At 50.4% G+C, this 57,671-nt stretch carries 46 protein-coding genes, 1 pseudogene and 1 riboswitch (2 of these 48 only partly in view); of the genes and pseudogenes, 23 read left to right on the top strand and 24 right to left on the bottom strand.

What is annotated here, in order from left to right; all coding sequences use genetic code 11:
• The 3 genes in view from FEK47_RS09465 to FEK47_RS09455 are tightly spaced (each overlapping or abutting the next) and all read left to right on the top strand, a layout consistent with a single transcriptional unit that may run on beyond the window.
• On the top strand, positions 1-866 hold the 3' portion of the coding sequence (locus tag FEK47_RS09465; RefSeq protein WP_130206976.1) for a nucleoside permease. 412 nt of this gene lie to the left of the window's left edge; 866 of the gene's 1,278 nt are visible here — the last part of the coding sequence; the start codon falls outside the window, past its left edge; it ends in the stop codon at positions 864-866.
• Complete coding sequence (locus FEK47_RS09460) at positions 863-1,867, top strand: ADP-ribosylglycohydrolase family protein (RefSeq protein ID WP_000846217.1); 1,005 nt, start codon at positions 863-865, stop codon at positions 1,865-1,867. The genes FEK47_RS09465 and FEK47_RS09460 overlap by 4 nt, the downstream gene beginning before the upstream one ends.
• Entirely contained in the window at positions 1,864-2,829 is a 966-nt protein-coding gene (locus FEK47_RS09455) for a carbohydrate kinase family protein (protein WP_135487562.1), read from the top strand. Before FEK47_RS09460 ends, FEK47_RS09455 begins: the two co-directional genes overlap by 4 nt.
• Here FEK47_RS09455 and FEK47_RS09450 read toward each other — a convergent pair.
• The 5 genes from FEK47_RS09450 to rcnR form a co-directional block, all read right to left on the bottom strand.
• Positions 2,803-3,549, bottom strand: coding sequence for a GntR family transcriptional regulator (locus FEK47_RS09450; RefSeq protein ID WP_135487561.1), 747 nt, complete (start codon positions 3,547-3,549; stop codon positions 2,803-2,805). The two genes, FEK47_RS09455 and FEK47_RS09450, sit on opposite strands and share 27 nt — an antisense overlap.
• A gap of 51 nt (positions 3,550-3,600) precedes the next feature.
• A complete protein-coding gene (locus tag FEK47_RS09445; protein WP_135487560.1) occupies positions 3,601-4,419 on the bottom strand; it encodes a glycoside hydrolase family 25 protein in 819 nt (272 codons plus the stop codon).
• A 65-nt stretch (positions 4,420-4,484) separates the two neighbouring features.
• Complete coding sequence (gene thiD, locus FEK47_RS09440; RefSeq protein ID WP_130217196.1) at positions 4,485-5,285, bottom strand: bifunctional hydroxymethylpyrimidine kinase/phosphomethylpyrimidine kinase; 801 nt, start codon at positions 5,283-5,285, stop codon at positions 4,485-4,487.
• Positions 5,282-6,070 (bottom strand): hydroxyethylthiazole kinase, encoded by a 789-nt coding sequence (gene thiM / locus FEK47_RS09435; protein WP_135487559.1) that lies wholly within the window; start codon positions 6,068-6,070, stop codon positions 5,282-5,284. The genes thiD and thiM overlap by 4 nt, the downstream gene beginning before the upstream one ends.
• Positions 6,071-6,104: 34 nt before the next feature.
• Positions 6,105-6,201: riboswitch (TPP riboswitch) on the bottom strand.
• 91 nt (positions 6,202-6,292) lie between these two features.
• On the bottom strand, positions 6,293-6,565 hold the full coding sequence (gene rcnR, locus FEK47_RS09430) for a Ni(II)/Co(II)-binding transcriptional repressor RcnR (RefSeq protein WP_000019944.1): 273 nt from the start codon (positions 6,563-6,565) through the stop codon (positions 6,293-6,295).
• Between the two features lie 120 nt (positions 6,566-6,685).
• Between rcnR and FEK47_RS09425 the strand changes: the two genes are divergently transcribed.
• Positions 6,686-7,507, top strand: coding sequence for a nickel/cobalt efflux protein RcnA (locus tag FEK47_RS09425; protein ID WP_135487558.1), 822 nt, complete (start codon positions 6,686-6,688; stop codon positions 7,505-7,507).
• Positions 7,508-7,724: 217 nt separating this feature from the next.
• Positions 7,725-8,063 (top strand): Ni(II)/Co(II) efflux transporter accessory subunit RcnB, encoded by a 339-nt coding sequence (gene rcnB / locus FEK47_RS09420; RefSeq protein WP_000153060.1) that lies wholly within the window; start codon positions 7,725-7,727, stop codon positions 8,061-8,063.
• A gap of 81 nt (positions 8,064-8,144) precedes the next feature.
• On the opposite strand, the gene FEK47_RS09415 is transcribed toward rcnB, so the two are convergent.
• From FEK47_RS09415 to apbC, 6 genes are all read right to left on the bottom strand, one after another.
• Entirely contained in the window at positions 8,145-9,179 is a 1,035-nt protein-coding gene (locus tag FEK47_RS09415) for a putative fimbrial-like adhesin protein (RefSeq protein ID WP_138183174.1), read from the bottom strand.
• Positions 9,180-9,192: 13 nt separating this feature from the next.
• Positions 9,193-11,673 carry a fimbrial biogenesis outer membrane usher protein gene (locus FEK47_RS09410; RefSeq protein WP_135487557.1) on the bottom strand — a complete coding sequence of 827 codons (2,481 nt, stop codon included), beginning with the start codon at positions 11,671-11,673 and terminating at the stop codon, positions 9,193-9,195.
• Between the two features lie 15 nt (positions 11,674-11,688).
• Positions 11,689-12,363: a fimbria/pilus periplasmic chaperone gene (locus FEK47_RS09405; protein WP_135487579.1), complete on the bottom strand. Its 675-nt coding sequence runs from the start codon at positions 12,361-12,363 to the stop codon at positions 11,689-11,691.
• 87 nt (positions 12,364-12,450) lie between these two features.
• Complete coding sequence (locus FEK47_RS09400; RefSeq protein WP_135487556.1) at positions 12,451-12,993, bottom strand: fimbrial protein; 543 nt, start codon at positions 12,991-12,993, stop codon at positions 12,451-12,453.
• Between the two features lie 291 nt (positions 12,994-13,284).
• The gene (locus tag FEK47_RS09395; protein WP_135487555.1) at positions 13,285-13,566 is read right to left on the bottom strand and encodes a DUF2574 family protein; all 282 of its coding nucleotides are present in this window, start codon (positions 13,564-13,566) and stop codon (positions 13,285-13,287) included.
• A gap of 259 nt (positions 13,567-13,825) precedes the next feature.
• A complete protein-coding gene (gene apbC / locus FEK47_RS09390; RefSeq protein WP_135487554.1) occupies positions 13,826-14,935 on the bottom strand; it encodes an iron-sulfur cluster carrier protein ApbC in 1,110 nt (369 codons plus the stop codon).
• A gap of 167 nt (positions 14,936-15,102) precedes the next feature.
• Here apbC and metG point away from each other — a divergent pair, with 167 nt between their 5' ends.
• From metG to FEK47_RS09340, 10 genes and pseudogenes are all read left to right on the top strand, one after another.
• Positions 15,103-17,136, top strand: coding sequence for a methionine--tRNA ligase (gene metG, locus FEK47_RS09385; RefSeq protein ID WP_135410158.1), 2,034 nt, complete (start codon positions 15,103-15,105; stop codon positions 17,134-17,136).
• Positions 17,137-17,276: 140 nt separating this feature from the next.
• Complete coding sequence (locus tag FEK47_RS09380) at positions 17,277-21,083, top strand: WGR and DUF4132 domain-containing protein (RefSeq protein WP_135487553.1); 3,807 nt, start codon at positions 17,277-17,279, stop codon at positions 21,081-21,083.
• A 12-nt stretch (positions 21,084-21,095) separates the two neighbouring features.
• Complete coding sequence (locus FEK47_RS09375; RefSeq protein ID WP_135487552.1) at positions 21,096-24,890, top strand: WGR and DUF4132 domain-containing protein; 3,795 nt, start codon at positions 21,096-21,098, stop codon at positions 24,888-24,890.
• Positions 24,891-24,899: 9 nt separating this feature from the next.
• A pseudogene (locus FEK47_RS09370) lies at positions 24,900-28,547 on the top strand (DUF4132 domain-containing protein).
• Positions 28,548-28,607: 60 nt separating this feature from the next.
• Entirely contained in the window at positions 28,608-28,925 is a 318-nt protein-coding gene (yehK, locus tag FEK47_RS09365; protein WP_135487551.1) for a protein YehK, read from the top strand.
• A gap of 913 nt (positions 28,926-29,838) precedes the next feature.
• Positions 29,839-30,927 carry a MoxR family ATPase gene (locus FEK47_RS09360; protein ID WP_000074859.1) on the top strand — a complete coding sequence of 363 codons (1,089 nt, stop codon included), beginning with the start codon at positions 29,839-29,841 and terminating at the stop codon, positions 30,925-30,927.
• A 10-nt stretch (positions 30,928-30,937) separates the two neighbouring features.
• Positions 30,938-33,217: a DUF5682 family protein gene (locus tag FEK47_RS09355; RefSeq protein WP_135487550.1), complete on the top strand. Its 2,280-nt coding sequence runs from the start codon at positions 30,938-30,940 to the stop codon at positions 33,215-33,217.
• Positions 33,210-34,346: a VWA domain-containing protein gene (locus tag FEK47_RS09350; protein WP_135487549.1), complete on the top strand. Its 1,137-nt coding sequence runs from the start codon at positions 33,210-33,212 to the stop codon at positions 34,344-34,346. The genes FEK47_RS09355 and FEK47_RS09350 overlap by 8 nt, the downstream gene beginning before the upstream one ends.
• Positions 34,343-36,361 (top strand): SWIM zinc finger family protein, encoded by a 2,019-nt coding sequence (locus tag FEK47_RS09345; protein ID WP_135487548.1) that lies wholly within the window; start codon positions 34,343-34,345, stop codon positions 36,359-36,361. Before FEK47_RS09350 ends, FEK47_RS09345 begins: the two co-directional genes overlap by 4 nt.
• A gap of 106 nt (positions 36,362-36,467) precedes the next feature.
• Entirely contained in the window at positions 36,468-36,929 is a 462-nt protein-coding gene (locus tag FEK47_RS09340) for a YehR family lipoprotein (protein ID WP_135487547.1), read from the top strand.
• 42 nt (positions 36,930-36,971) lie between these two features.
• On the opposite strand, the gene FEK47_RS09335 is transcribed toward FEK47_RS09340, so the two are convergent.
• From FEK47_RS09335 to btsS, 3 genes are read right to left on the bottom strand one after another with little or no spacing between them, the layout of a single operon-like run.
• Complete coding sequence (locus FEK47_RS09335; RefSeq protein ID WP_130257535.1) at positions 36,972-37,442, bottom strand: DUF1456 family protein; 471 nt, start codon at positions 37,440-37,442, stop codon at positions 36,972-36,974.
• Between the two features lie 46 nt (positions 37,443-37,488).
• Complete coding sequence (gene btsR, locus FEK47_RS09330) at positions 37,489-38,208, bottom strand: two-component system response regulator BtsR (protein ID WP_064526878.1); 720 nt, start codon at positions 38,206-38,208, stop codon at positions 37,489-37,491.
• Entirely contained in the window at positions 38,205-39,890 is a 1,686-nt protein-coding gene (btsS, locus tag FEK47_RS09325; protein ID WP_138183171.1) for a two-component regulatory system sensor histidine kinase BtsS, read from the bottom strand. The genes btsR and btsS overlap by 4 nt, the downstream gene beginning before the upstream one ends.
• Before the next feature lie 221 nt (positions 39,891-40,111).
• Here btsS and mlrA point away from each other — a divergent pair, with 221 nt between their 5' ends.
• Positions 40,112-40,843 carry an HTH-type transcriptional regulator MlrA gene (mlrA, locus tag FEK47_RS09320; RefSeq protein WP_135487546.1) on the top strand — a complete coding sequence of 244 codons (732 nt, stop codon included), beginning with the start codon at positions 40,112-40,114 and terminating at the stop codon, positions 40,841-40,843.
• A 59-nt stretch (positions 40,844-40,902) separates the two neighbouring features.
• Entirely contained in the window at positions 40,903-41,010 is a 108-nt protein-coding gene (locus FEK47_RS09315; protein ID WP_001216963.1) for a protein YohO, read from the top strand.
• On the opposite strand, the gene yehW is transcribed toward FEK47_RS09315, so the two are convergent.
• From yehW to bglX, 5 genes are all read right to left on the bottom strand, one after another.
• Entirely contained in the window at positions 40,991-41,722 is a 732-nt protein-coding gene (gene yehW / locus FEK47_RS09310) for a glycine betaine ABC transporter permease YehW (RefSeq protein WP_135487545.1), read from the bottom strand. The two genes, FEK47_RS09315 and yehW, sit on opposite strands and share 20 nt — an antisense overlap.
• Positions 41,723-41,726: 4 nt before the next feature.
• Positions 41,727-42,653 carry a glycine betaine ABC transporter ATP binding protein YehX gene (gene yehX / locus FEK47_RS09305; RefSeq protein WP_135487544.1) on the bottom strand — a complete coding sequence of 309 codons (927 nt, stop codon included), beginning with the start codon at positions 42,651-42,653 and terminating at the stop codon, positions 41,727-41,729.
• Positions 42,646-43,803 (bottom strand): glycine betaine ABC transporter permease YehY, encoded by a 1,158-nt coding sequence (yehY, locus tag FEK47_RS09300; RefSeq protein WP_135487543.1) that lies wholly within the window; start codon positions 43,801-43,803, stop codon positions 42,646-42,648. Before yehY ends, yehX begins: the two co-directional genes overlap by 8 nt.
• Positions 43,804-43,809: 6 nt before the next feature.
• On the bottom strand, positions 43,810-44,727 hold the full coding sequence (osmF, locus tag FEK47_RS09295; protein WP_135487542.1) for a glycine betaine ABC transporter substrate-binding protein OsmF: 918 nt from the start codon (positions 44,725-44,727) through the stop codon (positions 43,810-43,812).
• Positions 44,728-44,978: 251 nt separating this feature from the next.
• Entirely contained in the window at positions 44,979-47,276 is a 2,298-nt protein-coding gene (bglX, locus tag FEK47_RS09290) for a beta-glucosidase BglX (protein ID WP_138183170.1), read from the bottom strand.
• A gap of 195 nt (positions 47,277-47,471) precedes the next feature.
• On the opposite strand from bglX, the gene dld reads away from it, so the two are divergent.
• Positions 47,472-49,187, top strand: coding sequence for a D-lactate dehydrogenase (gene dld, locus FEK47_RS09285; RefSeq protein ID WP_135487541.1), 1,716 nt, complete (start codon positions 47,472-47,474; stop codon positions 49,185-49,187).
• Between the two features lie 98 nt (positions 49,188-49,285).
• Here the strand turns inward: dld and pbpG are convergent, their stop codons facing one another.
• Both pbpG and FEK47_RS09275 read right to left on the bottom strand, forming a co-directional pair.
• Positions 49,286-50,218 carry a D-alanyl-D-alanine endopeptidase gene (gene pbpG, locus FEK47_RS09280; protein ID WP_130207042.1) on the bottom strand — a complete coding sequence of 311 codons (933 nt, stop codon included), beginning with the start codon at positions 50,216-50,218 and terminating at the stop codon, positions 49,286-49,288.
• Positions 50,219-50,391: 173 nt separating this feature from the next.
• Positions 50,392-50,979, bottom strand: a complete 588-nt coding sequence (locus FEK47_RS09275; protein ID WP_001295454.1) for a Yip1 family protein — start codon at positions 50,977-50,979, stop codon at positions 50,392-50,394.
• 168 nt (positions 50,980-51,147) lie between these two features.
• On the opposite strand from FEK47_RS09275, the gene FEK47_RS09270 reads away from it, so the two are divergent.
• Positions 51,148-51,726 (top strand): DedA family protein, encoded by a 579-nt coding sequence (locus FEK47_RS09270; protein WP_130257528.1) that lies wholly within the window; start codon positions 51,148-51,150, stop codon positions 51,724-51,726.
• A gap of 147 nt (positions 51,727-51,873) precedes the next feature.
• Here the strand turns inward: FEK47_RS09270 and FEK47_RS09265 are convergent, their stop codons facing one another.
• Positions 51,874-52,635 (bottom strand): SDR family oxidoreductase, encoded by a 762-nt coding sequence (locus FEK47_RS09265; protein WP_135487540.1) that lies wholly within the window; start codon positions 52,633-52,635, stop codon positions 51,874-51,876.
• Positions 52,636-52,687: 52 nt separating this feature from the next.
• Positions 52,688-54,124: a multidrug resistance outer membrane protein MdtQ gene (mdtQ, locus tag FEK47_RS09260; protein ID WP_135487539.1), complete on the bottom strand. Its 1,437-nt coding sequence runs from the start codon at positions 54,122-54,124 to the stop codon at positions 52,688-52,690.
• 159 nt (positions 54,125-54,283) lie between these two features.
• On the opposite strand from mdtQ, the gene yohP reads away from it, so the two are divergent.
• Entirely contained in the window at positions 54,284-54,430 is a 147-nt protein-coding gene (yohP, locus tag FEK47_RS25740; RefSeq protein ID WP_205712852.1) for a small membrane protein YohP, read from the top strand.
• A gap of 373 nt (positions 54,431-54,803) precedes the next feature.
• Here yohP and dusC read toward each other — a convergent pair whose 3' ends face one another.
• Entirely contained in the window at positions 54,804-55,751 is a 948-nt protein-coding gene (dusC, locus tag FEK47_RS09250) for a tRNA dihydrouridine(16) synthase DusC (protein WP_135487538.1), read from the bottom strand.
• 272 nt (positions 55,752-56,023) lie between these two features.
• Here dusC and FEK47_RS09245 point away from each other — a divergent pair, with 272 nt between their 5' ends.
• The 3 genes from FEK47_RS09245 to cdd all read left to right on the top strand — a co-directional run.
• A complete protein-coding gene (locus FEK47_RS09245) occupies positions 56,024-56,422 on the top strand; it encodes a CidA/LrgA family protein (protein ID WP_001295452.1) in 399 nt (132 codons plus the stop codon).
• A complete protein-coding gene (locus FEK47_RS09240; protein WP_130207051.1) occupies positions 56,419-57,114 on the top strand; it encodes a CidB/LrgB family autolysis modulator in 696 nt (231 codons plus the stop codon). The genes FEK47_RS09245 and FEK47_RS09240 overlap by 4 nt, the downstream gene beginning before the upstream one ends.
• Before the next feature lie 129 nt (positions 57,115-57,243).
• Positions 57,244-57,671, top strand: the beginning of a protein-coding gene (cdd, locus tag FEK47_RS09235; protein WP_130221870.1) for a cytidine deaminase. 457 nt of this gene lie beyond the right edge of the window; the window shows 428 of its 885 coding nt (coding positions 1-428); its start codon is at positions 57,244-57,246; the stop codon falls past the right edge of the window.

The following is a 57,671-nucleotide window of genomic DNA, read 5'->3' as shown; positions in this document are numbered from 1 at the left end:
GGATTGCCTCTGGCCTGGTCTGCGGATTCCTGCCTCAGATGCTGGGATATGACGATATCTCACCGACCAATATTCCGCTGTTAATTACCGCAGGAAGCTCCGCATTGCTCGGTGCGTTTGCCTTATTCCTGCCAGACACGCCGCCAAAAAGCACCGGCAAAATGGACATTAAAGTCATGCTCGGCCTGGATGCGCTTATCCTGCTGCGCGATAAAAATTTCCTCGTCTTTTTCTTCTGTTCATTCCTGTTTGCGATGCCACTGGCGTTCTATTACATCTTTGCCAACGGTTATCTGACCGAAGTCGGCATGAAAAACGCCACTGGCTGGATGACGCTCGGCCAGTTCTCTGAAATTTTCTTTATGCTGGCATTGCCGTTTTTCACCAAACGCTTTGGTATCAAAAAGGTATTATTGCTTGGTCTGGTCACCGCTGCGATCCGTTATGGCTTCTTTATTTACGGTAGTGCGGATGAATATTTTACCTACGCGTTACTGTTCCTCGGCATTTTGCTGCACGGCGTAAGTTACGATTTTTACTACGTTACCGCTTACATCTATGTCGATAAAAAAGCCCCCGTGCATATGCGTACCGCCGCGCAGGGGCTGATCACGCTCTGCTGCCAGGGCTTCGGCAGTTTGCTCGGTTATCGTCTTGGCGGAGTGATGATGGAGAAGATGTTTGCTTATCAGGAACCGGTAAACGGGCTGACCTTCAACTGGGCCGGGATGTGGACTTTTGGCGCGGTGATGATTGCCATTATCGCCGTGCTGTTCATGATTTTTTTCCGCGAATCCGACAGCGAAATTACGGCTATCAAGGTCGATGATCGCGATATTGCGTTGACACAAGGGGAAGTTAAATGAAAACAGAACGTATTCTCGGTGCTCTTTATGGGCAGGCGTTAGGGGATGCGATGGGGATGCCCTCCGAGCTTTGGCCACGCAGCCGCGTTAAAGCACACTTTGGCTGGATTGACCGTTTTCTGCCTGGACCAAAGGAGAATAACGCGGCCTGTTATTTTAACCGCGCCGAATTCACCGACGATACCTCAATGGCGCTGTGTCTGGCGGATGCGTTGCTGGAACGTGAAGGCAAGATCGATCCGGATCTGATTGGGCGTAATATTCTCGACTGGGCGCTGCGTTTCGACGCCTTCAACAAAAACGTGCTAGGCCCAACCTCGAAGATTGCGCTTAACGCCATTCGCGACGGTAAACCCGTTGCTGAACTGGAAAACAACGGCGTGACTAACGGTGCGGCGATGCGCGTCTCGCCATTAGGTTGTTTGCTTCCGGCGCGCGATGTTGATTCTTTTATTGATGATGTGGCGCTGGCGTCCAGCCCGACCCATAAATCCGATCTGGCGGTTGCAGGTGCGGTAGTCATCGCATGGGCGATTTCTCGTGCCATTGACGGAGAAAGCTGGTCAGCGATTGTTGATTCCCTGCCTTCAATTGCGCGACATGCACAGCAAAAACGCATCACCACGTTCAGCGCCTCACTGGCGGCGCGGCTGGAGATTGCCCTGAAAATTGTGCGCAATGCAGACGGCACCGAATCCGCCAGCGAACAGCTTTACCAGGTCGTTGGCGCAGGCACCAGCACCATTGAGTCCGTGCCGTGCGCCATTGCGCTGGTTGAGCTGGCACAAACCGATCCGAACCGTTGCGCCGTCCTGTGCGCCAATCTTGGCGGCGACACAGACACCATCGGCGCCATGGCGACGGCAATTTGCGGCGCGTTGCATGGCGTTAACGCTATCGATCCTGCGTTAAAGGCGGAACTGGATGCGGTAAATCAGCTTGATTTCAACCGCTATGCCACAGCGCTGGCGAAATATCGTCAACAACGGGAGGCGGTATGAGCGGCGCTCGATTACACACGCTGCTGCCTGAATTAACCACGCGTCAGCCGGTGATGGTCGTCGGCGCGGCGGTCATTGACGTGATCGCCGACGCTTATGCCCTCCCCTGGCGTGGGTGCGATATCGAACTGAAACAGCAGAGCGTTAACGTTGGCGGCTGCGCACTGAATATTGCCGTGGCGTTAAAGCGCCTCGGCATCGAAGCGGGTAATGCCCTGCCGCTCGGTCAGGGCGTGTGGGCGGAGATTATTCGCAACCGGATGGCGAAAGAGGGGTTAATCAGCCTGATCGATAACGCTGAAGGCGATAACGGCTGGTGTCTGGCGCTGGTTGAGCCGGATGGCGAACGCACGTTTATGTCGTTCAGTGGTGTGGAAAATCAGTGGAATCGCGAATGGCTGGCGCGATTACCCGTTGCGCCTGGCAGCCTGCTCTATTTTTCCGGTTATCAACTGGCCTCGCCCTGCGGCGAATTGTTAGTGGAATGGCTGGAAGAGCTGCAAGACGTGACGCCGTTTATCGATTTTGGCCCACGTATTGGCGATATCCCGGATGCATTACTGGCGCGGATCATGGCCTGTCGACCTTTCGTGTCACTCAATCGTCAAGAGGCTGAGATTGCCGCCGAACGTTTTGCTTTATCCGCAGAGATAACAACGCTTGGCAAGCAATGGCAGGAGAAATTTGCCGCGTCGTTGATCGTTCGTCTCGATAAAGAAGGTGCCTGGTATTTCAGCGACAACACGTCAGGCTGCGCTCCCGCATTTCCAACGCAAGTTGTAGACACCATTGGCGCAGGTGATAGCCACGCAGGTGGCGTACTTGCCGGGCTAGCCTCTGGTCTGCCACTGGCGGATGCCGTATTACTGGGCAATGCAGTGGCGTCGTGGGTTGTCGGGAATCGCGGCGGTGATTGCGCGCCGACGCGCGAGGAACTACTCCTCACACACAAAAACGTATAGATCGCTACGACAGTGGCTGATGCTGTACTCAATAGGCCGTTGCTGTTGGTCAAGCGCCACTTGCTTGATCACCAGCACCGGTATTTTGCTATCTAACTGAATATGTGACTGAAACTCAGCATCCGGCATTCGGGCGCTAACACGGGAACGGGTACGCTTTGGAAAAATATGCTGACTGCGAAAGTAGTCATAGAGAGAAATACCGATGGCATCAACATCATGAATTAAATGCGCCGGAACCCACGATTCCTCAATGGATACCGCGTCTTCATCGACATAGCGAATACGCTTAAGCAAAAAGACATCACTGCCCGCTTCGACCGCCAGTTGCTGCGCCACCTCTTCAGGGCATTTAACCACTCGCTTGTTAACCCACAGCGTATCGGGCTTTTTCCCGCGCAACACCACCTGTTGAGAAAATCCTCGCGCTTCTTTCAACGAGTATTCAAAGATGTTGTTGATCTGCGTGCCGTAGCCACGCGAACGCGTCACCACGCCCTCTTCTTCCAGCGCCTGCATCGCCTTGCGCACCGTAATACGCGAAACGCCGGTTAACTGACTTAAATCACGCTCGCCGGGTAAAATATTGCCATGTTCCAGCACCCCGCTGCGCACGGCATTTTTTACCGTTTCGGCAAACTTAATATAAAGCGGCGTGTTGTCCACCGCTAAAATACGCTCATTCAGTTGAGCGATAAGCTGGGTATGCGCTTGTTCCATTGGTCTTTTTCCTGCCGGGGAGTCTGGAGGAAGTATATCACTGCTGGTTATTTAAGGCGTTTCTTTAATGCCATCAACGAAAGCCTGCAATTCCTCCGCCTTGCCATTAAACACATTAAAATCCACCGGACCATTAATGCCATCTACCTGTCCACGGTCGGAATGCTGCCAGAAGCGCCAGGCCATTCCGTCATTGTCCGGACGACGTTGATAATAGTGCGCCACCCACCACGGATACTCATTGAAATACCCCGCCAGATTCGTGTGATAAAACACGGCTCCGGAGTAAATAATCGGCTTTTTTCCCGTGCTTTTTTCGACCATTTTTAGCCACTGACTTACCCGCTTGCGTAATTCTTTTGCCGATAATTTTCCTCGCTCTTCTACGTCCAGCACGGCAGGGAAATCGCCGTGGGCAAAATCCACCGTTTGCAGAAATAATCTGGCCTGAACTGAAGCGGTTACCGACGGAGAAAAATAGTGATACGCCCCACGCAGCAGGCCATTTTCACGGCTTCTTTGCCAGTTGCGCGAAAAATACGGGTCAACCAGCTTTTCGCCTTCCGTAGCCTTAATAAAAGCAAACTGTAAGCGGATACCGTTGTCGCGCATTTTTGCTACACGCTGCCAGTCGATCCGCTCCTGCCAGCGTGAAACATCAATACCATGAATGGTGTAATTGGCAGGGATACGAATAGCAAAAGATTTGACCGGGCGATAACCATAAAAGTGGATGTAGTCTTTAATCTGAATTGCTGTCGAATAGAAAAAATTCACCGTCTGACGGGGATGAATCGCAACGATGGAAATTAGCCCCAGAGCGCATATCAAAGCGGTGAATTTTTTTCGACTGCCGATTCTTAGCTGCATTGGTTTCATCCCTGAATTTCAGCGCGAAAAAGCTGAAAAATGCCAAAGCAGCTATACTACGGTGCTCACCACCAGGCGTGAAAGTGGTGAACCGGACCAATCCCGTGGCCAACTTCCAGCGTGTCTGCCTGCGTTAACGCCGCAGAAAGCCAGCTTTTTGCCTCCTGTACGGTGTCAGCCCAGTTTGTATGGCGCGGGCGTAGTGCAGCCAGCGCCGCAGAGAGCGTACAACCGGTGCCGTGGGTGTTTTTGGTCATAATGCGCGGTGCAGTAAATCGTTGTTCTCCCTCACGAGTAAACAGCCAGTCCGGGCTTTGCTCATCATCCAGATGGCCACCTTTCATCAGCACTGCGCCACAGCCCATCGCCAATAATTCACGTCCCTGTTCCAGCATTTCCTGTTCGTTACGCGCGTGTGGCGCGTCGAGCAAGGCGGCAGCTTCGGGCAAGTTTGGCGTTATTAATGAAACCTGTGGCAATAATCGACCACGCAGCGTGGCAACCGCCGAAGGTGAAAGCAGCGGATCGCCACTTTTTGCCAGCATAACGGTATCCAGCACCACGTTTTGGATCTGATAACGTTGCAACCGTTCTGCCACCGCTTCAACAATATCGGTTTCCGCCAACATACCGATTTTAGTGGTGTCGATTCGCACATCGCTGAACACCGAATCGAGCTGGGCGGCGACAAAATCAGGCTCAATGCGATACACCGACTGTACGCCACGGGTGTTTTGCGCCACCAGTGCAGTAATAACTGAGCAACCATAAGCGCCAAGTGCCGAGAAGGTTTTAAGATCGGCCTGAATCCCCGCACCACCACTCGGATCAGTACCGGCAATCGTCAGAGCGTTAATCCGTTTCATGCCTGCACCTCCTGCGTCAGCTGCCAGAGCGCGTCAAGGAAATGTGGAACAAAACTACCCGGCCCCTCGCTTCTGGCGACTGCGCGTTCTCCCGCTTGTTTCATCCAGTGACAGGCAGATGCGATATTTTCCAGCGTATCACCCGGTAATGCACTACTGGCGGCGACGACTGCCGATAATGCACAGCCAGTTCCCACCACTTTGGTCATTAACGGATCGCCACCGTGAATGCCAACGGTGCGACGACCATCGGTAACATAATCTACCTCGCCAGTGACCACGACGACTGCGCCAGTTTCCCGTGCCAGTATTTGTGCAGCGGGGATCGCGTTAGCTGCGGCGTCAGTGGTATCCACACCACGTCCACCATTAGCAATGCCAGCTAATGCCATGATTTCCGAAGCATTACCGCGTATGGCGTTTGGTTTAAGAGACAGGAGTTCCAGACAAAAACGGCGGCGATAATCGAGCGCACCAACCGCAACCGGATCAAGCGTCCAGGGCGTTTGTGATCGTGTTGCCTGCTCAACGGCAGCCCGCATCGCCTGCGCACGTGGCTGCGTCAGTGTGCCAACGTTAATCAACAAGGCACTGGCGATGGCCGCAAACTGACTGGCCTCTTCGGCTTCGATAACCATCGCTGGCGATGCACCGAGCGCCAGTAAGGTATTGGCAGTAAAGGTTTGCACCACATCATTGGTCATGCAGTGCACAAGGGGAGAGTGTTGGTGAAAGAGGTGTAACGCGTGCGCAGATTGCGCGGAACTCAGCAGGTCGACTTGCATAGTTTGCTCCTGCCATAACGTGAAGAAGCAATGACCTGATGGTCTGTGACTTCCCTACGCTGGCATTATCCAGATCAGGTGATACGGGTATTTCTCAGCCTTCACGCAGAAGGGCACCCCGAGTCGTTTGGTTGCGATGATAAATCGCAGAGGAGGATGGTAATGTCCAGCGCACGCGTTGTAAACGAGGAAAAACCGCAGTTTTACAATCGCGTTAATAAATTATTTGATATAAGAATCCAGCACCTTCAGAACGACATCCAGATCTTCTTCACGCTTTAATTCATCGCCCTGATGAACAATGTGTTCCGTCAAATGACCTTTAATCACTTCTCGCATCAAGCCGTTTACCGCACCACGGATAGCGGCAATCTGTTGTAGAACAGCAGCACATTCGTGCGGCTCGTCGAGCATTTTCTTGAGCGCAACAACCTGTCCCTGAATCTTACTGGCACGCGCTTTCAGTTTCTGTTTATCACGGATGGTATGAGACATGGCAACACCTGGTTAACAAGATCATGGAAAATCATAGCACTATTAATCTACTGGGGGGTAGTATCAGGTACTGGGGGGGAGTAGAATCAGGCCGCCGACTTAATACTAAGAATTATTATCATGACCGAATTTACAACTCTTCTTCAGCAAGGAAACGCCTGGTTTTTCATCCCCAGCGCCATCTTACTTGGTGCACTACATGGTCTGGAGCCAGGACACTCAAAAACGATGATGGCGGCGTTTATCATCGCCATTAAAGGCACCATTAAACAGGCGGTGATGCTTGGACTGGCGGCAACCATTTCGCATACGGCAGTAGTCTGGTTGATTGCTTTTGGTGGGATGGTGATCAGCAAACGCTTTACTGCACAGTCAGCGGAGCCGTGGCTTCAGTTGATTTCCGCGGTGATCATTATTGGCACCGCGTTCTGGATGTTCTGGCGCACCTGGCGAGGTGAACAAAACTGGCTGGAGAATATGCATGAGCACCACCATCATGGCCATCATCACGACCACAACCACGAGCATGATCATCATCACGAACATGACCAGAGCGACGAGTATCAGGATGCTCATGCGCTGGCCCATGCCAGTGACATTAAACGACGCTTTGATGGTAGAGAGGTCACCAACTGGCAAATTTTGCTGTTTGGCTTAACCGGCGGGCTTATCCCCTGCCCTGCGGCAATAACAGTGTTGTTGATTTGTATTCAGTTGAAAGCCCTCACATTGGGTGCAACTCTGGTCGTCAGTTTCAGCATAGGCCTGGCATTAACGCTGGTCACCGTAGGCGTTGGCGCAGCAATCAGCGTTCAGCAGGTTGCAAAACGCTGGAGTGGATTTAACACTCTCGCTAAACGCGCCCCCTATTTTTCCAGTCTGTTAATTGGTTTAGTCGGGTTGTATATGGGAGTGCATGGCTTTATGGGTATTATGAGATAAAACAATCACCTGGGCTTCGTTATCCCTTTAGCCCAGGATGATTCTTAAATCAGCTTATTCCGCTCACTTCTCGCTCAATGAGGATGCTTTTGCTGCATCCTTTCATTTACACTTTTTACGAAATCATGGGATCACTAACAAAATATCGCTTGTCGGTTATATTGTATGGCAGGAAAGATATGCGACTGATTTTACTGATCCCCAAAGTGGAGAGTATATGACCATAAAAAATAAGATGTTGCTGGGTGCGCTTTTGCTGGTAACCAGCGCAGCATGGGCCGCACCAGCCACCGCGGGTTCGACCAATGCCTCGGGAATTTCGAAGTATGAGTTAAGCAGTTTCATTGCTGACTTCAAGCATTTCAAACCAGGTGACACCGTACCAGAAATGTACCGTACCGATGAGTACAACATTAAGCAGTGGCAGTTGCGTAACCTGCCCGCACCTGACGCCGGAACCCACTGGACCTATATGGGCGGTGCATATGTGCTGATCAATGATACCGACGGAAAAATCATTAAAGCCTACGACGGTGAGATTTTTTACCATCGCTAAAAAAAGCCCCCTCGGAGAGAGGGGGAAATGCAGACACCTTATTATTTTTTATTATTAGCCACTTGCTCGTCTTACTTGTTATTAGTCGTATTTCACGTTGATTAATGCGGTTGCCTGTAGTGCGCCAGGTTTTACTTTATTTTTATCATAAACATAGTAACTGGCAGTTACTGGAATTGAGACCGTTGTATCTGTAATTTTTGACTTCGCCGCAATTTCTTTTAAATTTGTGTACCCTTTGCTGTTATCAGTGATATTTAAAAATGTGACTGGCGAACCATTGCTTTCAAGCATAAATCCGACTCCATTATCTTCTGCACCTTTCAGGATCGTGTTACTGCCGGCTAACAAATCAGAACTTGATAAATACACCTGCATTCTCCGTGATGTTTGATTCTGCTGACCTAATAAATTCTTACAGCGCAGAATAATATCCCCTTTTTTGCTATTTATTGTTGCTTTGTTACCTGTGGTTGGTAATTGTAAAATTGGAATACTATCTAAAGTAATTAATAAATCATCAGGTTTGCAGGTCGTTGTTATCGGGTTATATGACAATGCCAGATTAAAGGAATAGACACCTGCATTTTTTGATAATGCATTTTTATAGTTTTGCACACAGGTATCCCATGAGGTGCCGCCTAGAAAACAACCTGCAAATTGTAAAAAAGCAGCCAAACGAGTAGATGATGAAGCACTGCTTAATGTCGCGACACTGTTAATCATGAGAGATCCACTTCCCCCACCAGACAAATTCACTATGGCATCGCTCGCTGCCGATGTCACAGTGACATTATATCCACTCGTAAAACTAGTTTGGTTATTTGAAAGCGTGATGCTACCTTTTTTCTCCCATTCAAAATGCAACTTAAGTTTGATGGTGTCATTATAGAGTCCAATCACAATATCCGAGGGGTCTATCTGCGCTATTGTATTAGTACTGACGCAAGAAGTATCATTAAAAGTATATGTATGAGTTGCTGTTTGATTTTGAGTTAGCGCAAAATCCCCCTGAACAACCAAATTATGCTGTGCTGACAACACGCCATAACATGCAGCATAACTCACAGGCATAACCATCATCATTACTATAAATAACATTATACGAATATTCATAACCACCTGACTATTACTGGCAAATATAATTCCTACTTTCATCAATCTCTTTATCGAAGGTGATTGTGCATGAAAGCCCTTGTTGCTTATCAATTGCCACATTAACCGCTGGCGGTACTTCATTGGTGCGAATAAATAACTGGCTTCCCTGGCCGACAACGCCAATATTATGACCATGGATATCATTGACTTCATAACCAAACGTTAATGGTTGCCCATCCGCTCTTGACGCTTTTATAAACCAGGGCTTGCGCTGATCGGTATCAAAATCAACCAGTACAACCGCGCCGCGATAAGGTGCGGCAATTTTCCGGTTACCGCGCAATTCTACTTCGCTATCGCTTTGCGACACATCCAGCATCAGGTGATTTTCCCGATAAGGTGTCATTCCGTCGTATACCACCACTCCATTACGGTTTGTTGTGCGATATTTTTGCCCATTGACATAAGCATCTTTAATTCCTGGCGCATTCATCACAGCAAACGTTTCGGAAAGACGGTTCGCCAGATTAACGCCACCCGACCAGGCGACGATGCCCCCTGAAACACTGGCTCCAGCCTGTCGATAAGTACTCGACTGACTATAACTGCCATTCACTGTTGCCACCGGCGCGTTCCAGGTTAAATTCGCTCCAGCTGTCGTTTCATTTCCCTGATGTTGATGACTCAGGTTGACACCATAATTGAACTGATCCCGACTCCCTACTGTTCCTGATAATCCCGTATTATTTGAGGCAAAACCCTGATCATCAAACGTCGTTGAGTTAGACATATATATTTGCCGACGAGGCGTCGTAACGTCATCACCCCAATCAAAGGGAATTGATATAAAAATATTAAAACGTTTCTCTTCATGATGATCCTCGTCATACGCCTGGCTTGCCGCGAGGGTATAGCTTATCCGCCGCCAGTTATTGGAATAACTCAGTTGATAATCTTTACTACTGCCACTGCGCCCCCAGTAATCACGCCATAAAGTACTTAATGACACAGATCCCCAGCCTTCTGGCAATGACTGACTCATATTGGCGGAAAAGCTATTTTTGCGACCAAAATCATTCTGGTAATAATCGGCAATGTCATAGACATCGTTTTTATCACGACGATAATTATCTTTATTATTTGCCCACACATAATCGTTAAACGTGCGGTAATCACGCGACGAATAACGCCAGGCCGCCAGACCAAAACGTGTCGATGTTTGGCTCAAAAATTTGTTATAAGCAATTTGATAACTTTGCCCGTCAAACACATCACCATTGTCTTGCTTACTGTGCGATTTAGTTGCATCGACTGAAATTGCGCCAATGCGCGTGTTCCAACCTGTTCCGAGGGTAAACGCGTAGTAATTATTAGCAACCATCGTGCCGCCATACAGCGTCAATAAGTTATTAAAACCATACTGATAACCTGCCTGGACAAAATCACTTTGCTTGCTCGCACCTTCAATATGACTACGGCCTGCTGCAAAATCATATTTTGATACGCCAGGCTGCAGCATATTAGGTACTGCCGCATAAGGCACCAGATATGTAGTAACTGATCCATCGGCTTCCTTAACACTCACATCAAGATCCGCACCTCCACCCGCCAACTGCAAATCACTAATCGAAAATGGGCCAGGTGGAACCTCTTTCTGATAAACGACAAAACCGTTCTGTTCAATAGTTACCAACGCGTTACTCTGGGCAATCCCCTGTACCCGTGGGGTAAAATTTTGCTTCGAGTTTGGCAACATCTGCATATCACGAAATAACCGGACCCCGCTGAAGCGAACGGAATCAAATATATCGGCTGACGTGTACATATCACCAATACGCAGCGTACCGAGAATTTGAGAAAATCCACGCTCCAGATACAGTGTGTTGCTTTTCCACTCCCCTGGATTATTATCCGTTTTGCTAAAACTGGCATCAGAATGCAGCTGCCATCCCAGCAAATTTAGCCCACTGTTAAAACGCACATAGGTACTCTTATTATTACCCGAGGCTTTATAGTCACTGTAATACTGACTTACATAATAAGACGTATAAAACGCATTAATTCCCCGTTCCCAGTTTTCTGGCGGAACGTAACCATTTTCCAGTTCTTCGACCCAGGCCTGTGGGACAGCAAGATCCAAACGAAAAATTCCAATATCCCAGGCGTAGCTTCCACCCTGTACAAGTTGCCCAAATGTTAAACATTGTTTGTCGCGTGCCAAATTATCGCTATTTATACCTAACCGCTTTACAATTTCACGCGTCAGGCAAGTTTCATCTGGGTTATCTTTTACGATAATCTCATATTTTCCACGCCATTGCTTATTGACATAAATATCAATGTCGTACTGGCCGGGTAAAGGCTGATTATCATCAAGACGCAAATTTGTTACTTGCTCACCTTTCATTCCTCCCATCATAAAATGGGTGTCAAAGGTTTCTTCTGTTGCATGTGCTTCAATGCCGAGCAATAACGCGACTATTGCTGATGCAAGCGGGGTCATTCTCAACATAGGAAGCTCCTGCAATTAAATTTTGTCACTAATATAGTTGCCGTGATCATCGATAATGGTCAGTTGCCAGCCATCCGTATTATTATTTTTCATACTGACATTCTGACTTTCTAGTGGTGCAATCATGATAGTTTCATAATTCACCTTGACATTATTAGCCTTAACGTCAGAAATCGTTACCCAATTTGGCGAGTCATTTTTTATGACTACGTTATTACCGCTACGACTCACCCGCAATTTTTTAAAGGTCGTTTTATTTACTGGGGCAACACCTGCAGGTCGGTAAAACAACTTGATTCTGTTTTGCATAGCAAATTTTAACGCATTCTTTCCTTCATCTTCTGGGCTATTCGGTGGAATATCCAGAACGTTTAGATAGAAAATACTCTCCTTATTAACGGGTAATTTATTAGGCATGATTTTAATTTTTATTTGTTGCCCAGAATTGGCCGCTACTTTCACTACTGGTGGCGTTAACATGAAAGGAACCTGAATCTTTTCTGGCGGCAGAGACGTGTCACCATCATCAATCCACGTCTGCACCAGCGAAGAGCGGTTTCCCTGATTCATCAGTTGTACCATGACTTCTTTCTGCTCTGCCGGGTAAATGATACGTGTCCCGAAAATAACCATTCCGGCATGCGCAGGAAATATCATAGAAGAGATGAGTAAAGATAATAATCCTTTCATCTTAATGCCTCTTATATTTATGCTGACCGCCATGAACATGGCGGCCATTTTAAGTTGCTGAAAAAATAAGATAATTATTTTAAATGTTTAATCCTGGGCAACACGCATAACCAATGAAGAGTTCACAGTACCAGATGCAACACTACTGTCAGTCAACTTCAGATATTTTGCCTTAAACGGTATGGCATATTGCCCATCAGCAGTTTTATAACTTTCAATATTAAACGGTGCGGAAATATCCAGTACTTCACTGCTATCACCCAAATAGAGATAGTATCCAACTGTGTCATTACTACTGGATATCGCCTTATCATTACCAAGAATTTTCTCGTTGGTGATCAATGAAAGTTTTACGCCATCAATAGTCTTCGGACAAGTAATTTTGAGCATACTGCTGGTTACACCAACCGCGTTATCATAAGTTGAATATTTTGCTTTACCATCAAATACAGTGGTTGGTACGGTTGGCATATTAATACTGACTGAATCACCACCAGCGACAAATGTACATGGAGATTCAGCAATATTACCTTTAATGGTTAAAGTTCCGGTATCTACTTCAGCAGCGAAAATACCAGCACTCATAAATACAGAAGATAAGACAGCGGCAGCAATAATTGAATTTTTCATGATGCATTCCTTAATAGGTTTATTTTGTTTTGTTAAGAGTCTGTATCTCTTGGAAACAAATTTCTCACACCCAAAAGGTTGCCGCAATGTAAACATATTGTTTTGTTGATTTAAAACAAATTAACTAATGCAATATAATCACAACAAATAATTCGCTATAACAAACATTTTTGAAACTGATTAATTACCGTAAATTATCGTAAATAACATTTATTAAATAAATAAAAAAGCCAAAATCATTCACGAGAATGATTTTGGCTTTCTGAATATGCTTAAAACGGTGTTGCCAAATTAATCGTAACGATTTAACACGATTTTGCGTTTGTCATTATTACCCACAGCAACCACTTCTGTCGTAACGCCTTTTGCAGTAGAAGAAGCGCGATAGTTGGTTTCAACTCGTTGTACCAACCGCCCACAACGTTGCTGAAGATGATTATTAACAACATCCATACTGCATGTAGGGGAACTAATCCTGCCATTGATGGTTAATGTTGCAGTATCAGAAGAGAACGCGGGTGATGCTAGTCCATAAGCAAGAAAAAAAAATCCTGACAACCAATACTTATTCATTGAACGTTATCCCTGTAGTAAAGGTTATGCCGGGTAGATTGAGTGCATAACAAACTATAGCTGTACATCCGCTACACAGCCACGAGGGATGATAAAGAGACAGTGCTTGCACAATCAATCGCCTTTGTACAGTTTCGGACTAAGATCCACTGAATATTCGCAGCATTAAAAAAGGGGTTATTAAAGCTGCAAAAAAATTCACCGCATCAATTTAACATTGATGCGGTGAATGAAGAATAACCAGAAAGGTTAATACGCGTTATACGGCGCGAAAGGCAATCTCGCCAGGGATGACTTCACCCTGCCAGTAGAGTTGGGCTGCAACACGGTCTGCCAGTTGGCGGTAGATAGCGGTAAATTCGCTCTCCGGACGGCTGATAACCGTTGGCGTGCCTTTATCAAGATCTTCACGCAGGGAGATGTGTAAAGGCATCTGCCCCAGCAGTTGTGTGTGGTATTTCTCTGCCAGTTTCTCTGCGCCGCCAGTGCCGAAAATCGGCTCATGGTGACCACAGTTACTGCAAATATGCACACTCATGTTCTCGACAATACCGAGCACAGGAACTTCGACCTTTTCAAACATCACGATGCCTTTTTTCGCATCGATCAGCGCGATGTCCTGCGGCGTTGTTACCACTACTGCACCGGTCACCGGAATGTTCTGCGCCAGCGTCAGCTGAATGTCACCAGTTCCTGGCGGCATGTCGAGCACCAGATAGTCGAGGTCTGGCCATAAGGTTTCTTGCAACATCTGCATTAACGCTTTGCTCGCCATCGGGCCACGCCACACCATCGCATTGTCGTCAGTGACCAGATAACCAATTGAATTGGTTGCCAGGCCATGAGATATAATCGGTGCCATATGGGTACCGTCCGGCGAAGTTGGACGCTGATTTTCTGCCCCCAGCATGGTGGGGATTGACGGGCCGTAGATATCGGCATCCAGAATGCCGACTTTCGCCCCTTCCGCCGCCAGTGCCAGCGCCAGGTTTACCGCCGTGGAGGATTTACCCACGCCGCCTTTACCGGAACTGACCGCAATGATGTTCTTCACGCCGTTAATACCCGGCTGATTCTTCACGCGTTTCAGAGTGGCAATGTTATGCGACAGTTTCCAGTCGATAGCTTTCGCCCCAGTGATACGCAGCAATTCGGCGCTACATTGCTCTTTTAAATCTTCGAACGCACTATGCCAGACAAACGGCATAACCAGTTCCACATGCAACGTGTCGTCCATCCAGGCAACATGGTGCAACGCTTTTAGCGTAGTGAGGTTATGCTTGAGGGTTGGGTGCTGAAAATTGGCCAGTGTCCCGGCGACCATTGCGCGCAGGGCTTCTGGTGATTTGGCCTGGGATTGTTCGTTCATCCCGACTCCTTATTTATAAAGATAACTTATCGCTATTAGTTTACCTGAAGTTAACAGCTAAGTACTTACCTAATAATGCATCATAAGATGCTTGCACAGGACTTACGTAACCATGCCCCATTTGGTACTATCTAAGCCCTTTTCACTACAAAGAAGTAATGCCTACTATGACTCAAGTCGCGAAGAAAATTCTGGTAACGTGCGCACTGCCGTACGCCAACGGCTCAATCCACCTCGGCCATATGCTGGAGCACATCCAGGCTGATGTCTGGGTCCGTTACCAGCGAATGCGCGGCCACGAGGTCAACTTCATCTGCGCCGATGATGCCCACGGTACGCCAATCATGCTGAAAGCCCAGCAGCTTGGTATCACACCGGAGCAGATGATTGGCGAAATGAGTCAGGAGCATCAGACTGATTTCGCAGGCTTTAACATTAGCTACGACAATTACCACTCTACGCACAGCGAAGAGAACCGTCAGCTGTCAGAGCTTATATACAGCCGCCTGAAAGAGAACGGTTTTATTAAAAACCGCACCATCTCTCAGTTGTACGATCCGGAAAAAGGCATGTTCCTGCCGGACCGTTTTGTGAAAGGCACCTGCCCGAAATGTAAAGCACCTGATCAATACGGCGATAACTGTGAAGTCTGCGGCGCAACATATAGCCCGACTGAATTGATCGAACCGAAATCGGTGGTTTCTGGCGCTACGCCGGTAATGCGTGATTCTGAACACTTCTTCTTTGATCTGCCTTCTTTCAGCGAAATGTTGCAGGCATGGACCCGCAGCGGTGCGTTGCAGGAGCAAGTGGCAAATAAAATGCAGGAGTGGTTTGAATCCGGCCTGCAACAGTGGGATATCTCCCGCGACGCGCCGTACTTCGGTTTTGAAATTCCGAACGCGCCGGGCAAATATTTCTACGTCTGGCTGGACGCGCCGATTGGCTATATGGGTTCATTCAAGAATCTGTGCGACAAGCGCGGCGATAGCGTAAGCTTCGATGAATACTGGAAGAAAGATTCCACCGCTGAGCTGTACCACTTCATCGGCAAAGATATTGTTTACTTCCACAGCCTGTTCTGGCCTGCCATGCTGGAAGGTAGCAACTTCCGCAAGCCGACCAACCTGTTTGTTCACGGCTATGTGACGGTGAACGGCGCGAAAATGTCCAAGTCTCGCGGCACCTTTATTAAAGCCAGCACCTGGCTGAATCATTTTGACGCCGACAGCCTGCGTTACTACTACACTGCGAAACTCTCTTCGCGCATTGATGATATCGATCTCAACCTGGAAGATTTCGTCCAGCGTGTGAATGCCGATATCGTTAATAAAGTGGTTAACCTGGCCTCCCGTAATGCGGGCTTTATCAACAAGCGTTTTGACGGTGTGCTGGCAAGCGAGCTGGCTGACCCTGAGCTGTACAAAACCTTTACCGATGCCGCTGAAGTGATTGGTGAAGCGTGGGAAAGCCGTGAATTTGGTAAAGCAGTGCGCGAAATCATGGCACTGGCTGACCTGGCTAACCGCTATGTCGACGAGCAGGCTCCGTGGGTAGTCGCAAAACAGGAAGGTCGCGATGCTGACCTGCAGGCGATTTGCTCAATGGGCATCAACCTGTTCCGCGTGCTGATGACTTACCTGAAGCCGGTACTGCCGAAACTGACCGAGCGTGCAGAAGCCTTCCTCAATACAGAACTGACCTGGGATGGTATCCAGCAACCGCTGCTGGGCCACAAAGTGAATCCGTTCAAGGCGCTGTATAACCGCATCGATATGAAACAGGTTGAAGCTCTGGTGGAAGCCTCTAAAGAAGAAGTGAAAGCCACTGCCGCACCAGTTACTGGCCCGCTGGCAGATGATCCGATTCAGGAAACCATCACCTTTGACGACTTCGCCAAAGTTGACCTGCGCGTGGCGCTGATTGAAAACGCAGAGTTTGTTGAAGGTTCTGACAAACTGCTACGCCTGACGCTGGATCTCGGCGGCGAAAAACGTAATGTCTTCTCCGGCATTCGTTCTGCTTACCCGGATCCGCAGGCACTGATCGGGCGTCACACCATTATGGTGGCCAACCTGGCACCGCGTAAAATGCGCTTTGGTATCTCCGAAGGCATGGTAATGGCTGCTGGTCCTGGCGGGAAAGATATCTTCCTGTTAAGCCCGGATGCTGGCGCTAAACCAGGCCATCAGGTGAAATAATCCCCCTTCAAGGCGCTGCATCGACAGCGCCTTTTCTTTATAAATTCCTAAAGTTGTTTTCTTGTTTGTTCAACGCTCTTAATTTTTTTCATTAACTGCTAGCATCCGCTTATAACTGGATATAAATACAGGGAACGCGGATGAAGAGTTTTATCTATCAGGACGAAAAATCACATAAATTCTGGGCGGTGGAGCAACAGGGAAACGAGTTGCATATCAGTTGGGGAAAAGTTGGTACCCAAGGGCAAAGCCAGGTAAAAAGTTTTGCTGATGTTGCAGCAGCGGAAAAAGCGAAACTGAAGCTTATCGCGGAGAAAACGAAAAAAGGCTATGTGGAAAATGCTTCAGCAAACGTGCATATCCCCATCACCAAAGCCACTCCTGAAGTTGAAACTTCCCTTGAGAGTAAAAACAAACGCCCATGGCTGGCTGATGATGCAGTCATTCCGGTAACTGACGATATTAATCGATTTGCTTTCCCTCATCGCTCTCGCCCCAGAGAGATCAATTATCTGCGCAAAGACGGTGAGATATGGAAGCGTATTGCAGATAACACCAGGGCATATGATCCCGACAACAATTACCGTTCTTATCCAGAAAACTGGCAGCATGCTTTTGCTGAGTTACAAATGCGAGTTCAGGGTAATCAACAGACAGGGAGTGCGCAATCTGATGCAGCATTGCTCTGGAGTTTTTGGAACTCTTACTCTGCAGATGAACTGGTCGATGACTTAGTCATTCGCTGTGGTCTGGAAAGCGCCGTTGAAATTGCCCTTCTCGCTATTCAACTTAGATATAAACCAGTAAAAGGCGCAGTAACCACCATCATTCCACCTAATCACGAAGCAGAATCGCTACCTAGTTGGCATCAACGTCTATGTCATCATCTTTCACTCGCTTCAGAAGATGAGTGGCAACGCTGTGTAGATAAAGTACTCGCCGCCATTCCGACGCTATCTCCAGCACGGCAACCTTTTGCGGCGTTACTGCTCCCTGAACGCCCGGATATTGCCAATGCTATGGCTCTACGCTATGCAGACCAAAACGTTCCGGCGATGACCTGGTTAAGACTGGTGGTAACCGATGATACTGCTCTGAGTACAGTGGAAAAATACGACTTCCCACCGTTGTATCGTGATTTTCGTAATTTTCGCGCTTATCTGGCAATGTTGCTGGCGAATAATGGAATTCGGGGTGTAAGCCAGATCCTTCTTGAGTTTACGGAAGAGCATTCTGACAATCCCACTTATCTTTTCGAGCGCAACAGCGAGACTGAAAATCTTGTCAAATGGCTATGGAAAACGAATCACCCGGATGCGATTCAAATTCTGATCCTCGGTGTGATTGGCAAGAAAAAGCACCTGGAATACTTAAGCAAAGCCTGTCAAAAACATCCCGCTGCGGCTATTGCCGCTTATGCAACTTTGCTGGCAATACATGAAGACAAAGAGTGGCGTAAAGCGCTTGTCAAACTGATTACCGCCACGCCAGAGTTAGTATGCGACGTCATTCCCTGGGTTAATGCCAAAGCCGCTGGCATCTTATCTGAATGTCGTCCGCAGTCAGTCGCTGAAGAATGTGAATATGCCACTGCGGATATGTTGCCAGAGCTGTTTATTTCGCCTCCCTGGATGACCAAAGAGAAAAAGAAAAATACGCCGGTGTTTGATCTTCCTGTGCTCCCAGTTCCTTCTGTTTCGGATATCACTCCAGAGATTGCCAAAAAACTGACCCGTACTTACCTTGTCACCCGCTTCCAGCAAATAGCCCAACAGCAGGCGACAAAACAAACATTGTTTACCGACCTGGCGCCGATGAAAAAAGCAAGCTGGGAGAAACACTTAATACCGCTTACACCGGAGCAACAAATACTGTGGCATCTTGGTTTTGAAAAATGGCGGGAGAGCGGAGAAAAAATATACGAAAAAATTCCGGCGCCACAAAGTGCCGTTGATGCCCTGCTACGCTTCGATTTTCCAGCATTGAATGCTGAATTTGTGCAATACCATAACAATGCATACAAAAGCTGGAATCTCATTGCCCTCTGTTACCTGCCTGGTCAACAGGCCATTTCTTTTCTTAACCAGATAGTCAAAGAAGATAACTACTCTGGTGAGGGAAATATTCTGGCAATTTTTGGTAGCGCCGCCATACCTGCATTTATGACCTGCCTGCAACGAGATCCACGACGTCTGTGCTTCTTCCCCTTTTTCCTCGGTGTCAGTGAACTGGCATTGCCAATGGCGCAACAATTACAGAAAAAAATGTCTTATGAAGATGCGCGAAACTGGCTAACTGATTATCCGCGCCATGCCGCCGCCGGGCTACTTCCTGTGGCCCTGGGCAAAAAAGGAAAAGATCGTGATTGTGCCCGCCAGGCACTCCTCCTGCTAGTGAAATTAAACCAGCGAGAAAAGATTGAGGAAATCGCCCAGGGGTATAACCAACCTGATATTTTAGCTGCGCTGACAACACTGTTCGATAGCGACCCACTGGAAGAATATCCCGCTAAAATCGCCCCACTGCCCGGCTTTTATCAGTTCACCTTATGGCGCAGACCACGGCTTAAAAGTAACAACCTGCCTCTACCAGATGACGCTATGCACCACCTGGGCACTATGCTGAGCTTTCCTCGCGACATTACCGCCTACGCTGGGCTGGATATCATTAGAGAAACCTTCACCCACGAATCACTGGCTGACTTTGGCTGGGATCTGTATACCGCCTGGACAGAAGCTGGCGCACCCGCAAAAGAAAACTGGGCATTTACTTCGCTTGGGATTTTAGGCAATGACGACACCGCGCGTAAATTAACCCCGCTTATCCGTGCCTGGCCTGGGGAATCCCAGCATAAACGGGCGGTGTCCGGGCTGGATGTATTAGCTGATATTGGCAGCGATGTTGCGCTAATGCTGCTTAATGGCATCGCGCGAAAAATTAAATTCAAAGTATTACAGGAACATGCCCGCGAGAAAATCAACATAGTTGCTGAAAACCGTGGGCTGACTATGGCTGAACTGGAAGACCGCCTGGCGCCGGATTTAGGACTTGATAGCAGTGGCTCGCTGACACTTGCTTTCGGCCCACGTCAATTCACCGTTGGTTTTGACGAAACCTTAAAACCTGTAGTGCGCGATGCAAACGGCAAGGTCCTGAAAGATTTACCCAAACCAAACCAGAGCGATGATAAAACACTGGCAACTGACGCCGTTAACCTCTTTAAACAATTGAAGAAAGATGTGCGCGCCATTGCCAGCCAGCAGATTGATCGTCTGGAGCAGGCTATGTGCCAGCGCAGACGCTGGACGGCAGAACAGTTCCGCCTGTTCCTGGTGGAGCATCCGCTGGTACGTCACTTAACCCGACGGCTGTTATGGGGGGTTTATAACGATGAAAACACCCTTATCACCTGTTTTCGCGTGGCAGAAGACAGCACTTACAGCGATGCGCAGGATGAGCTATTCACGCTGCCAGCAGGAAACATCGGTATTCCGCATGTGCTGGAAATCCCCCCTGAATCCGCCGCTGCATTCAGGCAAATTTACGTTGATTACGAACTGCTTCCCCCTTTCCAACAGCTCGAACGTGGTAGTTACCACCTTGCTGATAACGAGCGTAATGTCCATGAATTGTCACGCTGGGACGGACGTCTCTGCCAGGCCGGACGCATTGTCGGGCTGGAACGCAGAGGCTGGCAACGTCTGGAAGAAAGCGGCAGCATCTATGCGATGCGCAAATCTACCCCTTATGGCGCTCTCGAACTTGAAACAGAACATTTTTCATTAATTTATGGCGAAACGGGGTATAGCGACCTGCTGCCTGTCGAACGCGTAAAAATCACTGCCTCTTATGATCGCTACGGTAAACAATCCTCCCCCACTTTCTCCGTGCTCGACGACATCACCGCTAGCGAGCTGATTAACGATATTGAATCACTGTTTGATTAAAAGGATTTAGCAATGAAAACCTATATTTATCAGGACGAAAAATCACATAAATTCTGGGCGGTGGAGCAGCAAGACAACGAGCTGCATATCAACTGGGGTAAAGTCGGCACTAACGGGCAAAGCCAGGTAAAAAGCTTTGCAGATGCTGCGGCGGCGGAAAAAGCGGAACTGAAGCTGATTGCGGAGAAGGTGAAGAAGGGGTATGTGGAGCAAGCGAAGGATAATTCTTTGCAACCTTCCCAAACGGTAACGGACTCTCTCAAGGTAGCGGACTTATCCACCATTATTCAGGAACAACCCTCTTTCGTAGCAGAAACCCGTGCGGCTGACAAAAATACAGATGCTGTTTTACCGTGGCTGGCGAAAGATATTGCTGTCGTTTTTCCGCCCGAAGTTGTACACACCACGTTAAGTCATCGCCGCTTTCCCGGAGTTCCTGTTCAGCAAGCAGACAAATTGACCCAATTACGTCGCTTAGCCTGTAGTGTGTCGCAACGGGATAATAAAACAGCCACATTTGACTTCAGCGCCTGTTCTTTAGAATGGCAAAACACCGTCGCCCAGGCGATCAGTCAGATCGACGGCCTGAAAACAACACTGTTACCATCACCAGTAATGGCTGTACTCACGGCACTTGAAATGAAATGCACAAGATATAAAGTGCGTGAGGATGTTATGGATCAGATCGTCCAGGAAGGCGGTCTGGAATATGCTACTGATGTAATAATACACCTTCAACAGATTGATATTGAATGGGATTATGCGAATAATGTCATTATTATTCTGCCGTCTGGCATTGCACCTAACTACTTGGAGCAATATTCCAGATTTGAATTACGCCTACGTAAACATTTATCACTGGCGGAAGAGTTTCTCTGGCAAAAATGTGCACAAAAACTTATTGCCGCAATTCCACATATTCCAGAATGGCGGCAACCATTAATTGCTTTGTTATTACCCGAAAAACCAGAAATTGCACATGAAATTGCCCAGCGTCTACTGGGGCAAAAAAAATCACCCTCGCTTGAGTGGCTAAAAATAGTGGCGACTGATGAGCACATTCTTGCCTCATTAGAAAAATATCACGAGCCATATGCCATTTTTGATGATTACTATTGTGGTGCGATATGGTCAGCCACCGTATTACAGGAGCAAGGTGTTGCAGCCCTGCCCCGATTTGCTCCCTATGCCGCAAGTGACTACTGCGCCGATGTGTTGCGTCATATTAATCATCCGTTCGCATTAACACTGCTTATACGTGTAGCCGGGCATACTAAACGCTGTCACGATCGAATGACGAAAGCCTGCGCTGCGTTCCCACACGCAGCACTGGCAGCACTGGCGGAACTTCTTGCGCAAAAAGAAGAGAATAGTTGGCGCATTATGCTGATGACGATGCTTATCTCGCAACCGACACGGGCAGATCAGGTCATTCCCTGGCTTTCGACACCCGCAGTTGCAGTGCTGAAATCATGCCTGCAACAACTGACACAGCCCTCAAACCATGCCAGCGCCGATCTACTGCCAGCCATAGTAGTCTCCCCACCATGGCTTTCGAAAAAGAAAAAAGCGACGATTCCGGTGCTGGAGTTAGCGCCATTAGGCATTGAGCCAATCTGTTATCTGACAGAAGAAATCAGTAATCAACTTTTGGCGAAATATATCTGGTATTCAAAACACATCACGGTTAGCCATGAAGAAAGTACTGCCAACCTGTTGGCAAGAATGGGTTTTCAACGACGGATCGCTGGTACATATATTAAAGCTCCCGAAGCGGTAGTTGAGGCATGGCTAAATGAAGATTATTCAACCTTAATAAGTGAATTTAAGGTGTTTCATTCACCTACCGGGCATTATTGGCATTTGGGGATTTTGACAACATTGCCGCTGGAGAAAGCAGTAAAAGCATGGAATGCCCTTACCCTATCTCCACATACCGATACCGAATACGCCATGTTACATTTTGGACTCAAAGGGTTACCTGGGTTAGTAAACTCACTTGCACGCTATCCACAGGAAGCCTTGCCCATCACGAATTACTTCGCAGCGAGTGAGCTGGCACCTGCCGTCGCCCGCGCCTTCAACAAACTCAAAACCCTACGACAAGACGCCCGTAGCTGGCTGCTGAAATACCCGGAACACGCCATGACCGGCCTGCTGCCAGCAGCTTTCGGCAAAGCCGGTGAAGCACAGGATAACGCCCGCGCTGCCTTGCGTATGCTTATCGAAAACGGTCATCAGCCATTACTGCAAGAAATCGCTCGGCGTTATAACCAGCCGGAAGTAACCGATGCGGTGAACGCTCTGCTTGCGCTCGATGCCTTAGATAATCACCCGACAAAAATCCCCACTCTTCCGGCCTTTTATCAGCCATCGCTCTGGACGCGCCCGGTATTAAAAGCAAACGCCCAATCACTGCCAGATAGCGCCCTCCTCCACCTCGGTGAAATGCTCCGCTTCCCTCAGGAAGAGGCGCTGTATCCGGGATTATTGCAGGTGAAAGACGCCTGTACCGCTGACTCTCTGGCTGAATTTGCCTGGGATCTGTTTACCGCCTGGCTGACTGCGGGAGCTCCGTCGAAAGAGAGCTGGGCGTTCAGTGCGTTAGGTGTTCTCGGCAACGATGACACCGCCCGCAAACTGACGCCATTAATCCGCGCCTGGCCTGGTGAATCCCAGCATAAACGCGCCACCGTCGGGCTGGATATCCTCGCTGCTATCGGCAGCGATATCGCCCTGATGCAGCTTAACGGCATCGCCCAGAAACTGAAATTCAAAGCATTACAGGAGCGGGCAAAAGAGAAAATTGCCGATATTGCCGAGAGCCGCGAACTCACGGTCGCAGAGCTTGAAGATCGCTTAGCGCCTGATCTCGGTCTGGATGATAACGGTTCGCTGCTGCTGGATTTTGGCCCACGCCAGTTCACCGTCAGCTTTGATGAAACCTTAAAACCGTTTGTGCGTGATGTTTCCGGCAGCCGCCTGAAAGACTTACCTAAACCCAATAAAAGCGATGATGAAACACTGGCAGACGACGCTGTTAACCGCTACAAACTGCTGAAAAAAGATGCGCGTACCGTTGCTGCCCAGCAGGTGGCAAGGCTGGAATCCGCCATGTGCCTGCGCCGCCGCTGGTCGGCTGAAAACTTTCAACTCTTCCTGGTTGAACATCCACTGGTACGCCACTTAACCCGCCGTCTGATTTGGGGCGTTTATAGCACCGAAAACCAGCTACTGGCGTGCTTCCGCGTGGCGGAAGATAACAGCTACAGCACCGCTGACGATGACCTCTTCACCTTACCGGAAGGCGATATCTCTATTGGTATTCCTCACGTTCTGGAGATATCACCGACGGATGCCGCCGCCTTTGGGCAGCTTTTTGCCGACTATGAACTGTTACCGCCGTTCCGCCAGCTCGACCGTAACAGTTACGCCCTGACAGAAACCGAGCGCAATGCCAGCGAATTGACCCGCTGGGCAGGCAGAAAATGCCCGAGCGGTCGGGTCATGGGACTGGCGAATAAAGGTTGGGTGCGTGGTGAACCGCAGGATGGTGGCTGGATCGGCTGGATGATCAAACCTCTGGGCCGCTGGTCGTTAATCATGGAAATCGATGAAGGTTTTGCGGTAGGCATGTCGCCAGCCGAACTTAGCGCCGAGCAACTCTTAAGCAAGCTGTGGCTATGGGAAGGCAAAGCAGAAAGCTATGGCTGGGGAAGTAATTCAACACAGGAAGCACAGTTCTTCGTGCTCGATGACATCACCGCCAGCGAGTTGATTAACGATATTGAAGCTCTGTTTGAATGAGGAAAGAGCATGGACAAGGAATTACCGTGGCTGGCGGATAACGCCCAAGTGGAACTGAAATATAAAAAAGGCAAAACACCACTCAGCCATCGCAATTGGCCGGGCGAACCGGTGCCTGTTATCACTGAAAACCTCATCCAGACACTGGGTGATGAATTGCTACAAAAAGCTGGGAAGAAAAAAAACATTGTCTGGCATTATGAAAATTTTTCACTGGAGTGGCAGTCCGCCATCACGCAGGCCATCAACTTGATCGGCGAACACAAACCCTCAATCCCGGCCCTGACAATGGCGGCGCTAGCCTGTATCGCGCAAAAGGACAGCCAACAGTTGCTCGACGAAATCGTCCAACAAGAGGGGCTGGAATATGCGACTGAGGTGGTGATTGCACGCCAGTTTATTGCACGGTGTTATGAGAGTGATCCTCTGGTAGTCACATTGCAGTATCAGAACGAAGACTATGGCTATGGTTATCGCTCAGAAACCTATAACGAATTCGATCTCCGACTGCGTAAGCATCTCTCTCTGGCAGAGGAAAGCTGCTGGCAGCGTTGCGCCGACAAACTCATTGCCGCACTGCCAGGAATAACCAAAGTTCGCCGCCCTTTTATTGCGCTGATCCTCCCGGAAAAACCAGAAATCGCCAATGAGTTGGTAAGCCTTGAATGCCCGCGAACTCATTTTCATTCTAAGGAGTGGTTAAAAGTTGTTGCTACTGACCCCAAAGCGGTGAGAAAACTCGAACGCTACTGGAGCCAGGATATATTTAGCGATCGCGAAGCCAGCTACATGTCGCATGAAAACCGCTTTGGCTATGCGGCCTGCGCCGCTCTTTTGCGCGAACAAGGACTGGCAGCCGTTCCGCGCCTGGCAATGTATGCCCATAAAGAAGATTGCGGCAGTCTGTTAGTACAAATTAACCATCCGCAAGTCATCCGCACCTTGCTGTTAGTTGCTGATAAAAACAAACCCAGCCTGCAACGTGTGGCTAAATACAGTAAAAACTTCCCCCATGCGACGCTCGCCGCACAGGCAGAACTGCTGGCGTTAAAAGAACCACCTGCGCGCCCTGGTTATCCAATCATTGAAGACAAAAAGCTGCCTGCACAGCAAAAAGCACGCGATGAATACTGGCGTACGCTGTTACAAACGCTGATGGCATCGCAGCCACAACTGGCAGAAGAGGTGATGCAGTGGTTAAGTACTCAAGCCCGGGCAGTGCTGAAGAGTTATTTATCGGCACCGCCCAAACCAGTTATTGATAGCACCGATAACAGCCAAATGCCTGAAATCCTCGTTTCACCACCATGGCGTGGGCGGAAGAAAAAGACTTCCATACCTCACTTTTCGCTGCCTGATCTTACGCTTGCACCGCAAACGTACAGGTCGCCGAATAAACACTGGAAGCCGGAACAGCAAATTGCAATTGACCATTTTAGCGCCATGTCTTTTGACGAACGTCTTGCTAACAGAGGGGCGGATACCTTCTTGCGGGAATTAGGTTTTGACGTTCCTAGTCTGGAATTTAATAAGCATCTTCTTAATGGACAGTTGGATGCCTTTGATGCTCAGCAACTGCAAGAATACACATCAATAGGACTATTGCGTACTTATCACGCGCATCAGGCCAAATCTAAACAGTACCGGGAAGAAGCCACCAAATCATTACTGGCACAAGATAGCATTGCGTTGATGGAAGGGTGGCGAACTTTTCAGCACGGATTTTACTATGGTAATGAAAAGCGTTGGGGGATATGGAATCTGTACCTTATCGCGCAAATGCCGCGCGAAATGGCAGTATCGTGCTGGCAACAAATTGTCGAGGCTGATTTTCATTACACCGGGGGGGAATATCTGTTAAGTGTGCTGGGTACCGATGCTTTGCCTGGATTAAACACCGCCTTTGCCCGACATCCAAAAGAGATATTTCCGCTGCTGATTCATTTCGGCGCAACAGAACTGGCCCTGCCCGTTGCTCGCGTCTGGCACCGTTTTGCGGGCCAGCGTAATCTGGCTTGCCAGTGGATTTTACAATGGCCGGAACATACGGCTACTGCACTTATCCCTCTTGTCTTCACCAAATCCAGCGATAATAGCGAAGCTGCATTACTTGCCCTGCGTTTACTTTACGAACATGGGCATGGCGAATTGCTACAAACTGTAGCCAATCGCTGGCAGCGTACAGATGTATAGCCTGCCCTGGAGCAATTACTTAAACAGAGTCCAATAGAGATTTACCCGGCACGCATTCCAAAAGCTCCTGATTTCTGGCATCCGACAATGTGGTCCAGGCCGCGCCTTATCACGAATAATCAGCCTGTTACTAATGACGCTCTGGAAATTATCGGCGAAATGCTGCGCTTTACCCAGGGTGGACGTTTTTATAGCGGGCTGGAACAACTGAAAACGTTCTGCCAACCGCAAACGCTGGCCACTTTTGCCTGGGATCTCTTTACCGCGTGGCAACAAGCTGGCGCCCCCGCAAAAGACAACTGGGCATTTCTGGCGTTAAGTCTCTTTGGCGACGAAAGCACGGCACGGGCACTGACGACACTGATCCTCGCCTGGCCACAAGAAGGCAAATCTGCCCGTGCTGTCAGTGGCCTGAACATCCTTACCCTGATGAATAATGATATGGCGCTGATACAGCTGCATCATATATCGCAACGGGCGAAATCCCCTTCATTACGTGAAAACGCAGCGGAATTTCTTCAGGTGGTCGCAGAAAATCGCGGACTAAGCCCGGAAGAGTTAGCGGACAGATTAGTCCCAACACTGGGTCTTGATGATCCACAGGCGTTGATTTTTGATTTTGGTCCACGGCAGTTTACCGTTCGCTTCGATGAAAACCTCAACCCGGTTATCTACGATCAACAAAACGTTCGCCAGAAAAGCGTTCCCCGGTTGCGCGCCGATGACGATCAACTGAAAGCGCCCGAGGCACTGGCCCGATTAAAAGGGCTAAAAAAAGATGCCACTCAGGTGAGCAAAAACCTGCTCCCGCGTCTTGAAACTGCCCTGCGCACCACCCGACGCTGGTCGCTGGCAGATTTTAATTCTCTCTTTGTTAATCATCCATTTACTCGCCTGGTTACCCAGCGACTGATATGGGGCGTTTATCTGGCAAATGAACCGCGACGTTTACTCAACGCCTTTCGTGTGGCCGCAGAGGGGGAATTCTGCAATGCACAAGATGAGCCAATTGACCTGCCTGCGGACGCTCTGATTGGCATTGCCCACCCGTTAGAAATGACAGCAGAAATGCTCAGTGAATTTGCACAGCTTTTTGCCGATTACGAAATTATGCCGCCTTTTCGCCAGTTGGCGCGGCGCGCGGTACTGCTCACGCCTGACGAGTCAACCAGTAACAGCCTGACTCGCTGGGAAGGTAAATCCGCTACCGTTGGGCAACTTATGGGAATGCGATACAAAGGCTGGGAGTCAGGCTATGAGGACGCATTTGTCTATGACTTGGGCGAGTACCGGCTGGTCCTTAAGTTTTCACCCGGTTTTAACCACTACAATGTTGATAGCAAAGCGCTAATGGGCTTCCGTTCTCTTCGAGTGTACCGTGACAATAAATCCGTCACTTTTGCCGAACTTGATGTGTTTGATTTGAGTGAGGCGTTAAGCGCACCTGACGTCATTTTCCATTAAAACACAGCGGGCAGTGATGCAACTGCCCGTTATCAACACGACTTACCAGCGGGGAAAGCGATGATCGTGCAAAAAGAGCTGGTTGCTATTTACGATTATGAGGTCCCTGTACCTGAAGATCCGTTTTCCTTCAGACTTGAGATCCATAAATGCTCTGAATTATTTACAGGTTCCGTCTATCGACTGGAGCGATTCCGGCTACGTCCAACATTTCATCAACGTGATCGAGAAGATGCTGACCCGCTAATAAATGATGCATTGATTTATATAAGAGATGAGTGTATTGATGAGCGGAAATTACGAGGTGAATCACCTGAAATGGTAATAGCAATTTTTAATCGTGAACTACAGAATATATTCAACCAAGAAATAGAATAATATACTCTAAATAATTCAAATTGGTCCGATCCGGCACAACCTCCCAACGGGCAGAATTATAAATCTCACTCACTGAATTGCAATGGAGCGTGGATATGGTTATAATTTATTCGTTGGTACGAAATGTTGCACTATCAGTAACTTAACATCAAAGTAGTAAATAAAAGAACCTGCCTTACCAGCAGGTTTTTTATTTTCTGCGATCTACTTTCCAGATATTTTTTGCCAATAGCCCACCATAAACATTCACATCCCGGTCAAATGGTACGTTGAATATAAAATCGATGAATTTATAAATAAAAATGAGTTATATGATGAATTAATAAAAACAGTAATCATTTTATTAAAGGGGGAAGCGGTTTTCCCCCTTAGATGCGTTTCAATTTGCCCGTTACTTCAACAAATCAATCAACCGTAACAGAGCTACTAATAGCTCCAGTACAGCAATGAGCACGGTTAACTTTTGTGTCAGCGTGTCCATCCGCTCTCCTTATTAAGGAGCGCAATACCAGCACCTTACCCTTACACTGCCTGTCGATACTGGTTTACGTATGTTGGACCACGATGTTGCACTCCGGATCAGGGCACCACCTGCAGCACCACCCGTCCGGCAGCCAGGACTTAAAATTGGTTCGATCCGGCGCAACGTCCCAACGGCCTGGATTATAAATCTCATTATCTTAATTGCAACGGGGTCCAGCCGTGGTTATAATTCGTTCGTTGGAACACGATGTTGCACAGGCTGTGGTGTTAGGCCTGAAAATAGTAAATAAAAGAACCTGCCTCACCAGCAGGTTTTTTTATTTACTGTGATCTGCTTTCCAGATATTTTCCGCCCAAACAACTAATGCGCCAAACAGTTATTTCGCGTAAAATATCGTTTATTTCATTAATACATTTCAGGGATGAATATATGTCACCGCAGAATAATCATCTGCAGCGTCCGCCTGCTGCTGTGTTATACGCCGATGAACTGGCAAAATTAAAACAAAATGATAACGCCCCATGTCCGCCCGGTTGGCAGTTAAGTTTGCCCGCGGCCCGTGCTTTTATCCTTGGCGATAGCGCGCAAAATATTAGCCGTAAAGTGGTGATTAGTCCCTCCGCTGTCGAACGTATGTTAGTCACTCTTGCCACCGGACGCGGTTTGATGTTGGTGGGGGAACCGGGCACCGCAAAATCTCTCCTGTCTGAATTACTGGCAACCGCTATTAGCGGCGATGCCGGGTTAACCATTCAGGGCGGCGCATCTACCACCGAAGATCAAATCAAGTACGGCTGGAACTACGCCCTGCTTATCAATCATGGTCCATCAACGGAAGCGCTGGTCCCAGCCCCGCTTTACCAGGGAATGCGCGACGGCAAAATCGTCCGTTTTGAAGAGATAACGCGTACACCGCTGGAAGTGCAAGACTGTCTGTTAGGTATGCTTTCTGACCGGGTTATGACGGTGCCGGAACTCACCGGTGAAGCCAGTCAGCTCTATGCGCGAGAAGGCTTTAATATTATTGCCACTGCCAATACCCGCGATCGCGGCGTCAATGAGATGAGTGCCGCGCTAAAGCGTCGCTTCGATTTTGAAACTGTCTTTCCGATTATGGATTTCGCCCAGGAGCTGGAACTGGTCGCCAGTGCTTCGGCGCGTTTGCTGGCCCATAGCGGTATTCCGCATAAAGTGCCTGACGCGGTACTGGAGTTACTGGTACGCACCTTCCGCGATCTGCGTGCCAACGGCGAAAAGAAAACGTCAATGGATACACTAACAGCGATTATGTCCACCGCTGAAGCCGTGAACGTGGCCCACGCCGTGGGCGTCCGCGCCTGGTTTTTAGCGAATCGCGCAGGTGAGCCAGCCGATCTGGTGGACTGTATTGCCGGAACCATCGTCAAAGATAACGAAGAAGATCGCGCTCGTCTGCGCCGTTACTTCGAACAGCGTGTCGCCACACATAAAGAAGCTCACTGGCAGGCTTATTATCAAGCCCGCCACCGCCTGCCGTGAGGAAAGATGCATGAGCGAGCCGTTAATTGTCGGCATCCGGCATCATAGTCCGGCCTGCACCCAGCTGGTGAAATCGTTAATCGAAAGCCAGCGGCCACGATACGTGTTGATTGAAGGCCCGGCTGATTTTAATGACCGGGTAGACGAACTGTTGTTAGCCCACCAGCTTCCGGTAGCTATTTACAGTTATTGCCAGTATCAGGACGGTGCGGCCCCCGGGCGTGGTGCCTGGACCCCATTTGCTGAATTTTCGCCGGAGTGGCAGGCGCTACAAGCCGCTCGTCGTATTCAGGCACAAACTTACTTCATCGATTTGCCTTGCTGGGCGCAGAGTGAAGAAGAGGACGATTCGCCTGATACGCAAGAGGAAAGCCAGACCTTGCTGCTGCGTACCACCCGCATGGATAACAGCGACGCCCTGTGGGATCACTTGTTCGAAGATGAAAGCCAGCAAACTGCATTACCCTCTGCACTGGCGCACTATTTTGCCCAACTGCGCGGCGACTCCCCCGGCGATGCACTCAATCGTCAGCGCGAAGCCTTTATGGCCCGCTGGATTGCATGGGCGATGCAGCAAAATAATGGCGACGTGTTAGTCGTCTGCGGCGGCTGGCACGCTCCTGCACTGGCAAAAATGTGGCGCGAATGTCCGCAGGAAATTAACAAGCCAGAATTGCCCGCACAGGATGAGGCCGTTACAGGTTGCTATCTCACGCCATACAGCGAAAAGCGCCTTGATGTGCTGGCTGGATACCTTTCCGGTATGCCTGCCCCGGTCTGGCAAAACTGGTGCTGGCAGTGGGGCTTGCGGCAGGCGGGAGAACAACTGCTAAAAACGGTTCTTACCCGTTTGCGCCAGCATCACTTGCCTGCTTCGACCGCGGATATGGCTGCCGCTCATCTGCATGCGATGGCGCTGGCACAGTTGCGCGGTCATACACTACCGTTACGCACTGACTGGCTGGATGCCATAGCAGGCTCGCTGATTAAAGAAGCCCTGAATGCGCCGTTGCCGTGGAGCTATCGCGGCGTTATTCATCCCGATACCGATCCGATTCTGCTAACGTTGATAGACACATTAGCGGGTGACGGATTCGGTAAACTTGCCCCTTCTACGCCACAACCGCCTCTGCCAAAAGATGTCACCTGCGAACTGGAACGTAGCAAAATCACTCTTCCATCCGACCTGACGTTGAATCGCTTTACCCCCGATGGATTAGCGCAAAGTCAGGTGTTACATCGGCTGGCAATACTGGAGATCCCAGGGATTGTGCGCCAGCAGGGAAGTACACTGACACTTGCAGGCAACGGTGAAGAACACTGGAAATTAACCCGCCCGCTTAGCCAACATGCGGCATTGATTGAGGCCGCCTGTTTTGGTGCCACACTCCAGGAAGCCGCACGCAATAAATTAGAAGCCGATATGCTGGAAGCGGGCGGAATCGGCAGTATCACCACATGTCTTAGCCAGGCGGCGTTAGCGGGTCTGGCGTCCTTCAGTCAACAATTACTGGAACAACTCACATTATTAATCGCCCAGGAAAATCAATTTGCCGAAATGGGCCAGGCGCTGGAAGTGCTATATGCCTTATGGCGGCTGGATGAAATTAGCGGTATGCAAGGCGCGCAGATATTACAAACGACGTTATGCGCGGCTATCGATCGCACGCTGTGGCTGTGTGAATCTAACGGAAGACCGGATGAAAAGGAGTTTCACGCTCACCTGCATAGCTGGCAAGCCTTGTGTCATATCCTGCGCGATCTGCATAGCGGTGTGCAGCTCCCCGGCGTTTCTCTTTCTGCGGCGGTGGCCTTACTGGATCGCCGCAGTCAGGCGGTTCATGCCCCGGCACTGGATCGCGGCGCGGCTCTTGGCGCACTAATGCGTCTGGAACATCCCAACGCCAGTGCCGAAGCGGCGCTGACGATGCTGGCGCAATTATCCCCGGCACAATCCGGCGAAGCGCTGCACGGTTTGCTGGCGCTGGCCCGCCATCAACTGGCCTGTCAGCCGGCATTTATCACCGGTTTCAGCAGTCATTTAAATCAACTGAGTGATGCCGATTTTATTAACGCCCTGCCCGATTTACGCGCGGCGATGGCCTGGCTACCGCCACGAGAACGCGGGACGCTGGCGCATCAGGTGCTTGAGCATTATCAACTGGCGCAACTTCCCGTTTCGGCGCTGCAAATGCCGTTGCATTGTCCACCGCAAGCCATTGCACACCATCAACAACTCGAACAGCAGGCACTGGCATCGCTGCAACACTGGGGAGTTTTCCATGTCTGAACTGAACGATCTTCTGACTACCCGTGAGCTTCAACGCTGGCGATTAATTCTTGGCGAAGCGGCAGAAACGACGCTTTGTGGACTGGATGACAATGCCCGGCAGATAGACCACGCGCTGGAGTGGCTGTACGGGCGCGATCCTGAACGGCTTCAGCGTGGTGAACGCTCCGGTGGATTAGGTGGCTCAAATCTCACCACCCCTGAGTGGATCAACAGTATTCACACGCTGTTTCCACAACAGGTGATTGAGCGGCTGGAAAGCGATGCCGTGCTGCGCTACGGCATTGAAGATGTGGTGACAAATCTCGATGTGCTGGAACGTATGCAGCCTTCTGAAAGCCTGCTACGCGCCGTTTTGCACACCAAACATCTGATGAATCCCGAAGTACTGGCTGCCGCCCGCCGGATAGTGCGCCAGGTTGTTGAAGAAATTATGGCACGACTGGCAAAGGAGGTTCGTCAGGCTTTTTCTGGTGTCCGCGATCGCCGTCGCCGCTCATTTATTCCACTGGCACGTAATTTCGATTTCAAAAGTACTCTGCGAGCCAACCTGCAACACTGGCACCCGCAACATGGCAAGTTGTATATCGAATCCCCCCGCTTTAACAGCCGTATTAAGCGCCACAGTGAACAATGGCAACTGGTCTTACTGGTTGATCAAAGCGGATCGATGGTCGATTCGGTGATCCACTCTGCGGTGATGGCGGCCTGTTTATGGCAGTTACCCGGCATTCGTACCCATCTGGTTGCTTTTGACACCAGCGTGGTTGATCTCACGGCAGACGTTGCCGATCCGGTAGAGTTATTAATGAAAGTACAGTTGGGCGGCGGGACCAATATCGCCAGTGCCGTGGAGTATGGTCGGCAACTTATTGAACAACCAGCAAAAAGCATCATTATCCTCGTGAGCGATTTTTATGAAGGGGGTTCATCATCATTGCTGACGCATCAGGTGAAAAAGTGTGTCCAGAGCGGTATCAAAGTGCTGGGACTGGCAGCGCTCGATAGCACAGCAACGCCATGTTATGACCGCGATACGGCCCAGGCGCTGGTTAATGTCGGTGCACAAATAGCCGCGATGACACCGGGCGAGCTGGCATCATGGCTGGCGGAGAATCTTCAGTCATGAATTCACTACGTCCGGAATTATTAGAACTGACACCGCAGGCGCTGACGGCGTTAAGCAATGCCGGTTTTGTGAAGCGCAGTCTTAAGGAACTGGAAAATGGCAACATTCCGGAAATCAGCCATGAGAACGGTGTTTTACTCGCCACATTCAGTGACGGTGTCCGTACCCAGCTGGCGAACGGTCAGGCACTGAAAGAGGCTCAGTGCACCTGCGGGGCCAGCGGCATGTGCCGTCATCGCGTGATGCTGGTGTTAAGTTATCAACGACTTTGCGCTACCGCCCAGCCCACGGAAAAAGAAGAAGAGTGGGATCCAGCAATCTGGCTGGGAGAGCTGGCAACCCTACCCGATGCCACCCGTAAACGTGCACAAGCCCTGGTCGCCAAAGGCATCAGCATCGAGTTGTTCTGTGCGCCGGGCGAAATTCCCTCTGCCCGATTGCCGATGAGTGATGTGCGTTTTTATTCCCGCAGCAGCATTCGTTTCGCACGCTGTGATTGTATTGAAGGCACGCTGTGTGAACATGTAGCACTGGCTGTGCAGGCCTTCGTCGAGGCCAAAACTCAGCAAGCGGAATTTAACCATTTGATCTGGCAGATGCGCAGCGAACACGCCGCATCATCTGACGATCCGTTTGCCAGCGAAGAAGGCAAAACGTGTCGTCAATATGTTCAGCAATTAAGCCAGGCATTATGGCTGGGCGGCATCAGCCAGCCGCTCATCCATTACGAGGCCGCATTCAGCCGTGCATTGCAGGCGGCAGAGACCTGCAACTGGCGATGGGTGAGTGAATCGCTACGGCAACTGCGCGCCAGCGTTGATGCCTTCCACGCCCGCGCCAGCCATTATCATGCCGGAGAATGCTTGCGTCAGCTTGCGGCGTTAACCTGTCGCTTTAACAGTGCACAAGAAATGGCACGCCGCGACAGTGTTGGTGAAATTCCTACCATGCCGTGGCGCACGGTCGTTGGCGCAGGCATTGCCGGAGAAGCAAAGCTTGATCATCTGCGGCTGGTGTCGCTAGGTATGCGTTGCTGGCAGGATAATGAGCAGTATGGTTTACGCATCTGGTTCACCGATCCCGACACCGGCAGTATTTTGCACCTTTCGCGCAGTTGGCCGAGAAACGAACAGGAAAACTCACCGGCAGCCACACGTCGGCTGTTTAGTTTTCAGGCTGGCGCACTGGCAGGTGGGCAAATTGTTTCACAAGCCGCGCGTCGCAGTGCCGAAGGCGAGCTGCTGTTAGCTACCCGCAACCGCTTAAGTAGCGTTGTCCCACTGTCGCCCGATGCCTGGCAAATGCTGAGTGCGCCGTTGCGCCAGCCCGGCATTGAAGCTTTGCGGGAATACTTACACCAGCGCCCGCCAGTCTGCGTCCGGCCGCTTAATCAGGTGGATAATTTATTTATTCTGCCGGTGGCGGAGTGTATTTCGCTGGGATGGGACAGCAGTCGCCAGACGCTGGATGCGCAGGTGATTAGCGGCGAAGGTGAAAATAATGTGCTGACGTTATCGCTGCCAGCCTCTGCCTGCGCGCCCTTTGCCACTGAACGCATGGCGGCACTTTTACAACAGCAGGATGATCCTGTGAGTCTGGTTTCTGGATTCGTCAGTTTTGTTGAAGGACAGTTAACGCTGGAACCTCGAGTCATGATGACCCAAACCAGAGCCTGGGCGCTGGACGCTGAAACCGCGCCTGTTGCAGCACTACCTTCAGCGTGCGTTCTTCCTGCGCCATCCACCGCTCATCAGTTGCTGATGCGCTGTCAGGCGTTGCTCATTCAATTGCTACACAACGGCTGGCGCTATCAGGAACAGAGCATCATTAGTCAGGCTGAGTTGCTGGCAATAGATTTAACCTCGACGGGGTTTTATCGGCTGGCGCATGTGTTGAATCAATGGCGTCATACGGAAGGTGAGACACTAATAGAAACATTGAATAGTTGCGTTTTACTTTGCGAACAATTATTACCGTTGCTTGAGTACCAGGAAGGAGAAAATGCTTTTTATTAAGAGAGCTACTCCATTTCCGGACTGCTCAAGCCGTTATATTAGGCATATCCTATAGCGCCCTGGTGAGAGTCACCAGTTTCCTGATTTTGATAAAATGGAGTTTTACATGAAGGCTTTCAACAAGCTGTTTTCCCTCGTAGTTGCATCTGTTCTGGTTTTCTCTCTCGCAGGCTGCGGTGACAAAGAAGAATCTAAGAAATTTAGCGCTAATCTGAACGGTACTGAAATTGCCATTACTTATGTCTACAAAGGCGACAAAGTGATTAAGCAATCTTCAGAAACCAAAATTCAGTTTGCAACCATTGGTGCAACCACCAAAGAAGATGCGGCTAAGAAACTTGAGCCATTAAGCGCCAAATACAAAAACATTCCGGGCGTTGAAGAAAAATTAACCTATACCGATACTTACGCGCAGGAAAATGTAAATATCGATATGGAAAAAGTTGATCTGAAAGCCCTGCAGGGCATTTCCGGTATCAAGATGAGTGATGAAGATACCAGCAAAGGTGTCAGCATGAAGCAGATTGAACTGGTCATGGCTGCTGCTGGTTTTAAAGAAGTGAAATAATCTGTCGGCGGCCATGTTCTTCGCATGGCCGCCATGCCCATCTTAGCTTTTCTTCACATGCTGGCGCGCTGCCAGTCCACGCAGAAAATAACGCAAGAATTGATCGCCGCATTCACGGAAGTTTTTATGATCCGGTGCACGCATCATCGCAGTAATTTCCGGCATCGAAACACGGAACTGTTGTTCGGTGAGGATCGCCAGAATGTCATCGGTTTTCAGTGAAAACGCGATGCGTAATTTTTTCAGCACGATGTTGTTATTAATGCGACGTTCCGGCTCCAGTGCCGGAGCAGACTCATCCTTGCCGCGTTTTTCGTAAATCAAACCATTCAGGAATGAAGACAAAACAATGTCCGGACAACGCTGAAAACCCTCTTCGTCTTCTTTACGTAGCCAGACGGCGATCTGTTCCGCGGTGGCTTCAACATTAGCCAGCGCCAGGATACGCACCAGGTCATTATTGTTGGCTTTCAAAATGTAGCGCACGCTGCGCAGAATATCGTTACTTAGCATGAGGCCTTCGGGTGTTAATGAGGCAAAAAGCCATTTTAGCAGTCTTTTACAGGCCAATCGCCTCTTTTAAACTTTTCAGATAACGGCGGCTGACAGGGACGGTTAATCCATTACGCAAAATCAACTCGGCCTGACCGTTATCTTCCAGGCGAATCTCCTGTAAATGCGCGAGGTTAACCAGATACTGACGATGGCAGCGTAGTAGTGGTGTACGACTCTCCAGGGTACGTAATGTCAGTTCGGTAAAGCCCTCTTTCCCTTCGTGACTGGTAACGTAGACACCGCTCATCCGACTGCTGACAAATGCCACATCTTTCATTTGCAGCAAATAAATCCGACTATGCCCCGTACAAGGGATAAATTTCAGCGCCTGCTGATTTTCCGGTAACAGCGAAACATCCTGCTTGCTGCGCTCCTGTCGCAAACGCACCAGTGTTTTCTCCAGCCGCGCTTCATCAATCGGCTTCAATAGATAATCAAAGGCATGTTCTTCAAAGGCTTTTATAGCGTATTCGTCAAACGCGGTGAGAAAAACAATATACGGGCGATGTTCCGGGTCAAGCATGCCAACCATTTCCAGACCGCTGATACGCGGCATCTGGATATCGAGAAACAGCACATCCGGGCGCAGTTTATGCACCGCGCCGATCCCTTCTACGGCGTTTGAACATTCGCCGACAATTTCAATATCACTCTGCTCCTGCAGAAACACACGCAGGTTTTCCCGTGCTAACGGTTCATCATCAACAATTAAGACTTTAATCATGCCTCGTCCCTCCATGGCAGTCGTAACGTTATTCGGGTGTAACTATCAGGCTCACAGGCGACGCTTATCCCATAGTCATCGCCAAACCGTTCACGTAAACGCTTATCCACCAGATTCATCCCCAGCCCGCTGGCATTGGTTGCCGGTTGATACAAACCGGCATTGTCTTCGATCTCCAGCATTAAATGTTGCCTATCACGTCGGGCGCTAATTGCCACTCGCCCTGTTTCCAGCAGTTGTGATGTCCCATGTTTGATGGCGTTTTCCACTATTGGTTGCAGGGTAAATGCGGGTAACTGCTGTTGAGATAACGCCTCCGGAATAGAAATGTTGACCTGCAACCGCGACTGGAAACGCGCCTTTTCAATTTGCAGATAAGCATTCACATGTTCAATTTCGTCAGCGAGAGTAACAAACTCCGAAGGCCGCTTTAAGTTTTTGCGGAAAAAAGTGGAAAGATACTGCACCAGCTGACTGGCCTGTTCGCTGTCACGGCGGATCACAGCTTTGATGGTGTTAAGTGCATTAAACAAAAAATGGGGATTGACCTGGGCGTGAAGCAGTTTGATCTCTGACTGGGTGAGCATCGCTTTTTGCCGCTCATATTGCCCGGCGAGGATCTGCGCCGAAAGCAGTTGTGCAATCCCCTCACCCAGCGTGCGGTTAATCGAGCTGAACAGCCGATTTTTAGCTTCATACAATTTGATGGTACCCATCACCCGCTGATTTTCACCACGCAGAGGGATCACCAGCGTTGAGCCTAACTTGCACTGCGGATGCAAAGAGCAACGATAAGGCACTTCGTTGCCATCGGCGTAGACCACTTCTCCGGTTTCAATGGCTTTTAAGGTATATGCCGAAGAAATCGGTTTCCCTGGTAAATGATGGTCGTCACCAATACCAGTAAAAGCCAACAGTTTCTCGCGATCGGTAATCGCTACCGCGCCAATATCCAGCTCCTGATACAGCACCTGGGCCACCTTCATGCTGTTCACTTCGTTAAAGCCCTGGCGCAAAATGCCTTCCGTCGAGGCCGCAACTTTCAGCGCGGTAGCGGAAAAAGCTGAGGTGTATTTTTCAAACATCGCGCGCTTATCAAGCAAAATGCGCATAAACAGCGCCGCGCCCACGGTGTTGGTTACCATCATCGGCGCAGCGATATTACTCACCAGACGCACCGCATCTTCATAAGGTCGGGCAATCGCCAGGATGATCAGCATTTGCACCATTTCCGCGACGAACGTGACGGCACCAGCGGTAATGGGGTTAAAGACTTTATCGGTACGCCCGCGGCGGATCAGGATGCTATGTACCAGCCCGCCGAGCAATCCTTCGACGATCGTCGAGATCATGCAACTCAGCGCAGTCATGCCCCCCATCGAATATCGATGTAGACCGCCGGTCAGACCAACCAGTCCGCCCACTACCGGACCACCGAGTAAGCCGCCCATTACCGCGCCTATGGCCCGGGTATTGGCAATAGAATCGTCAATGTGCAGCCCGAACCAGGTGCCCATGATGCAGAAGATGGAAAAGACGATATAGCAGAGAAATTTATGCGGCAGACGAACTGTGACCTGCATTAATGGTATGAATAATGGCGTTTTACTCATTAACCACGCAATGACCAGAAAAACGCACATCTGCTGAAGCAGCAGCAACACCAGATTAAAATCGTACATACCCGCAAACCACACGTCCCTTTAAAACGCGTAACATACATTGCTCGCGTTCAACTTTCTTTGAACTGTTGCAGAAAAATGAAAAATCGTGAGTACGATCACTCAAAACAACCTGGCAAAAACAAAATCATCCTAATCGAGATCAAAAAACGGCCAAAACTACCTGGTTCATAAAAGAACGTCTACAGTTATGCTGGGACCTCGCAAGCAAGGGTGAAACGATGGCGCTTTACACAATTGGTGAAGTGGCGTTGCTTTGTGATATCAATCCTGTCACGTTACGCGCGTGGCAGAGGCGTTACGGGTTATTGAAACCGCAGCGGACAGACGGCGGACATCGCCTGTTTAACGATGCGGATATCGACAGGATCCGGGAGATCAAGCGCTGGATCGACAACGGCGTGCAGGTCAGCAAAGTTAAAATGCTGCTCAGTAATGAGAATATTGATGTGCAGAACGGCTGGCGCGACCAGCAAGAAATGCTGCTTAATTACCTGCAAAGCGGTAATCTCCAGAGTTTACGAATGTGGATCAAAGAGCGCGGCCAGGATTACCCCGCCCAGACGCTCACCACGCACCTGTTTATTCCTCTGCGCCGACGGCTTCAATGCCAACAACCGACTCTCCAGGCATTACTGGCGATTCTGGACGGCGTACTGATCAACTACATCGCCATTTGCCTGGCTTCGGCACGTAAAAAACAGGGCAAAGATGCGCTGGTGGTTGGCTGGAATATTCAGGATACCACCCGTTTGTGGCTGGAGGGCTGGATTGCCAGTCAACAAGGGTGGCGCATTGATGTCCTCGCCCACTCGCTCAACCAACTCCGCCCGGAACTGTTTGAAGGCCGTACGCTATTGGTGTGGTGCGGTGAAAATCAGACTCCCGCCCAACAGCAGCAACTCACCAGTTGGCAGGAACAAGGGCATGATATTTTCCCGCTTGGCATTTAATGATTCGTTAACAAATGCGCTTTACTGTACAATCCTTTCATTAACATAAGGAGTGCATTATGCGCATAGCTAAAATTGGGGTCATCGCCCTGTTCCTGTTTATGGCGTTAGGCGGAATTGGTGGCGTCATGCTCGCAGGTTATACCTTTATTTTGCGTGCTGGCTAAGCGCCTGCACCAGCCGTTCAAACAGGCGGTCTACGATGATCGCCGCCAGTGCCACCAGTAACGCTCCCTGAATCACATAAGCGGTATTAAATCCGCTAAGCCCGATGATGATCGGCGTACCCAGCGTGCTGGCTCCTACCGTTGAGGCGATCGTCGCCGTGCCAATGTTGATAATCACCGAAGTCCGCACGCCCGCCAGAATCACCGGCGCTGCCAGCGGTAACTCGACTTTGCGCAGTCGCTGACTACGGCTCATTCCCATGCCTTTGGCAACTTCGGTCACGCTGGCATCAATCGCTCCCAGACCGGCAAGTGTCGCCTGCAAGATGGGTAGCACGCCGTAAAGGATCAACGCGATAATCGCCGGTTGCTGACCAAACCCAATTACCGGAACGGCAATCGCCAGCACCGCGACAGGCGGAAAAGTCTGCCCAACGGCGGCAATAGTTTCCACCATTGGGCGAAATTCCGCGCCCCACGGGCGAGTGACAGCAATTCCGGCACCAGTGCCAATGATCACCGCAAACAAACTCGAAATTCCCACCAGCCAGAAATGAGCCAGTGCCAGAGCTGCAAAACTTTCTTGCTGGTAAACGGGTCGTGGCAGTTGTGGGAACAAGGCAGCAAACAGCGGCTGGCTGTAAGGCAGCCAGAAAATCAGCGCCACAAACAGAGCCATGAGCCAGAACAGCGGATCGCGCAACATCTTCATACGTTTACGCCTCCACCAGCAGATCCTGAAAATGCAGCGTACCGCAAGGCTGCCCCTGCATGTTCACCACCGGCAGCACCTCGCATCCCCGCGCAACAAACAGGGAGAGCGCATCGCGTAGCGTCATCTCTTCTGCCAGCGCCTCACCTTCTGCCCGTTCTTCGCGACGCACGTAATCCGCCACACTACGTAACGAAAGCAGGCGCACACCCAGTTCGCTGCGCCCAAAAAACTGGCGGACAAAATCGTTTGCCGGACGAGTAAGCATCGCCAGCGGATCGCCCTGCTGCACCACCTCTCCGTTATCCATCAACACCAGATGTTCTGCCAGCCGTAGCGCCTCGTCGATATCATGGGTCACCAGCACAATAGTGCGCCCCAGCAAACGGTGAATGCGCGTCATCTCTTGTTGCAACGCGCCGCGCGTTACCGGGTCCAGCGCGCCAAAGGGTTCATCCATCAGTAAGACTTGCGGATCGGCAGCTAGTGCGCGCGCCACTCCCACACGTTGCTGCTGACCGCCGGAAAGCTGATGCGGATAACGCTCACGCAAATTTGACTCCAGCCCCAGTAGCGCCATTAATTCGTCGATACGATCGTCAATCCTCGCCCGCGACCATTTTTGTAATTGCGGCACGGTGGCAATGTTTTGCGCCACGCTCCAGTGGGGGAACAGGCCAATAGATTGAATGGCATAGCCCATCCGGCGGCGCAGCTCCAGCACTGGCAGCGAGCGAATTTCTTCTCCGGCAAAGCGGATCACTCCGCTGTCATGCTCCACCAGGCGGTTAATCATTTTCAGGGTGGTGGATTTGCCGGAGCCAGATGTGCCAATCAGCACCGAAAAACTCCCTTCCTGAAAATTGAGATTGAGATCGTTAACGGCTTTTTGTGCGCCGAACAGTTTGCTGACATGGCTAAATTCAATCATTATGTTTCACCTTCAGCAGTGCGATAAGCAAATCGAACAGCGCGTCGGTAAGCACCGCCAGAACAATTACCGGGATCACCCCCAGCAACACTAAATCAATGGCGCTGCTTAACAGCCCCTGGAAAACCAGCGCACCAAAACCGCCTGCGCCGATTAACGCCGCAATCACCGCCATGCCAACGGTTTGCACCATCACCACCCGCAGGCTGCGCAGAAATACCGGTAACGCCAGCGGTAACTGAACATGCAGGAAACGCTGCGCCCCGCTCATGCCCATCGCTCTGGCGCTCTCCAGCACATCACGCGGGATCTGATTCAAACCGACTACCACGCCGCGCACCAGCGGCAGCAAGGCATAGAGCACCAGCGCAATCAGTGCGGGTGTCATTCCGGTTCCTGCTATGCCGAGCTTCCCCAGCCATGGGAAGGCAGTAACCAGCGCGGCAAGCGGCGCAATCAACAGGCCAAAGAGCGCCACCGAAGGCACGGTCTGAATGACATTGAGCAGAGAAAAAATCGCCCCCTGACGCGCAGTGGAAAAGTAGCACCAGACGCCCAGCGGCACACCAATCACCAGCGCAGGCAGCACCGCACCAAACAGCAACGTCAAATGCTGTGCCAGCGCGTCATCAAACACATCCTGACGGTTGGCGTATTCTTTCATTAACGAAAGATCGTTAAGCGTGCCGGAGTACAGCAACCACAGCGGAATAATGGCAATCTGCATATGCAACAACCAGCGCCACAGCGGATGCGTGGTGATCCGGCGGATGGCATCGCTACAGGCCAGCAATGCCAGCGCCACAGCCAGCCAGAAACCACTGCCGAGGCTGGTACGCGCCAGCGCACTGCCGTTTTGTGCCAGTTGTGTCGCCGCTTTTCCTGCTCCCCACACCAGCAATACGAAGACGAATTGCGCCAGAATGAGTGCAAAAATGCTGCCTTTTTTAGCGGGAATAAAACAGGCTGTCAGCCAGGCGCAACCAACGCCCACCAGCATCCAGATCGTTTGCGGCCACAGCTGCCAGAGATGACGCCCTTCACCCGAGACTAAACGATTAGGCGCGTAACTGATAAACGGCAGCGCCGCTGCGATTGCCGTCAGCAACAGCAGCAGCGCCAGAACAGGATTAATACGTAGATAAGTCACGGGAAATTACTTCGTCCACCCTTTTTGTTTCAGGTAGTCGGCAGCCACTTTTTTGGCATCCAGTCCTTCCACTGCAATGCTGGCATTCAGTTGCTGCAATGTTTTTTCATCGAGGCTGGCGAAGACTGGCTGTAGCCACTGTGCCATTTGCGGATACTCCTTCAACACCGATTCACGCACCACTGGCGCAGGCGCATAGATAGGTTGCACGCCTTGCGGATCGCTTAAGGTTTGCAGCCCCAGCGCCGCTACCGGGCCGTCAGTGCCGTAAGCCATTGCGGCATTAACGCCAGAGGTTTGCTGGGCAGCGGCTTTAATCGTTACCGCCGTGTCGCCGCCAGCCAGTGACAGTAACTGCTCCTGATCGAGCTTAAAGTCATAGGCTTTTTCAAAAGCGGGTAACGCATCGGCGCGTTCGATAAACTCTGCTGAGGCTGCCAGTTTGAAAGTGCCGCCCTCTTTCAGATAACGACTCAGGTCAGCAAGCGAAGTGAGTTTGTTTTTCTCTGCAACATCCTGACGCACGGCGATGGTCCAGGTGTTATTCGCAGGCGCGGGCGTCAGCCAGATTAACTTGTTTTGCTCTGCATCGAGTTTTTTGACTTTCTCGTAGCCCTGCCCGGCATTTTTCCACGCTGCATCGTTTTCATCTTTAAAGAAGAAAGCGCCATTGCCGGTATATTCCGGATAGATATCCAGTTCACCGGAAGTAATCGCCCCGCGCACCACAGGAGTGGTTCCCAACTGGACTTTATTGACCGTCGGTACGCCGTGGCTTTCGAGTACCTGCAAGATGATGTTGCCGAGTAGCGCGCCTTCGGTATCGATTTTCGAACCAACTTTAACGGGGGAAGCCGCCTGTAGCGGCAGGCTCACGACTGCCAACATAACCAGTGAACCTGTCCAGAGCTTTGAGAGTGGCATGATGCTTTCCTCATTCTTTTACTGTTGTTTTCAGCGAATTAAGAGAAAAGCATAGTTGATAATGGCGGGGTTAGCCTGAGCGGAAGGATTCAGTTGCAGAATCAGATAAATACTTAAGAGGCATATTCGGTCCGGCGTTTCCTGCCGGATGCGGCGCGAGCGCCTTATCCGGCCTACAAAGGGCGAAAATTCAGCAAGTTAAGATGTGAACATCAGGCAAAGGGCGCAAACGTCGCGCCCTTGCTAAAGCATTACAGCAACTCAAACTCGCCTTTCTTAACGCGTGCGGAATCGGTGCCGATGAAGACGTTGAATTTGCCAGGCTCGGCGTCATACTTCATCTGTTGATTCCAGAACTTCAGCGCCTCAATATCGATTGGGAAGCTGACGGTCTGAGTTTCGCCTGGTTTCAGGGTGATTTTCTCAAATCCTTTCAGTTGCTTCACCGGACGACTCATGGAAGCCGTCACATCCTGCAAGTACATCTGAATCACCGTCGCCCCTTCGCGCTTACCGGTGTTCGTCACCTGCACGCTGGCGGTCACTTTACCGTCACGCTTCATGGTCGGCGCAGAAAGTTTCACATCAGAGACGGTGAAAGTGGTATAGCTCAGACCATAGCCGAACGGATAAAGCGCCCCGTTAGCTTCATCAAAATAACGCGAAGTGTATTTGTTCGGCTTGTCGGCATTATACGGACGACCGGTATTCAGATGGCTGTAGTAAACCGGGATCTGCCCGACAGAACGCGGGAAGGACATTGGCAGCTTACCGGACGGGTTGTAATCACCAAACAACACATCGGCAATTGCATTACCGCCTTCCGTACCCGCAAACCAGGTTTCCAGAATCGCATCAGCCTGCTGATCTTCTTTCACCAGCGCCAGCGGACGACCGTTCATCAGCACCAGCACCAGCGGTTTTCCGGTGGCTTTCAAAGCCGCAATCAAATCTCGCTGGCTTTGCGGAATAGTGATATCGGTACGGCTGGAAGCTTCATGCGCCATCCCCTGGGCTTCACCGACCACAGCCACTACCACATCAGATTGTTTCGCGGTTTGCACCGCTTCATCAATCATCTCTTGCGGCGAACGCGGATCGACTTTGACCGCTTCTTCATACTGATTCAGGAAGTCGATAATGCCTTTGTCACTGGTAACGTTCGCCCCTTTGGCGTACAGCACCTTACCGTTTTCACCGACGGCATTTTTAATCCCGGTCAGCACGGTCACGGATTGATCGGCAACACCTGCCGCCGACCAGCTTCCCATCACGTCACGCTTGCTGTCTGCCAGCGGGCCAACCACCGCAATGGTTGCGGATTTTTTCAGCGGTAACGTTTCGAGACGGTTTTTCAGCAACACCAGGCTTTCGCGCGCCACTTCACGCGCTTCTTTACGGTGCAGGCGGCTTTCGGCATTGGTATCCACCGGGTCAGACTCTTTCGGCCCCAAATGGCTGTATGGGTCGTTAAACAACCCCATATCATATTTAACGTTCAGTACATGGCGGGCAGCATCGTCCAGCTCTGCCATCGTCACTTTGCCGGATTTGATCAACCCAGGCAGATACTTCGAGTAGTACTCGTCGCTCATGCTCATGTTGATTCCGGATTTCAGCGCCACGCGCACCGCATCTTCCGGGTCTGCCGCCGTACCGTGTTTAATCAGCTCTTTGATTGCACCGTGATCGGAAACGGTGATGCCTTTAAAACCCCACTGGTCGCGCAGAACATCTTTCAGCAGCCAGGAATCGGAGGTGGCTGGCGTGCCGTTCAGCGAGTTCAGCGCCACCATCACCGCGCCGCTGCCTGCGTCCAGCCCCGCTTTGTACGGCGGCATATAATCATTAAACAGGCGCTGCGGACTCATATCGACGGTGTTGTACTCTTTACCGCCTTCTACCGCGCCGTATGCGGCAAAGTGTTTGACGCTGGTCATCACCGAGTAGCGATCTGCCGGGCTTTTACCCTGCATCGCTTCCACCATGGTTTTACCCATTGTTGAGGTGAGATACGTATCTTCGCCAAAACCTTCGGAAGCACGTCCCCAGCGCGGATCGCGCGAGACATCGACCATCGGTGCCCAGGTCATATTCAGGCCATCATCTGCCGCTTCATAAGCAGAGACACGTCCGACCGTTTTCACTGCATCGAGGTTAAAAGATGAGGCCAGACCGAGGCTAATCGGGAACACCGTGCGCTGACCGTGCAGCACGTCATAAGCAAAGAAAAGAGGAATTTTCAGGCGGCTTAATTCCATCACCTGATCCTGCATGGCGCGGATATCCTGACGGGTTACGGTGTTGAAAATCGCCCCAACCTGACCGTCTTTGATCATCTCGCGGATCGCCTCTTTCGGGTTATCCGGGCCGACGCTGATTAAGCGCAGCTGACCAATTTTCTCATCAACTGTCATTTTCTTAAGCAGTTCGGTGACGAACGCATCCCGCGCTTCAGGCGTTAATGGATGGTTACCGAATAAATCATCCGCCAGTGCTGGCTGCAGGGCCAGACTCACCGCGATTCCTACTGAACATAGCCATTTCATATGGATTTTTCTTCCTTTGTTGCCCGACGTGGCAGCGAAAATGGTGCAAAAACCGTAGTTTGCCATAAGCATGATGGAGAGAGAAAAAGAATGCTCAGTTTATTGTCTGAATTTTCAAAATATTCACTCGCTGAATTGTCATACAAGGCGCTATTCTAGTTTGTGATATTTTTTCGCCACCACAAGGAGTGGAAAATGTCTTCCATGACAACAACTGATAATAAAGCCTTTTTGAATGAACTTGCCCGTCTGGTCGGTCATTCACACCTGCTCACCGATCCCGCAAAAACGGCCCGCTATCGCAAGGGCTTCCGTTCTGGTCAGGGCGACGCGCTGGCTGTCGTTTTCCCTGGCTCACTACTGGAATTGTGGCGGGTGCTGAAAGCCTGCGTCACCGCTGACAAAATTATTCTGATGCAGGCTGCCAATACCGGTCTGACCGAAGGATCGACGCCAAACGGTAACGATTATGATCGCGATATCGTGATCATCAGCACCCTGCGTCTCGACAAGCTGCACGTACTCGGTAAGGGCGAACAGGTGCTGGCCTATCCGGGCACCACGCTCTATTCACTGGAAAAAGCCCTCAAACCGCTGGGACGCGAACCGCACTCGGTGATTGGTTCATCGTGTATTGGCGCATCGGTCATCGGCGGTATTTGTAACAACTCCGGCGGCTCGCTGGTGCAACGTGGCCCGGCGTATACCGAAATGTCGTTATTCGCACGCATAGATGAAAACGGCAAGCTGACGCTGGTTAACCATCTGGGAATTGATCTGGGTGAAACGCCGGAGCAGATCCTTAGCAAGCTGGATGACGATCGCATCAAAGATGACGATGTGCGTCACGATGGTCGTCACGCCCACGATTATGACTATGTCCACCGCGTCCGTGATATTGAAGCCGACACGCCCGCACGTTATAACGCTGACCCGGATCGCCTGTTTGAATCCTCCGGTTGCGCTGGCAAACTGGCAGTTTTCGCAGTGCGTCTGGATACCTTTGAAGCGGAAAAAAACCAACAGGTGTTTTATATCGGCACCAACCAGCCGGAAGTACTGACCGAGATCCGCCGCCATATTCTGGCTAATTTCGAAAATCTGCCGGTTGCCGGCGAATATATGCATCGGGATATCTACGATATCGCGGAAAAATACGGCAAAGATACCTTCCTGATGATCGACAAGCTAGGCACCGACAAGATGCCGTTATTCTTTAATATCAAGGGACGTACCGATGCGATACTGGAGAAGGTGAAGTTCTTCCGACCACACTTTACCGATCTCGCAATGCAGAAATTCAGTCATTTGTTCCCCAGTCATTTGCCGCCACGCATGAAAAGCTGGCGCGATAAATATGAACATCATCTGCTGTTAAAAATGGCGGGGGATGGCGTGGGCGAAGCAAAATCCTGGCTGGTAGATTTTTTCAAACAGGCCGAAGGCGATTTCTTTGTCTGTACGCCGGAAGAAGGCAGTAAAGCGTTTTTGCACCGTTTCGCGGCGGCAGGCGCAGCGATTCGTTATCAGGCGGTGCATTCCGATGAAGTCGAAGACATTCTGGCGCTGGATATTGCTCTGAGGCGTAATGACACCGAGTGGTATGAACATCTACCGCCGGAAATCGACAGCCAGCTGGTGCATAAGCTCTATTACGGGCATTTTATGTGCTACGTCTTCCACCAGGATTACATCGTTAAGAAAGGCGTGGATGTGCATGCGCTGAAGGAACAGATGCTGGAATTGTTACGCCAGCGCGGCGCGCAATATCCTGCCGAGCATAACGTCGGTCATTTGTATAAAGCACCGGAGACGTTGCAGAAGTTTTATCGTGAAAACGATCCGACCAACAGTATGAATCCGGGGATCGGTAAAACCAGTAAGCGGAAAAACTGGCAAGAAGTGGAGTAAATACGGCTGGATGCCTGATGCGCAAGCATCGCATCAGGCACGGACAACGAATGCCGGATGCGGCGTAAACGCCTTCTCCGGCCTACGGGCAAGCAAACTTAATCGTTTTGTGCCGTCTGCCCTGCCGCCGCCATCTGGGCGGCTTTTTGTTTTTTATAACTCAACGCCGCTGCCGGAACGGGCATCACTTTGCCGGTTTCAATCCATGTACGCAGGCGGCTGGCATCGGCAAAATGGGTATATTTGCCAAACGCATCCATCACCACCAGCGCCACCGGTTTATTATTGAAAACCGTGCGCATCACCAGGCAATGACCTGCGGCATTGGTAAAGCCCGTTTTGGTTAGCTGGATATTCCAGTTATCGCGATACACCAGATGGTTAGTATTGCGGAACGGCAGCGTATACGACGGGTTAGAGAAGGTCGCCATATCTTCACGGGTGGTACTTAACTGACCGATCAACGGATATTGTTTGGTGGCAATCAACAATTTGGTCAGATCACGGGCAGTCGAAACGTTATGCACAGATAGCCCGGTCGGTTCAACGAAGCGCGTGTTATTCATCCCGAGAGCTTTTGCTTTCGCATTCATTGCTTTAATAAATGCGTTATAACCGCCAGGATAATGATGTGCCAGGCTCGCCGCCGCGCGGTTTTCCGAAGACATCAACGCCAGCAGCAGCATATCTTTACGGCTGATTTCGCTGTTCAGTCGTACGCGCGAATAGACCCCTTTCATCTCCGGCGTCTGGCTGATGTCTACTTTTAGTTTCTCATCCAGCGGCAGTCGTGCATCCAGCACAACCATCGCAGTCATTAATTTGGTGATTGAGGCAATCGGACGCACCAGATCCGGGTGGTTCGAATAGATCACTTTGTTGGTATTAAGATCAACAATCATCGCACTACCGGAAGCAATTTCCGGCTGCGAAGCGGTGGTAGCGGCTGCCGTTTTCGCAGCGGCCTGCGGTGCAAAAGGCACAGCCAGCATCAGGGCCAGGCTAAATAAAGAAACTCGAAATTTCGGCATGATGAGCATTCAAATAGTGGTTCACGCGCACGGGTTGCGCACCGCCGGAGTAAGGATTTACTGAGGCTAGCGAAGCCATCATAACGAGCAAAAAGTGCGGTCGTCAAAGGAGAATCGTGAGGAAATGCTGCATTGCTGACATTTACGCCAGCAATGCAACGCAAAAGAACTTTCTAGAACAGACGATAACCGTACCCCCAAAGTATGACGGTAAGGGCGAGCAGGACTTCCAGTACCAGCACACCAATCGCCAGTGTCGAACTGGAGAAGCTAAGACCTTCCTCTTTGTTAATATTCAGGAAGCTTGGAATACCGAGATAAAGCAGATACCCCGTGTAAAACAGCGCCACCGTGCCGACCAGAGCACACAGCCAGACCAGCGGGTAAAGCGCTACCAGACCGCTTAGAAACAGCGGCGTCGCGACGTATCCCGCGAAGACCATACAGTGCGCAAGCGACGGGCGCTGTGGGTAATTGCGCGCCATCCACCAGATGACCCGCCCCATCACCGCGACCCCAGCCAGCATCACGCCATAAAACAAGACAGCCAACGCCAGTCCGGTAAACCAGGATAACTTCAGGATAGTGCCATCGCCAAAATTCCAGCCGATTTGCGTGGTGCCAATAAAGGCGCAAATCACCGGAATCGCCGCCATCAGCAAAACGTGGTGGGTGTAGTGATGAGAAATCGTTTCGTTTTCACGATTAATCACCTGCATTTCACGATCGGGATGGGAAAACAGTCCCCAGACATGGCTCATACCGCCCCCTTGTTGTGAGTTCATGAACCTGACAGTTCAAGTATAAGTCAGCTTGTGATTATTTTTTATTCAACCACAAAATTAGTGCACTACCCTGAGGGGCTTTTTCTGCGTGAATAATTTACTGGGTGTATGCTTACAGGTAACCAAAGGGAGACAGACTGGCCTATGGATATTAATACACTTATTTCACAATATGGTTATGCCGCGCTGGTACTTGGCAGTCTGGCTGAAGGTGAAACCGTCACCTTGCTCGGTGGTGTTGCCGCGCATCAGGGGCTGCTGAAATTCCCGCTAGTGGTACTTTCCGTAGCACTTGGCGGCATGATTGGCGACCAGGCGCTTTATCTGTGCGGGCGGCGGTTTGGCGGCAAGCTGTTACGCCGTTTCTCAAAACATCAGGATAAAATTGAACGGGCGCAGAAGCTGATCCAACGTCATCCGTATCTGTTTGTCATTGGTACGCGCTTTATGTATGGCTTTCGGGTGATTGGCCCGACGCTGATTGGTGCCAGCCAGCTGCCGCCGAAAATCTTTCTGCCGCTGAATATTCTCGGCGCATTTGCCTGGGCGTTGATTTTTACCACTATCGGTTACGCTGGTGGTCAGGTGATTGCGCCGTGGTTGCACGAACTTGACCAACATTTGAAGCACTGGGTTTGGTTGATTCTGGTTGTGGCTCTGGTGGTTGGTGTTCGCTGGTGGCTGAAACGGCGCGGGAAGAAAAAGCCGGATAATCAGGCGTAAAGCAGTTATCTCATGATGCGGCCTGTAGGTCGGATAAGGCGTTCGCGCCGCATCCGACATTCGGTGCACCATGCCTGATGCGACGCTTGCGCGTCTTATCAGGCCTACAAAATATTACCTATTGAAATAGCCACTCACCTCATTGCACTACTCCGGCTTAAACTGCGGATTTGCCAGCGTAAAACCGCCATCGACAATCAGCGACTGCCCGGTGGTGTAATTGGCGCCTTCGGAACATAGCCAGGCCACCAGGCTGGCAATCTCTTGCGTTGCGCCGAAACGTCGCAGGGGGATCGAAGGCTCTGCATCAGGCTTCACATCGCCGTCATCCATTCCGTTCATCGGCGTGGCAATCGCGCCAGGCGCGACCGCATTCACCAGAATCTTGTGCCGCACTAACTCCAGCGCCATTGCTTTAGTTAACCCGCCGAGCGCATGTTTAGCGGCTGTGTAGGCGCTGGCATCCGGCAGCGGCGTATGTTCATGTACCGACGTAATGTTGATGATGCGACCGCCCTGCCCTTGTTTCACCATCTGGCGGGCCGCAATTTGCGAGCATAAAAATGCACCATCGACATCAACGGTAAAAATCTTTCGCCACTCATCAAAAGCCATATCAAGAAACGGCGCTTTGATCATTGCGCCCGCATTATTCACCAGCACATCAATGCGCCCCAGCCGTTGAATAAGTTTCTCCACCGCCAGTGCTCCTTCTGGCAGTTTACCGAGATCCAGCTGCACGATCTCCGCACGTACACCGTGGCTAACCACCTCACGGGCGGTATCTTTTGCCCCTGCTTCATCAGAGTGCCAGGTAATGCCAATATCAAACCCCTGCTGCGCCAGTGATAACGCGCACTCTTTACCTATCCCTGAATCAGAAGCGGTAATAATCGCGACCTGCGCCATTGAGTTCTCCACCTAACGCTGACTAAACGTTAAGTATAGAAGGCGCATATCCTCAGCGTTTGTAGCCCCCGCCCAGCGCACTGGTGAGTTGAATGGAGGCATCCAGCCATTGCCCTTGCAAAAGCAGGCCGTTGGCTCGTTCGCGAAGCGCCGGAATTCTGGCTTCACTGACGCGGGAACCCGCGATGATGCCCGCGTTAAATCGCGCCTGTGCCAGCCCCACCACACGCATGGCATCGCGCTCAATTTGCGCCTGATGCTGGTTTTTCTCTGCCAGTGTCTGCACCTGACTCGCCGCCCGCGCCACATCATTCACCGCCTCGACCACTGCTTTGTTGTAGTTGGCAATCGACAAGTTGCTTTCGGCTTTCGCAATATCAAGATTGGCATTAAGTCTGCCGCTGTCGAATATTGGCAATGTCAGCCCCGCCGTGACGCCCATCTGTTGGGCGGAGCTACGAAAAAGATCGCTTAAATGCAAAGCATCCTGTTGCAGGAAGGCCATCAGATTGATGTCGGGATAAAATGCCGCTTTTGCTGCGTCGATGGTACTTAACGACGACTCGACATACCAATGCGCCGCCTGCAAATCTGCCCGCCGGGCCAGCAAGGAATATCCCAGTTCATCAGGAAGCTGGCTTGCCACTTTCGGCAACGTGACCGGGTGCAGCTTCAATGCGCTTTTCTGATGGTTGGTGAGCGCACTTAATCGCGCCTCGATAATTTTCATTTTACCCGCGACATCGTTGAGCTGTTGCTGGGTTTTACTGGCATTAATATCGGTTTCCACACCTTCAACCGAAGAGGTAATTCCACGCTGATAGAGCTGGCGATCGGTCGCAATAATGGTGTTCTGCTCTTTTTCGATTTGCAGCAATACAGTGTTCAAAGCTGCCTGAGTTTGCCACTCCCAGTACAGGCGTGCCACGCTGCAAGCCAGCAATTGTCGGGTCTGCTCACGTTCAGCCGCCCGTGCTTTAACATTCCCCAGGCGAGCAGTAACTTCCGCCCGATTCTTTCCCCAAATATCAAGATGCCAGCCCGCCGTTAAACCAAAAGTACCGTTGGTATACCACGGCCCCGTAGTTCCTGCGGCAGGATCGTTCAGGGCAAACGGCCCCATTAACCCTTCAGCCGACATTTTTTGCCGTTCCATATCCGCAGAAAAATCTACCTGCGGGCCATCCTGGGTCGCTACTGCTTTCGCCTGCGCTTCAGCCAGTTGAATGCGCTGTTCAGCCACCTGCATATCCGGCGCGTTCTGTATTGCATTATTAATTAAGGAAGTGAGTTGATTATCGTGGTATTCCAGCCACCACTGACTGTCTGGCCAACCGTTTTTCAATGCCGCAGGCAACGCCGTGTCCACTTGCGTGGCAGGCGTTTGCAGGCTTAACGCCTGGCGAGTTTCGTGCACAGGCGCACATCCAGCCAACAAAATTAAAAGCGGAAAACAGACGCTTGCTGCATTAAATGAATCACGATTCATGGGGAATAATCAGGTAAGAAACGGTGCGCGGAGATTACCGTGTGTGGCGAAATATTTTTTAGTTTCACGTGGCAATACATCAGCGGAAATAAAACGACATATCCAGAAAAATATACAGTAAGTGAATGATATCCTCTGATTTATCTTAATAGTTTATGGATGACGGCAAAGAGTTTCATTTTTTCCTATACTTATTCAGCATTCACAAATAAAGGAACGCCAATGAAAATTATACTCTGGGCAGTATTGATTATTTTCCTGATTGGGCTACTGGTGGTGACTGGCGTATTTAAGATGATATTTTAAAATTAATTAATGTCATTAGGTCCGAAAATAACGAGAATATTTCAGTCTCTCATCCTGTTGCGCTCCTGTCATGTGCATTGCTTCATATAATCACTGGCGCAAGGAGCGCGCAAGGGGCGGCCAATCGCCGCCGCCCCCTGCACCCCCGGGCTCTGGCGAACAAAATCGCCGCTGCGCGGTGCCCTCGGCTTATCCCTTACGGCTACCGGGTCGGGCGCGAGGTAACATCCCTGTAAAACGCGCCCTCAGCCCACATCCATGTGGGCTGCCCCGGCCTTCAGGGAACGCCTCGGCGATTTTGACGCCACCAAACAACCGTGCGGCCTATTGATAAAGAGCTAACACATTGTCAAAAAAACATCACTATGGTTTTTTAGAGTTTCTCGATATCAATTGCCTGAATAGCCATTGCAATATCAGGGGAATTATTCAACACCCGCACATGCTGAAATAATTCCGTTGCTTCATCATATTCTTTACGTAAATAACTCAACCACTGCTTAATCCGCGCGACGTGATATAAGCCGGTATCTCCCTGTTTCTCCAGACGGGTATACTTTTGCAGCAATGCAACGACCTCCGGCCACGGCATTCGCGGTTCGTTATATTTCACCACCCGACTCAGGTTGGGAATATTGAGCGCCCCGCGCCCAATCATCACCGCGTCGCAGCCGCTGATAGCCATGCATTGTTGCGCACTCTGCCAGTCCCAGATTTCACCATTGGCAATCACCGGAATATTCAGCCGCTGGCGAATCTCGCCAATCGCCTGCCAGTCAATATGCTCCGCGCGGTACCCCTGCTCTTTTGTCCGCCCATGCACCACCAGCTCCGTAGCACCAGCCTGTTGAACAGCATCGGCAATTTCAAATTTTTTCTCGCCACTGTCCCAGCCCAAACGCACTTTCACGCTGACGGGCAAATGCGCCGGTACGGCTTCGCGCATCGCTTTCGCTCCCTGGTAGATGAGTTCGGGATCTTTCAGTAACGTTGCCCCACCGCCGCTGCCGTTAACCGTTTTCGACGGGCAGCCGCAGTTAAGATCCACGCCCCAGGAACCTAATTCCACCGCACGGGCGGCGTTCTCTGCCAGCCATTGCGGAAACTGCCCCAGCAACTGTACGCGCACCAGCGTACCTGAAGGAGTACGGCTGGCGTTTTGTAGCTCAGGACAAATGCGATGAAAAACTTTTACCGGCAGCAGTTGATCCACCACGCGAACAAACTCAGTGATGCACAGATCGTAGTCGTTAACTTCGGTCAGCAATTCGCGCACCAGAGAGTCAAGTACCCCCTCCATTGGCGCCAGTAACACACGCATATCATCACCCGCAAAAAAATGAGGCGCTATGTTAGCGCCTCCGGTCAGCGGATTAAAGGTCTGCCGAGTGAGATTGCGGCAAAGCTGCAATCCCTCTCTATGCTTGATCTATGGCAAACACACTTTCTGTTGCGAAAAAGCAGATTTGCCTGAGTTCGCTGCTCACATCGTCATACCCAGGCGCGAAAAATAGCGATGAATTCTTAATGTGATCTGTAGCACATTTTATGAATTAATTGTATGATGAATCCATCTCATCTGGGGTGTTGATTATGAGTAAGACACTGAACATTATCTGGCAATATTTACGCGCTTTCGTCCTGATTTATGCCTGCCTGTATGCAGGCATTTTCATTGCATCCCTGCTACCGGTAACCATTCCGGGCAGCATTATCGGGATGCTGATCCTGTTTGTCCTGCTGGCCTTGCAAATTCTTCCGGCGAAGTGGGTCAATCCGGGGTGTTACGTTTTAATTCGCTATATGGCGCTATTGTTTGTGCCGATTGGCGTAGGCGTAATGCAATATTTTGATTTACTACGCGCGCAGTTTGGCCCGGTAGTGGTTTCCTGTGCAGTCAGTACGCTGGTGGTTTTTCTGGTGGTGAGCTGGAGTTCTCAACTGGTGCACGGTGAACGTAAAGTCGTAGGTCAGAAAGGATCAGAAGAATGATGGCAAATATCTGGTGGTCATTACCGCTGACGTTGATTGTCTTTTTTGCCGCCCGCAAGCTGGCGGCGCGGTATAAGTTTCCCTTGCTTAACCCGTTGCTGGTGGCAATGGTGGTGATCATTCCTTTTTTAATGCTGACCGGCATCTCTTACGACAGCTACTTTAAAGGTAGCGAAGTGCTAAACGATCTGCTGCAACCGGCGGTCGTCGCACTGGCCTATCCTTTATATGAACAGTTGCATCAAATCCGCGCCCGCTGGAAATCAATCATCACCATCTGTTTTATCGGCAGCGTGGTAGCGATGGTGACAGGGACTTGCGTGGCATTGTTGATGGGGGCTTCACCAGAAATTGCTGCGTCAATATTACCGAAATCAGTCACCACGCCAATTGCGATGGCTGTCGGCGGCAGTATTGGCGGTATTCCGGCAATCAGCGCAGTTTGTGTCATTTTCGTCGGGATCCTCGGCGCGGTCTTTGGTCATACGTTACTTAATGCGATGCGTATTCGTACCAAAGCGGCGCGCGGTCTGGCGATGGGGACGGCTTCCCACGCCCTCGGTACGGCGCGCTGCGCCGAACTGGATTATCAGGAAGGTGCATTTAGTTCGCTGGCGCTGGTGTTATGCGGGATTATTACTTCGCTGATCGCGCCGTTCCTTTTCCCAATTATTCTGGCAGTAATGGGCTAAAATTTGCGATGCGTCGCGCATTTTTGATGTACGTTTCACGCGTTGCATAATTAATGAGATTCAGATCACATATAAAGCCATAGCAGGTTCGTAAACTGTTATCCCATTACATGATTATGAGGCAACGCCATGCATCCACGTTTTCAAACTGCTTTTGCCCAACTTGCGGATAACTTGCAATCTGCGCTGGAACCTATTCTGGCAGACAAGTACTTCCCCGCTTTGTTGACCGGGGAGCAAGTCTCTTCGCTTAAGAGCGCAACCGGGCTGGACGAAGACGCGCTGGCTTTCGCACTGCTACCGCTGGCTGCGGCCTGTGCGCGTACGCCATTGTCGAATTTTAACGTTGGCGCTATTGCACGCGGCGTGAGTGGTACATGGTATTTCGGTGCCAATATGGAATTTATTGGTGCAACAATGCAGCAAACTGTTCATGCCGAACAAAGTGCTATCAGCCACGCCTGGTTAAGCGGTGAGAAAGCTCTCGCGGCCATCACCGTTAACTACACGCCTTGTGGTCACTGCCGTCAGTTTATGAATGAACTGAACAGCGGTCT

The organism is Escherichia sp. E3659, assembly GCF_005781135.1.
Lineage (GTDB): Bacteria > Pseudomonadota > Gammaproteobacteria > Enterobacterales > Enterobacteriaceae > Escherichia.
This window is presented reverse-complemented; position numbering and strand designations above follow the sequence as displayed.

What these genes read in the sequence shown, in the direction of transcription:
- FEK47_RS09460 (WP_000846217.1), top strand. Translation starts at nt 863, where the DNA reads ATGAAAACAGAACGTATTCTCGGTGCTCTTTATGGGCAGGCGTTAGGG.
- FEK47_RS09455 (WP_135487562.1), top strand. Translation starts at nt 1,864, where the DNA reads ATGAGCGGCGCTCGATTACACACGCTGCTGCCTGAATTAACCACGCGT.
- FEK47_RS09450 (WP_135487561.1), bottom strand. Translation starts at nt 3,549, where the DNA reads ATGGAACAAGCGCATACCCAGCTTATCGCTCAACTGAATGAGCGTATT.
- FEK47_RS09445 (WP_135487560.1), bottom strand. Translation starts at nt 4,419, where the DNA reads ATGCAGCTAAGAATCGGCAGTCGAAAAAAATTCACCGCTTTGATATGC.
- thiD (WP_130217196.1), bottom strand. Translation starts at nt 5,285, where the DNA reads ATGAAACGGATTAACGCTCTGACGATTGCCGGTACTGATCCGAGTGGT.
- thiM (WP_135487559.1), bottom strand. Translation starts at nt 6,070, where the DNA reads ATGCAAGTCGACCTGCTGAGTTCCGCGCAATCTGCGCACGCGTTACAC.
- rcnR (WP_000019944.1), bottom strand. Translation starts at nt 6,565, where the DNA reads ATGTCTCATACCATCCGTGATAAACAGAAACTGAAAGCGCGTGCCAGT.
- FEK47_RS09425 (WP_135487558.1), top strand. Translation starts at nt 6,686, where the DNA reads ATGACCGAATTTACAACTCTTCTTCAGCAAGGAAACGCCTGGTTTTTC.
- rcnB (WP_000153060.1), top strand. Translation starts at nt 7,725, where the DNA reads ATGACCATAAAAAATAAGATGTTGCTGGGTGCGCTTTTGCTGGTAACC.
- FEK47_RS09415 (WP_138183174.1), bottom strand. Translation starts at nt 9,179, where the DNA reads ATGAATATTCGTATAATGTTATTTATAGTAATGATGATGGTTATGCCT.
- FEK47_RS09410 (WP_135487557.1), bottom strand. Translation starts at nt 11,673, where the DNA reads ATGTTGAGAATGACCCCGCTTGCATCAGCAATAGTCGCGTTATTGCTC.
- FEK47_RS09405 (WP_135487579.1), bottom strand. Translation starts at nt 12,363, where the DNA reads ATGAAAGGATTATTATCTTTACTCATCTCTTCTATGATATTTCCTGCG.
- FEK47_RS09400 (WP_135487556.1), bottom strand. Translation starts at nt 12,993, where the DNA reads ATGAAAAATTCAATTATTGCTGCCGCTGTCTTATCTTCTGTATTTATG.
- FEK47_RS09395 (WP_135487555.1), bottom strand. Translation starts at nt 13,566, where the DNA reads ATGAATAAGTATTGGTTGTCAGGATTTTTTTTTCTTGCTTATGGACTA.
- apbC (WP_135487554.1), bottom strand. Translation starts at nt 14,935, where the DNA reads ATGAACGAACAATCCCAGGCCAAATCACCAGAAGCCCTGCGCGCAATG.
- metG (WP_135410158.1), top strand. Translation starts at nt 15,103, where the DNA reads ATGACTCAAGTCGCGAAGAAAATTCTGGTAACGTGCGCACTGCCGTAC.
- FEK47_RS09380 (WP_135487553.1), top strand. Translation starts at nt 17,277, where the DNA reads ATGAAGAGTTTTATCTATCAGGACGAAAAATCACATAAATTCTGGGCG.
- FEK47_RS09375 (WP_135487552.1), top strand. Translation starts at nt 21,096, where the DNA reads ATGAAAACCTATATTTATCAGGACGAAAAATCACATAAATTCTGGGCG.
- yehK (WP_135487551.1), top strand. Translation starts at nt 28,608, where the DNA reads ATGATCGTGCAAAAAGAGCTGGTTGCTATTTACGATTATGAGGTCCCT.
- FEK47_RS09360 (WP_000074859.1), top strand. Translation starts at nt 29,839, where the DNA reads ATGTCACCGCAGAATAATCATCTGCAGCGTCCGCCTGCTGCTGTGTTA.
- FEK47_RS09355 (WP_135487550.1), top strand. Translation starts at nt 30,938, where the DNA reads ATGAGCGAGCCGTTAATTGTCGGCATCCGGCATCATAGTCCGGCCTGC.
- FEK47_RS09350 (WP_135487549.1), top strand. Translation starts at nt 33,210, where the DNA reads ATGTCTGAACTGAACGATCTTCTGACTACCCGTGAGCTTCAACGCTGG.
- FEK47_RS09345 (WP_135487548.1), top strand. Translation starts at nt 34,343, where the DNA reads ATGAATTCACTACGTCCGGAATTATTAGAACTGACACCGCAGGCGCTG.
- FEK47_RS09340 (WP_135487547.1), top strand. Translation starts at nt 36,468, where the DNA reads ATGAAGGCTTTCAACAAGCTGTTTTCCCTCGTAGTTGCATCTGTTCTG.
- FEK47_RS09335 (WP_130257535.1), bottom strand. Translation starts at nt 37,442, where the DNA reads ATGCTAAGTAACGATATTCTGCGCAGCGTGCGCTACATTTTGAAAGCC.
- btsR (WP_064526878.1), bottom strand. Translation starts at nt 38,208, where the DNA reads ATGATTAAAGTCTTAATTGTTGATGATGAACCGTTAGCACGGGAAAAC.
- btsS (WP_138183171.1), bottom strand. Translation starts at nt 39,890, where the DNA reads ATGTACGATTTTAATCTGGTGTTGCTGCTGCTTCAGCAGATGTGCGTT.
- mlrA (WP_135487546.1), top strand. Translation starts at nt 40,112, where the DNA reads ATGGCGCTTTACACAATTGGTGAAGTGGCGTTGCTTTGTGATATCAAT.
- FEK47_RS09315 (WP_001216963.1), top strand. Translation starts at nt 40,903, where the DNA reads ATGCGCATAGCTAAAATTGGGGTCATCGCCCTGTTCCTGTTTATGGCG.
- yehW (WP_135487545.1), bottom strand. Translation starts at nt 41,722, where the DNA reads ATGAAGATGTTGCGCGATCCGCTGTTCTGGCTCATGGCTCTGTTTGTG.
- yehX (WP_135487544.1), bottom strand. Translation starts at nt 42,653, where the DNA reads ATGATTGAATTTAGCCATGTCAGCAAACTGTTCGGCGCACAAAAAGCC.
- osmF (WP_135487542.1), bottom strand. Translation starts at nt 44,727, where the DNA reads ATGCCACTCTCAAAGCTCTGGACAGGTTCACTGGTTATGTTGGCAGTC.
- bglX (WP_138183170.1), bottom strand. Translation starts at nt 47,276, where the DNA reads ATGAAATGGCTATGTTCAGTAGGAATCGCGGTGAGTCTGGCCCTGCAG.
- dld (WP_135487541.1), top strand. Translation starts at nt 47,472, where the DNA reads ATGTCTTCCATGACAACAACTGATAATAAAGCCTTTTTGAATGAACTT.
- pbpG (WP_130207042.1), bottom strand. Translation starts at nt 50,218, where the DNA reads ATGCCGAAATTTCGAGTTTCTTTATTTAGCCTGGCCCTGATGCTGGCT.
- FEK47_RS09275 (WP_001295454.1), bottom strand. Translation starts at nt 50,979, where the DNA reads ATGAGCCATGTCTGGGGACTGTTTTCCCATCCCGATCGTGAAATGCAG.
- FEK47_RS09270 (WP_130257528.1), top strand. Translation starts at nt 51,148, where the DNA reads ATGGATATTAATACACTTATTTCACAATATGGTTATGCCGCGCTGGTA.
- FEK47_RS09265 (WP_135487540.1), bottom strand. Translation starts at nt 52,635, where the DNA reads ATGGCGCAGGTCGCGATTATTACCGCTTCTGATTCAGGGATAGGTAAA.
- mdtQ (WP_135487539.1), bottom strand. Translation starts at nt 54,124, where the DNA reads ATGAATCGTGATTCATTTAATGCAGCAAGCGTCTGTTTTCCGCTTTTA.
- yohP (WP_205712852.1), top strand. Translation starts at nt 54,284, where the DNA reads ATGACGGCAAAGAGTTTCATTTTTTCCTATACTTATTCAGCATTCACA.
- dusC (WP_135487538.1), bottom strand. Translation starts at nt 55,751, where the DNA reads ATGCGTGTGTTACTGGCGCCAATGGAGGGGGTACTTGACTCTCTGGTG.
- FEK47_RS09245 (WP_001295452.1), top strand. Translation starts at nt 56,024, where the DNA reads ATGAGTAAGACACTGAACATTATCTGGCAATATTTACGCGCTTTCGTC.
- FEK47_RS09240 (WP_130207051.1), top strand. Translation starts at nt 56,419, where the DNA reads ATGATGGCAAATATCTGGTGGTCATTACCGCTGACGTTGATTGTCTTT.